Below are 52,121 nucleotides of genomic sequence, written 5' to 3' on the forward strand. Positions count from 1 at the left end.
CGCTAAAATTTCTTCGTTTAGCTGTTGCGATATTTTGACCGTATTTATATTTTTTGTGGGATATTGATTCCATTTATCAAAGGCCACCAAATCTGCATTGTTAAAGTGAGCAGAACTTAAACCCACTAAGTTTATGGAGGTATCATTCAATAATCTTACAATTGCATAAACATCGTCTGTTTCGTTGCCTGTATCAGCATCTAACCAAACTTTTTGCTTTTGTCCGTAAGCAATTCCCGAATTGATGATTAAACAAATTAAACTTAAAAATATAATTACTTTCCTCATTTTATTAAACCGGCCTAATCAAATTTGTGGTGTTAAATGCCTATTAACTAGGCAAAATTTTAAGGTTTTTTAAAAAATCTCTTCTTCTAATTACATTAAAATCTATAATTGATCAAGAAAAATCTTATTTCCTCTACCTTTATAAACAAGTAAAATACGTTGAAAGAGTATAAGAAAGAATTAATTATAATTTGGGTTGACTAATTTTCTGATATTCAGTTGTAAAAAAATTGTTTGAAATAACAATATTTAAACATTTTCAGTCATTAATATTGTTAAATGCTGTAAATATTCTTTTCCTCGTTTTTCTGCAAAAAAATCTAGCAAAAGCATAAAACCAGCTTGCATAAATAATCCTAACCCAATACCTTTCCAAAAGGATATGCTTGGGAAATAAAAATACAATATAAGCCCTAAAAGCATGAGCGCAATTTCCACGTATCTGTAAACCACAAAGTTTTTCATTACCAATTCCATTCTAGGAATTTCTATAGTTTGTATTTTTTCAGGCTCAATTTTTACGATGTTTTGTACTGTTAAAATATCTTTCGGACTTCTGACATAAACAATTGCTCCTACCGTAATTTGAATAAAAGCAATCAGAATTAATGGTATTGCAATTCCCTTTTGAAATGGTTCTTTAATAACAAACCAAAAATATATACCTGAGACAATTGCTAAAATCCCAATTCCCACAAAAAAAAGACTTTCAAATTTTTCTGCATTAAAATAATCTGTTATAAATTTCATTCGAGTATATATTGGAAATGATGAATCTCCTCGCTTTCTTTACTAATTTTTAATTCCTTTTTCTACCTGGCTTCTTACCATTTTTGTAAACCAAGATAATGGCAATAACCAACGCATAAAAAGTAATAATGGACCTTGTCCGCCAACAGGGTATCGCAAACGATAAGAACCATCATTTGCTGCCTGCCAAACTTTTTCTGCTACCACCTCTGCTGTGGGAGCAGTTTTATAAGAATCTAACATGTTTTTGTGAGCCTGATGCGTATAATTATCATATGCTTTGGTAGAAACATAATCTATTGCGTTTTCAAATTCGGTTTTGATAGCACCTGGTTCTATATTTTTTACTTTGATGTTGAAGGGTTTTAGCTCGAATTGTAAACTTTCCATAAAGCCTTCTAAAGCCCATTTGGTGCTATGATAAACACTATATAAAGGAAAAGTGATTAACCCACCCATTGATGTTGTATTGATAATTACACCATCTTTTTTAGCTCTAAAATGTGGAAGAACGGCTCTGGTTACATTCATTACTCCAAAAACATTGGTATCAAATTGCTTTTTAATTTGGTTTTGATCCATTGCCTCAAAAGCACCTACCAAAGCGTAACCAGCATTATTAAACAACACATCTATATTGCCAAATGCAGAAATGGTATTATCAATTGCTTGTTTAATACTTCCTTCATCCATCACATCTAAAGCAAATAATTTAATATTAGTGAAGCTTAATAAATCTTTTCCCTTTTCTACCGTTCGCATGGTTGCAGCAACATTCCACCCTTTTTTTGCAAAATAAATAGCAGTTAGTTTACCTATGCCTGTTGATGCCCCTGTTATTAAAATTGTCTTTGTCATTTTCTTTTATTTAAAAATCAAAAGTAAACACTAACTTTGAAACTATAAAGTATGAAGTATAGTTTATAGTTAGTATAAAGTTTTCCACATTATATGAAATTAATTAATCAACTCGCTAAAGAAACAGGCTTACCGATAGCTACCATTAGGTTTTATGAAAAATCTGGCTTATTTGTGGGCAAGAAAAAAGACAATATAAAAAGTAATAATTACACCTATTACGATGATGAAGTGATAGATAAATTAGAATTAATTAGAGATGCAAAATCTGTAGGGTTTACCTTATCAGAAATTAAAGAACTGATAAACGCTTGGTACAGTAAGAAAATCACAAAAGATGAAAAACTATCTATTTTAGATGGTAAACTATTACAGATAGAAAGTAAAATTAAGGAGTTGAAACAAGTTAAAAAACAGATAGCCTTTTTGAAGAGTGAGGTGGAAAAATATGATTGTTAAACAGAGAAAGAATTTCTTTAGTTAATAACTTATCAAACAGCAGCTTGTTATATGCCACTTTAGAACGACATCCGCAATGGAAGAAAACGATATTAAATTTTTTCAAATTGATTACAAAACTTACAATAAAGGGTTTGTTAGCAATCCTCATTCGCATAAACATTATGAGATTTTCTATTTTGAAAAAGGAAATGCAAGTCACTTTATTGACTTTGAAGAATACCCAATTACTGATAACTCACTCTTTTTAGTTTCCTACAATCAGGTACATTACATAACGGCAAAACCTGACACACATAATTTGGGATATGCAATTTCATTAGAAAAAGAAATATTTGGCTTATTAGGTAATGAACTTAATAATCTTTTTGGCAAGTTTTCAAAATCGCCTGCCTATTATCTGAAAAAAAACGATTTATTTACCACTCTCTTTCAACAAATCAAAATAGAGCTAGAAGGAAAAAGTCAAAAATCAAACGAACTTGTTTTCAGTTTTATCAAAATATTGCTTACGTATATTTGGAGAGAAGAAAGAGATATAATTAAAGGAAAAACTCTAACAGATACTCCCTTTTTAAATTTCTTACACCTAATTGAAGACAATTTTATAAAATTCAAAGAAGTACAAGAATATGCTCAAATGCTATCAATCACTACCAAACAGTTAAATAGAATTTGCAAAAAAAACACTAACCAAACAGCATTATTTATTATTCATGATAGGATAAATTTAGAAGCAAAACGAAAACTTTTTTATAGTGAAAATCAAATAAAAGACATTTGTTATGATTTGGGATTTGAAAACACAGGGCATTTCAATAATTTCTTCAAAAGAATGAATGAAAAAACACCATTAGAGTTTAGAATAATAATGTCCCGAATCTTCAATTAAACGGACCGTTTATACAATTCAAACAAATATTTGCTCTCTACTTTTGTATTATCATTAAATTTATTTTATAATAATGAGATATGCAGAAGTAGTTTTTATTATGTGTGGACTGCTATTCACAGCCACAACTTTTAGTCAAACCCAAAAAAAGAGCAAAATGACAACAGATCAAAAAAAGCATCTGGTTATAAGGTTCGTAGAACTTATGACAACAAAACAATCGGACAAGTTTGGAGAAATTATTTCACAGGATTATAAGCAGCATAATCCAATGGTAAAAAAAGGATTAGAGGGCATTCAGGAAGGCTCGAAATGGTTTGAAAGTATTTTTCCAGATATTTCAGCACATATTGACGCAATTGTAGTAGAAGGAGACATCATAGTTGCTAGAATTTCTTGGTCAGGGACGCATAAAGCTGAACTTTTTGGAATTCCAGCCTCGAATGTAAAAGTAACTTGGACAGGGACCGATTGGTGGCGTATTGAAAATGGGAAACTTGTGGAACATTGGGACGTGGTAGATTGGTCAAGCCTTATGCAACAAATTCAAACTAAATAAAATGAAGGCTGAAATAGAATTAGTAAAAAAATTCTATGAGCACCTTGCAAACGGTGACAAAAAAGGTGCTTATAATTGTTTGTCGGACAACTTCGTTTTAACTCAAGCGAATTCACTTCCGTATGGTGGGAAATAAATTGGCATAGATGGATTGAATGATTTTTTCAAAAAATTCTCTTTTTTTTGGAGAGAATTTAAAACGCTAAATACAGAGTATTATTCATCTGACAATAAAGTTTTTGCTATATCAAAAATTTATGGGACGATTTTTACAACAGACAAAACAATTGAGACAGAGATGATACAGATTTATATAATTAAGAATAATAGACTAATTTCTGCACAACCATTTTATTTTGACGCGAGTCTATTAACAGAGGAATAAAAACGGCATATAAAAATGGGTTTAGTAAAGTTAGTCTAGTGAATCAAAATTTGCTTCCAGGCGTAGGAATTCGTTTCAGCATCTTACCGAAGAAAAATCCTATAACATAACTTATTTAAACTCATCGAATACACTCACAGAAAGTAAGTGTTAATGCGAATATCCAAATCAGAAAAGTGTAGCACTAACTAAAGATCACTTAATCAAATAAGTATTCATAGCATGTGCACTAATAGCGGTATCAGTTATTGTACCGTCCATCCACATTTGAAAATCAATTGGCTTTTAGTTCTTATCTTTATTATCAGTATTTTGATTGTGCTTCGGTTCCAAGTGGACGAAATTCTAATTCCCAACCCACACAAAGCCCTTTTCATTAGATTCAACCATGTAGCTACAGTGCAAAGATTAGCAGTAACCGTATAAACACCCTAAAATTAGAAAAGCTGTTTGAAAACTTAAAAAGAAAAAATTTGCAAATAAAAATAACAGTGTTATATTTGTAGCTCATTAACCAAGTGATGATGAAACTTAGTAGAGACGAAATTATTGAGAAAACAATTGTGTATGCCAACCAATACGGTTGGGCTAAGACATCTGTTAGAGAGATTTCTAAAGAAATTGGTTACAGCACTATTAAAATCTACTCTGAGTTTGGCGACAAAGACCAGCTATTGCAGGAGATACAAAAAAAAGGTTTTAGGTTGCTACGAGATGAGTATGTGATGGCAACTTTGTCCAAAGAAAATCCAGAAGAACAATTGATTGAAATTTGTTTAGCTCATTATCGTTTCGCTTTGAAACACTCAAGATATTACGAATTAATGTTTTCTCAAAATAATAGTTTATGCAAAAGTATTTCGCCCGAAATACTAACTCAAGCAGCCGAACCAGTTAAGAGTGTGATTGGAAAAATTGCGTCAAGTAAAAATATTGTACATTTTCTACATTGGTTTAGCTTAGTTCACGGTTTTTACGAAGTAGCTCATAAAAATCTTTCAAAAAAAGAAAAAGAAGCAGAGAAGGTATTGGAGGACATTATCCATAATTTCATTAAAGGCATCAAATAGTTTTTTTTCTTTGAAAATATAACAGTGTAATAATTTAAAAAATGAAAAAATGAAAGCAGTAATCATAAACAAGTATGGCTCAGCAGATGAGCTTAAAGTGGTAGAAATGCCAATTCCCTCTATTAAAGCTGACGAAGTTTTAGTAAAAAACTATTATACTACAGTCAATCCTTGGGATTACAAGGTAAGAAATGGGAGTATGAAATTTTTTACAGGAAACAAATTTCCTAAAATACTAGGCACAGAAAGTTCAGGTATCATAGAAGAAATAGGTACAAATATTCACTCATTTAAAAAGGGCGACAGAGTTATAGCCATAACAGGTATGAAGATTGGTAGCTATTCAGAATACATTGCCATTTCTGAAACAGCTATTGCTAAACTTCCTGACAATGTAAGTTTTCAGCAAGGTGCAACCTTACCCGTAGTTGCGAGTACTGCCTATAATGCCTTACATCAATTAGGGAAGTTAAAAAAAGGAGACGAGGTTTTAATTAATGGTGCTTATGGAGGTGTCGGGATTGCAGCCGTTCAATTAGCTAAATTAGCAGGAGCAAAAGTTACAGCAGTATGTGGCACAAATAATATAGAGAATGTGAAAGCTTTGGGTGCAGATGTTATTATTGACTATACGAAGCAAGATATCTATATGCTTAACAAGCAATTCGACATTGTATTTGACACTGTAAGTACTTTAGATATAAGTAAAACAAAAATAATAATAAAAAAGGGTGGAATTATGATTAATACACTTCCAACGCCAAAAGCTATGATAGCACAATTACTATCTTACTTTGGTTCTAAAAAATTCAAAAGTTTTATGAATAAACCGTCTCCCGAAAACATTGAACTTTTAGCAAAACTAGTTGCTGAAAATAAATTGAAGGTTATATTTGACAAAGAATATAATCTTGATGAATTGCCTGAAGCACATAGATATAGTGAAACAGGAAAGGCAAAAGGAAAAATAATTATTAAGGTATAAACGTGAACAAGGGCAGCAGCTAACAAGGGGGTTAGCAAAGTATGGAAGACGGAATAATCCCGAAGCTTTGTAAAAAGCTATTTTCAGACCCGCTTTTGTTTGAATTGATCTAGATTAACATCGTAAACTTAAAATCATATTAAGTTTACGATGTTCAATAAAATCACTTAATCACATAAGTATTCATTGCATGCGCACTAATTGCAGTATCCGTAATTTTCCCGTCCATCCACATCTGGAAATCTATTTTCCCTTTGGTATTGTTCATTACTACAACCACAATTTCGCCATCAGGGTTTAAAAATGCGGTGGTTTGCAACTGACTTCTGGTAGGCGAGGCAACAATTCTTTTAGCTCCGGGCTTTATAAACTTAGAGAAATGGCCTATGTAATAATAAGCATTGGTATAAATCAGTTCTTTCGTTTTTAAATTTGCGTGTATTGGTGCAAAACAATAATTTGCAACATGGTTTGGACCGCCCTTTTCATCTAATAAAATGTTCCAATCTGTCCAAGCGGCGGTTCCGTTGTTAAAATCGTTAATCATAGCGTTACCGTATCTTTCTCCTAAAGACCAATTTTGTATGCTATCCAAATTAAATCTTTCTTGGCAGCCTTCGGTAAAAATTAACTCTTTATCTGGAAAAGCATCTTTGGTGTTTTTAACATTTTGGAAAAGCGGTTCGCTTTTTGTCCAAGTCTCGTACCAATGAAAACCAATTCCCCAAACGTATTTAGCAGCTTCTGGATCGTTTAAAATTACACTTGCTCTTTGGTAAACTAGGTCGCGGTTATGGTCCCAAGCAATTAATTTTTTATCTTTCATACCGCTTTTCCATAAAATAGGACCTAAAAAATTCTTAATAAAATCTCGTTCCTCTTCAGCAGTGTACACACAAGATTCCCATCTTTGCTTTGCCAATGGTTCGTTTTGTACGGTTAAACCCCAAATTGGCAAATTTCTTTTTTCATACTCGTTAATAAATTTCACATAATAATTCGCCCAAGATTGCATGAATTCCGGTTTCAATTTACCGCCTTGCAAAACGTTGTTATTGTCTTTCATCCAAGCTGGTGGCGACCAAGGGCTGAAATAAAGTTTCATTTTCCCTTCGGAAGTTGCAAGTGCTTGTTGAATCATCGGAATTTTAAATTCCTCATCGTGGGCAACACTAAAAGAATTTAGCAGTTTATCATTTTCATCCACATAAACATAACTAGCGGACGAAAAATCGCAACTATTCATGTTCGTTCTGGTGATGGTGTAGCCAATTCCTTTGCTTGAGCTATAATAAGCATCAATTAGTTCTTTTTGCTTTGCCAATGGGAGTTTTGCATAAACCTCTGCAGATGCATCAGTTATTGCTCCGCCAATACCTATAAATGTTTGAAAAGTTTGTTTTGGATTGATGATAATAGTAGGGACTAATTCAGAAGGTTGAGGATCGGGCCTAAAACTTAAATCTGCTGTTTTATTAAATGTTTTTGATTCGCCTTTAACGGTAGAATAAACCATGATTTTGGATGAAGCTGTTTTAGAATTTAACCCTAACTGACTTTTGCAGGAAACAATAATTATACTCAGCAATAAGGTAATTAAAAGAAAGCTAAGTAATTTATTTGCATTAATAATTTTCATAATTGAGCTTAAAAGAAGGATTTTTGATTTTTTTTAATCGATGATTTTATAGTAAATACGCTATTCAATTACAAAGGATTTGGACCCATATTAAACTCAATGGTTCCGCCATTAGCAATCATTTCATGATTGATGATATAACTCTTACATTTCTTTCCATTAATAATTACGCCTTGTATATAAATGTTTTTTGCTGATGCATTTGGAGCAGAAATATTTAAGGTAGCACCGTTACTTAAATGTAATTTCACCTCCTTAAACAAAGGCCCAGTTAAGTAATAAATATCCTGACCAGCATTTGGAAAAAATCCCATGGCAGAAAAAATATACCACGAGCTCATTGCTCCACTATCATCATTGCCGGGGTTACCTTTTAAATTAAAAGATTTTTCCATCAATTGTTTAACCCAATAACTAGCTAAATCTGGTCGGTTTGCATAAATAAATTCATGCACTGCTAAAAAAGCGGGTTCGTTACTGTAATCAATCAAGCGGTTTTTAAAACCATAATTCAATTTTTCTGCAAACTTTTTCTTACCACCGTTTAGCTTCACCAGTTTATCTATTTGATGTGGAGCAAAAAACGAATAATTCCAAGATGAGCCTTCGTAAAAGTAATTTTTCCAAGAACCAGGGTAAGCTTTTAAATCGACTTCCTTAAAATTGCCATCTAAATCTTTTGGCATGATAAAACCTTTAAAACCATCGCTTTCCGCATTTTTATTCCAAAGGTTTATCCATTGCTGGCTTCTTTTTAAATACTTTTGATAATCTTCTGTTTTTCCCATCTTTTGGGCTACTTGTGCTATACAAAAATCGTTATAAGCGTATTCTAAAGTGATGGAGACATTCATAATTCCAGATGGAATCCAGCCCAATTCTTTATACACTTTTTGGGTACTATCTTTTGTCCAGATATAACTTCCTAGCCTTTGCTCATCGGCATTATATTTTAAAATCTCATAAGCTTTTACCCAGTCTACCCCTTTTACCCCTTTTAAATAAGCCTCGGCAATTACATTATCCACATTATTTCCGCCTTGCTCATTGTTCATATCGTTGCCATTTACAAAAGCATCTCGTACAACGCCAAATTTTTTAAACCTAGCAATAAAAGAATTCACAGTACCGGCAACTACCTCTTGATTAATGAGATTGTGTAAAGGATAAACCGTTCGCCAGGTATCCCAAATGGCAAAATGATCGTCCAACATAGGTACACCGTTAGCAAAATTTTTAGTGTCGTTTGTGCGGTTTCTTGGCATTAACTGAGAATGATAAAGTGCCGTATAAAAAATGGTTTTATCTTTTTCCTCACCGCCATCTACCTCAATTTTTTTTAAGGCATTGTTCCAAATTTCTTTAGCAGTAGATTTTGTTTTTTGATAATCGAAAGCAGGGATTTCATCGGCTAACCATGCTTTGGCTTGAGCTACGCTTTGATAAGATAAAGACACCTTCATGGTAATAATTTCATCTTCCTTGGTCGAGAAATTTAGGTATGCTCCTACTCTATCATTTTTTTGTTTTAAAGATTGAAAATCCGATTGCTTTTGAATGTTGCCATTACTCCAAGTTCCTATAGCGTTTGGTTTTTTATCTACCTCGCAATAAAAATAAATGGTGTAGGCTCCACCACCAAAACCGCCAATATAAGTTCCATATCCCGATATTTTTTGATGAGAATCATCATCAAATTTAACTTCGCCAGCTAAAAAAGATCCTGTAATTCTGGTTTTAATATCTTGAGGAATATTGTGGGTAATATCTAGCAATAGGTTAGCTTCTTCCGACTTTGGGAATTGAAATTGATAAATTGCCGAATGGTAAGAGGGTGTTAATTTAACATCAATATCATATCTGTTTAAAGTAACTGCATACTCAAAAGGAGTAGCTTTTTCGTTAGATTTTTCTGAATCATGTTCCTCCTCTCCTACAGCTAAACCTATTTGTGGAGAAAAAAATATTTGTCCGTTTGTACCCCAGCCTGTACCACTTTGTTGTATTTGTCCAAAACCTCTAATTGGTCTATCAGGATGGTAGCCATCATCCTCGCCATCTTTAGTTTGTGGTCCCGGAGCTATAGAACCATGCGGAAGTTGCGGCCCAATAGCACAATTAGAAATTACATCTAATACACCTATTTTATTATCTACATAATCAACAGGTTGCTTAGGTAATTTTTGACCAAAAGCTTGTCCAATAATTAAAGTAAAAACTATTGGGCTAAGCCAAGCAATCTTCCTCATCTTAATTTTAGGTTTGATATTAACGTTTGCAAGTTAGTACCAAAGCATCGTTTCCGTTTATGCTAATTTTAGTTGCTTTTGGTGTTTCTCCGTATAAACTTCCAGAAATTTTCCATCCGTCTTTTAATTTCAGTTCAGTCTCCGTGTTTTTCGGGTTATAATTAATTAGAATTACAACTGCTTCGCTTTCGCTGATGTAATGCTCTGTAATTCCCACTGAAGTATTTTCTTGCTGAATAATTCTATCCTTTATTATTGGCGCAGCTATCTTTTTATAAATTTTGTTGTATGGATAAGCACCATCATCAAAAGAACCTGCTTTGCTAATGGCATTCATTTCTAAAGGCAAGGTTAAAAAGTAAATTTTTCCTTTTCCGTAGTTAGATTCTATAAAAGCCGGATTTCCGTCTGGTTCTTTTCCTAAAATCAAATTGTTTTTAGAAATGATTTCGTATTTCCTTACGGCAGGCATCGCAAAATTCATTTGCTCCGTCATCAACTTAGTATTGGTAAACTGTAAATCGCCACTTCTTAGCGTATTGGTACTAATTTCTATACCTAATGGTTCTGTAAGGGTAGGTAAATAAGCATCGTCCATAGATAAATATAGGGCAGCACCATTTTTTACTTTTTCTAGTAATTTATACCAAAAACCTTTAAAAACAGGGTCAATTCCTTTTAAAGATGGTAGCATGTATAATTTAGCATCTTTTAATTCTTCGTTTGCTTTCTGAAACTCGAAATCGAAGCCAGCTTGTTTAGCTAAAATGAAACTTGAATAAGCTACAGGCCATTGATCTTGTCCTTCTGTAAGGATGCAAACAGCTTCTGCTTTACGGGTAGGTAAAGTTTTAAAGGGAAGTTTATCTATAAAAGAACTAAATTTTTTAAATTCTGCAAGCACAGGTTTTGGTGTACGGTCTTCTTTAATTAAACCTAATTCGCCTTCTACAGATGAATAATTATAAGGAGAGAAAGAAAAACTTAACTGATCATAAGCGCACCACCACAATGTACCTTGGCATTCGTTTGCCCAATTAGAGAATAAAGCTGTTCTGGCAAAAGCTGCTTTTGTTGTCTCGCTTCCGGTCATTGGACCCATTACTCCGGTTTCTTCTAACAAGGCAGGTTTTCCTGATAAATCACTGTAAAGACGAGTTTCTGCAGCGCCATGTAATATGGTTCTCATGGTGTTTATCCCAGCTTGGCTGGCATAAGGAGTCCATAAAGAATAAGGATGGGTAGTTAACAAATCGGTTAATTCGCCTTGGTCTTTAATTCTCCACGCATCCCATTCACCTGCTTTTAAACTGTGCATACCTGAAATTACAGGGCGAGTTTGATCTGCACTTCTGATGGCTCCTGAAATTACAGAAGACCACGCGTAAGCTTGATAAGAGTTATCTAACTTTTGCATCACATTACACTCGTTACCAAAATCCCAAGCAACAATAGATTCTTGGTCTTTAAATCGCTCAATAAAAGTGGTCACAAACTTTCGTTGCCACATTAAAGATTCTGGATCGGTTAAAATATCTTTTCCCTCTAACGCTGGCGGAACATAAAGCTGACCGCTCATCCATCCGGTAATTAAACCTACTACCAATTTCAATTTATATTTTGATGCTAAAACAGTCATTTCTTTAAAATGACCCAATTGCTTTTCACTCATTCCATTTCTGCCAACACCTGTGGTGGGTAAAGGCATATCATCACCTAAGCTTATAAATTTCAGTTTACCTTCATCGGCATAAACTCTATGAATGGGCTGAAAATCTGGCCAAAGAGGAAATACTCTCAATACTTTAATCCCGTTTTCAGAAAGCTGTTTAAAATCTGCTTCCACAACATCGGCTTTCCAATCTCGCCACATGTGCGTACCCGCATGAGATGCCCAATAGTTACAACCTATAGAAAATGTACCGGGTGTAGTTAGGATGTTTTTTTGAGCAAAAGCACTAAAGCTTGCGGATAAAAACAAAAAAGTTAAGGAAAAAATAAACTGAGGAATTTTCTTAATATTCATACTGGTTGCTTAAGTTTTAATAAATAGATAACATTTATAAACTGCTTTAGGAGTATCGGAATTGTTAAAAAAGGGAAATTTAATTTTGGTTGAAATTTAAAGGAGTTGTAATGATAAAAAAACTGAATTTAGTTTTAGTTAAAACATATTATGAATTTGATAATTCAATTGATAAAATAATGATGAATAAATTCTAAAAATAAATGCGTTGCGTAGATAAATTTATAACTCAACTTAAAAAAGTAATTGTATGATATGGAAAGATAAGTTGTAAAGTAAACTGTGCATGAAAAATGTAACTAGTAAAGGTTTAAAACTTTACTAATACTGAATCGATGTCCTTTGTATAATATTGCACATTTATAGATTAAATAAATTTCAAACTATAATACACCTACCTATAAATCTTCATTTTTTCTACTCTTATAAGGCTGAATGTTTGTATTATAATATATGACTATGACGCGTAGAGATTACCTTCAAAAACTATTATTGTTAGCGGGCAGCGGTTTACTCATTCCAAGCTGTATAAATGCTGATGGATTAATTTCAAGCAGATTAATTCATATCAAAATTAGTAGTTATCAAGAAAGTATATTTTCAGAATATCTGGAGAATTTACTGCCTTCTAATCAAACTTACGGCGCTAAAGAACTTCATTTATCTGCTTTTACACTAAAAATGTTTGATGATTGCTATTCGGAAGACAATCAAGAGAAGCTTGAGGAAGGCTTTTATGAATTAGAGAAGTTTTTTAAAAGCAATATTATTGATTATTCAAAACTAAATACCATTGAGAAAACTGCATTTTATCAACGCTTATGTAAAAAGCATAATCACCCTCAAAACTTACAATTTCTTTTGAAAGAAAGTCACAAATGGGCAGTTATTGGATACCAAAATTCTGAATACGTGATGACAAAATTTGTTACATATGAATTAGTTCCAGGCAATTACTATGGTTGCGTAAAATTAAAGGCTTAAGATTTATTGATGGAAGAAATATTTGATGCAATTGTGATTGGTTCTGGAATTACAGGGGGCTGGGCAGCAAAAGAGTTGACAGAAAAAGGTTTAAAAACCATAATGATAGAGTATGGTAGAAATGTAGAACATATTAAAGACTACCCAACAACCAATATGTATCCATGGGAATTTTCTCATAGAGGGAGCGTACCCTATAACATCGCTAAAGAATATCAATCAGTAAATACACATTATATTTTTGGAGAAAGCACTTTACACTTTTTAAAAAAGGATTCGGAACAGGAGTATATACAAGAAAAACCATTTGCTTGGATAAGAGGTAAACAAATTGGAGGGCGCTCTTTATTATGGGCTAGGCAAACCCAAAGATGGAGTGATTTTGATTTTGAAGGCCCTTTAAAAGATGGTTTTGCCGTAGATTGGCCCATAAGGTATAAAGATATTGCACCTTGGTACAGTTATGTAGAAAAATTTGTAGGTATCTCTGGCAATAAAGATGGCTTAGAAACATTACCTGATGGCGAATTTTTGCCCCCTTTTGAACTCACCTGTTTAGATCAGCATTTTCAGGATTATTTGAAGAAGGAGTATACGGATAGACACTTAATTTCCTCTAGAGTTGCCAATCTTTCTACTCCAAATCCAATTCATTTAGAACAAGGGCGAGGACAATGTCAACGAAGAAATTTATGTGAACGAGGTTGCCCCTTTGGAGGTTATTTTTCTAGCAATTCATCAACTATTCCGTGGGCGCAAAAAACGGGTAACCTCTCCATTATGCCAAATACAGTAGTTCAATCCATTATTTATGACGATGATCAAAAAAAGGCAATTGGTGTAAAAGTGATTGATGTTTTTACTAAAGATGTAAGAACAATTTCGGCAAAAATAATTTTCTTAAATGCCTCAGCCATGAACAGCAATCTAATCCTGTTAAACTCTAAATCAGATAGATTTCCCAAGGGTTTAGCAAATGATAATGGCTTATTGGGAAAATACATTGCATTTCATAATTATAGAGGAAAAGTAACCGCAGAATTTGATGAGCTAAAAGACACAAATATTGAAGGTAGAAGACCTAATGCGGCTTTTATTCCAAGATTTGTTAATGTTTATAAACAAGAAAAAGACTTTATAAGAGGCTATAATACCCTGATAAATTCTTCTAGAATGAATTTAATTGAGGAAGGGTTATTTGGTGATGACTTAAAAGAGAAGTTGTTGAATCCAAAATTAGGTAATTGGGTAATTACTGCCAATATGATGGGCGAAACTATCCCTAAAGAAACAAGCACAATTACATTAGATCCGGTTAAAAAAGATAAATACGGAATACCTCAAGCTCGTTTCTCTGTTGATTTTGATGAAAATGACGAGAAAATGCTTAAGGATTTTTTTAAAGAATTTAGTGACATGTTTACCAAAGCTGGATATTCCAATATTAAAACCATTGATACCAAAAGAGTTCCTGGTCATGAAAATCATGAAATGGGTGGTGTTAGAATGGGGAGAGATCCAAACACATCTTTACTTAATGAATGGAACCAGTTACATCTATGCAAAAATGTTTATGTAACGGATGGAGCTTGTATGACATCTACTGCATCTCAAAACCCATCTTTAACTTATATGGCTTTAACCGCTAGAGCGGCGAACCATGCTATAAATGATTTTAAAAGCAAAAATGTTTTTTAGTAAACTGCTTAATTATAACTACAAGATTTAATTAAACTAAACTAGAATCTTTTTTTATAATTTTTTTTTTTATAAGAATCAAAAACCAAATAACTCATCACATCAACTGCAATAACCTGTTGCCCATTTTTTACAGTAAGTTTCACCGTTTTACTCACCGGGATAAGGTCAAAATAATTATCAGAAAAGAATCCATCACTATGCTTTAAAGAAAGGATCACCGATTTTACAGGTACATGAGTTTTTAAACTTACAATGTACTTATCGCCCTCTTTTATAATTGAGGAAGTAATTATAGCCTTTAAATTATTCTTATATAAGCCTAATAACGCTCTTTCTTAATTTTTGGAACACTTACACCATTTGGGATAAAGAGGGAATTTTACTATAACTTTTAAAAAAGGCTTAAATATGATTAATCAAGTCAAAATAAGCCTCATTATAATCTTAAAGTTCAAAAAATTAGATTATGATGAAACTGAGATTCAGATTTTTAGTCGACAATTGATATGCTATGAGCCAAAAAAAGCCCTCTACATCAACCATTTTAGATTGGATAGAGGGGGCACTGTAATTAGAATTGAGGAGAGTTTAAACTTTCCTCATTTTTTAGGTAATGGAAAATTGCAGTAGAGCAATCAATTAATGTTAATGCTTAATAACAATTTGCTTTTTCTCTACTTTTTCTCCTTCTTTAATATGCAGATAATAAATACCTTCTGGTAGCTCTTTTGTGGATATTTCTATCTGTTTGTCAGCTGTGTTTTTTAATTGGTAAACTATTTTGGCTTTATCACTATAAAGTGTAACATCTATATAAGTGTTTTTAGATAGTTTAAGCTCTTTCTCGGCTTTATTAGTAGTTATTGTAAGTGTTTGATCTACCGGGTTTGGGTAAAATCGATACATCGAACAATTTTCTTGATAGCTCTCATACAAAACCTCATTAGGATATGTGTATCCAGCAAGTGGTATATGCTCTGACGGTCATACTGTGTACGCCACAATCGTAATTATAATTTATGGTTTGCAGATTAGGTGTTGTAGTTGTAAGAATTAAATTATCTAAATTATCGCCATTATACCATTCGTAAAATTGTGCACCTGGAACATCATCAGCTTGTAAAACCATGGTTCCACCCTCTAATACCGGTATACCATACTGTCCAATTGGATTCAAAATCTGGACATTTTGTATAAAAGCTGGGCTACTAATTACACTCATAGAGGATGTAGTAGTACCACCACATGGAGTAGTAATAGTAGCTGTTATTGTGCCATATCCATTTTGTATGGTAGATATTAATTCAGCAAAGCTTCCTGCTGTACTAGATAAATCCAAACTTACATCTCCCGTAGCACTCCATACAACGGTGGAGTTTGCTGGTAAATCATTAATACTATAGCTAGCATCGTTACAAAAAATAGAAGGCCCTGAAATTTCATACCTAACAGGTGGCTCAATAGTTTTAGTTAATACAACGGGTGTGTTAATACATGGTGTAGTTATGGATGCTGTTAGAACACCCGAAGAACCAGAACCATTATAAGTTAAGATAACTGAATTAGTATTTGAAGAACCAGAAATACTTAATGAGCCAGTTGCAAACCATGTAATTGATGCATTTGAAGGCAATGAAAATATACTGTAAGTGCCATTTAAACAGAATTGATTAGGACCTTGAAGTAAAGAATTATTTAAAGGAACTGAAATACAATTATTAGAACAATTTAAAGTGTTGTTTGAGACATTTTCCATTTCATTAAAAAGCCATTCTGCATTTCTGGCTGTAAAACGAATATGAGTATTATTAGATATTGATGCATTAGTATTATTTTCTTGAGCTATAAATCCATTACTACTTGATGGGTAATTTCCATTAATACTATTAACATATCGACTAGTAAGTGAACCTGTATTAAAAGGGCTGACATCTAATGCACTTGAAACGGGCACAAATGTGTAATTAATATTTACACCATTATTATAAGCATAAGCTCCAAAATATCCTCCTAAGTATGGTCCCAAATTAAATCCTACGTTCAAGTTTAAATTAAAACTTGGTAACCCAGTAATTGCATCCAAACCATCAAAATCTAATATTGGATAATTTGAGCCTGGAACACCATCAATTGCTAAATGGTTTCCTGGTGCGTAGGCAGTTTGATTGTATAATTGTTTTATGATATTTATAAAACCAAATAATTTGAGGTTATTAACAGTATATAGCCGAGCGATTTTAGCGGTTGAACCTGTATTTGGCAACGCGTAAGCCTCGACTTCTGCAGCTAATTTATAGGAGACTATAGGCACCTTAAAAAATAAAATCCTACCATATAATCCCGCGGAAACCCCAGCACCCAAATTAATAAATGTAGAGCCGGGGCTAAATAAAGAGTTGCCACATTCGTTCCCCAAACTTGTTGCAATAAACCTATAGGAAGGCTGTGGGTCTGATGGCGAAAATGTAATCATACTTCGGTACGCACCATCTAAAAAAGTGTTATTTGCAAAAGTTGTTTCTGTAACGGCTCTGTATATAAGTAATTGTCGAGTTGCAGGAGCATCCAAAAGTGTTAGCGCTTCATCATAATCAGCATAAATATCTCTAACGTTTAAGTCAAACAATTCAAAATTTCCCATCATCCTGATGAGATATTGTAAGCCTAGTGGAACATTTGCACCGTGGTGCGGGCTATCATGGGTGATTAATAAACGGGTCTGTGTATTTTCATTATTCTTTGTCATTTTTGCTAAGGCATACCTACCAATAAGACCGCCCATGCTTAAACCCATTATTACGTTTTGCTGCATAATGTTCCCAAACCTATTGTCCAAAACTTTATTCGCATTTACCCTATTTATAGCTTCTTCTACCACTAAAGCGTTAGCCATTAAATCATCAGCACCATCATTAAAATTAATGAAAACTAAATCATACCCTGCAACATCATCTAGCTGATTATTGAAATCGTAAGGTTGTGATTCCCTAATTAGTGCACCAATAAAATCATTAATGTTATAGTCTTCAACAATTGTCGGTGCAATGGCACTTACATCATAACCTTCCACAATTATCAGTGGTTTACGTAAGGTATTGGTGTTATTATTTGCACTATAGGCTACCGTGATAACCGCACCACTGTGTACATTATTAACAGCATTAATTACTCCCCATGTAGGCACCGTTGTATTATTAACAGCAAACCTTTGAGCAACCGCTGCGGCTTTTAGTACCCTATAATCGCTATAACATTGTAATATTGAATTATCACTTAATGTGAGTTTAATCGTCCATCTTCTTAATCCGGTATCGGCATAACTTACCGATATTGGTACATCAAAAGTTAAGCTTTGCAATCCCTGCCCATCGTCAAAATTAATTTGTGCGGCAGTAATAGTTTTACCAGTATTATTATAAACTAGGTTAGATTTTAAAATAAAATCTTCAGTACCGTTTTTGGTAAAAGGATAAATAGGGCATGCTGCAAAAAGATTGCTGGTTTGGTATGGGTTTTGGCTACGCCCATTTACATCTGATACTTGTTTAGTGCTATTGTTATAGCTGAGCAGGTTACTACTAAAAGCATTGGTTTTTACATTATCATATTGCCCAATTAATAATGGAATAGGTATAGGTAAACCTTCGGCTTTATTTTGTTTAATGGTGGCATTTACGTTAGTGATTATGGGTAGTGGATTAGTGCCGTTTTGGCAATAGGCGGTTTGTAATTGATAGTAAAGGGTACGCCACAAATTCAAATCTACCCGGTTACTATCTGTTAAGATACCGTTAAAGGTAGCCATAGGCAAAATAGGGCAACCATATTCTTCTAAAAACCCAGAGGGTACCTGGCTTTTATCTAAGGGTTGCATAATATAGTGCAATAGTTTTTTTACCGTACTCGTATCTGGTGTTTGTGCTTTTACATTAAAACAGCACAGGATTAAGCATCCCAAAACTAAAGTGGTCAATGTTCTTTTCATGGTTTCAAGTATTTAAATGGTTAGTATTTCATATCAAATCTTCCTTGTGTTATATTTACTGGTTCACATCCTTGCTTGGTAAATTTTACCTCGAAAATCCCAGAAAATATTTTTTTGATTTTATCAATCTTAGTTATCTCACAATAACCGTTTACCATAATAACATCGTTACTTATATAATCGCAACTTTCACTTTGATAAACGACAGTAAGATTTTTTCTACCAAAAATTACTTTTTGTGCCGTCTGAATTGAATCACATGCAATTGCAAAGCCTTGTCTATTATTTGAATTATCTCCAAATAGTCTATAAGCAGAAATATTAAATACACCACCTCTAAAATTTTCATCATAGTAGATACTTAAATTCGCTGTACCATTGAATCCTTTCGGTGTCCAAGCTTCTCCATTTAGCAAGAAGCCCAAAGTATTTTTACCTTCTTGTGTGGCGGCGGGTAAACCTGGGGTATCAGTTTTATCTTTTTTGCATTTCATACCCGTTGTAAGCGCAAAGCAGAAGGCTAAAAGCCAAAGGCATAAATTTTGTGTTTTAAATTGTTTTCTTTTCATGGTTTTAAGTATTTAAATGGTTAGTATTTCATATCAAATCTTCCTTGGGTTATTTTAACATCAGAACAGCCATTCAATGATAAATTAGCATCAAATGTTCCTGAAATTATTCGTTGGACTTTGTCTAGTTTTGTGATGGTTAAACTTCCACTACGTTTAATGGAACTATTAAAATAATCTAAGGTGCAGTCATCATTAGAAAAATATACCCCAAACAGGCTTTCATTTGTTAAAAGGTATGTAACTGGAATGCTTTGGTTGTTTAAACTATCTTTAATACCCAAACCAAAATATATCACATCAGGTTTGTAGGAAGTGCTATTATAAGCCGAAATATTAAAAACACCTTTTTTATATGTCAAATCCACATCAATACTCAAATTAGCACTGCTGCCTAATAACCCTTTTGGTGTCCAAGCTTCGCCATTTAGCAAGAAACCTAATGTGTTTTTGCCTTCTTGTGTTGCTGTTGGTAAACCGGGTGTGTCTGTTTTGTCTTTTTTGCATTGCATGCCAGTTGTAAGCAAAAAGCATAGGGCTAACAGACAGAGGCAAAAGCTTTGTGTTTTAAATTTTTTCCTTTTCATGGTTTTAATTATTTAAATGGTTAGTATTTCATATCAAATCTTCCTTGGGTTATTTTAATGGTATCACCACAATCTTCGTTATATATAGTCACTTCGAAGCTTCCAGAGACTATTCGTTGTGTTTTATCTAATTTTGAGATTAACAAATAGCCTTTTTGATATATCGTGGTGTCAACATGGAGATAATCGCAGAAATTCTTGTCTGAGAAATTTAGAGAACCTAATGATTTGTTTTTAACTTCAAATCTGTAGGGTATATTCTTAGTGCTCAAACTATCAACAATACCTAAAGCAAATGAAGTATCATCATCTGAATTCAAGTATCTAAATGCTGAAACACTAAGAACTCCGTTTTTAAATGTTGGGTCGTAGCTAATACTTAAATTGGCCTTGCTGCCTTTTAACCCTTTTGGTGTCCACGCTTCCCCATTAAGCAAAAAACCTAAAGTGTTTTTGCCTTCTTGTGTTGCAGCTGGTAAACCGGGGGTATCAGTATTTTCTTTCTTACATTGCATACCAGTGATAAGCAAAAAGCTTAAGGCTAAAAGCCAAAGGCTTAAGTTTTGTAGTTTTTTAAATTTTTGTTTTTTCATGATGATTTAGTTTTTATTGGTTAATATTTCATATCAAATCTTCCTTGTGTTATATTGATTGGTTCGCATCCTTGCTTGGTAAATTTGAATTCAAAAACACCTGAGAAAACTTTATTAATTTTGTCTATTTTGGTTATTTCACAATAACCTTCAAGTGAGGAGTTATTATTGTTTCCAAAATCACAATTTTCATTTCTGTACACCACTGTGAAATTTTTCTTTCCAAATGTTATTTTTTGTGGCGTTTGTACAGAATCAGATGCAATGGTAATTCTTTCTCTTAAATCTGAATTATCTCCAAATAGTCTATACGCAGAAATATTAAATACTCCGCCTCTAAATCCTTCATCATAATAGATACTTAAATTTGCAGTACCATTAAAGCCTTTTGGTGTCCAAGCTTCTCCATTAAGCAAAAAACCTAAAGTGTTTTTGCCTTCTTGTGTTACTGCAGGTAGACCTATTGTATCAGATTTATCTTTTTTACATTGCATACCTGTGGTAAGCAGAAAACTAAAGGCTAAAAACCAAAAGCATACAGTTTTTGGGTTAAATTGTTGTTTTTGCATGATATTTTTTTTCTTAAGTAGTACGATGTTTTGTCAAATTAAGATACAAGTTGTTATTTATTAGTTGGGTAGGCTGGTGTTAAGGCTTGATAAATTATATTTAGATGTAATAGTTTTGAGTAGCAGAAAGAATATAGAGCGGTTTTTTTTCATGTTTTAAGGTTTAGTTATCTATATAACAACTAATTAAGGCAATAGGAATATAAGAATATTTCTTTTTGTAAAAAATTATTTCTTAGGCCTTGGTAATAAGACGTAATCTTAAGCATTTTTTAAGTTTTGATACTTAGCTTATTTCTTAAATTAAATTTTCCGCTCATTTTTATACACATAAACTATTACAAAGGGGTATAAGTAGCCATTTCCCTTTTTTATGCTTCATTAATCTTGAGGTAAACAAATTTAGTTAAGCGTATAAATTTTAAACTTATTTTGCGGGGTGCATTTTCAATGAGGTTACGTTTTTTTTGGCATTCAACAAAGAAGAATAAACATCTATCAATAACCATTTATATTTTTAATCATTCAACGGTATAAGAATCAAAAAGCGAATAGCTCAATACATCATTTGCTTTAACCTGTTGCCCATTTTTTAAAGTAAGTTCCACTCGTTTTATCTCGCCGGGAATTAAATCAAAATAGTTATCAGAAAAGAAACCATCCCCATCTTTTAAGGAAAGGAACACAGATTTTGCCAGTACATTTGTTTTTAAATCTACAAAGTATTGATTACCTGTTTTTATAATGGAAGAAGTAATTTCTGGTTTAGCAAGCCCCAATTCTTTTTCTGCCTCAAAAAAGTATTCTTTTCTTGCTAAACGCGTTTTACCTTTATTAACATCAATTAACCAAAAAACATTTTTAGGAGATTTACCAGCTAATAAAACAGAAGAATCTGCCTCAAAATAAATATGACTACTATTTGGCTTAATCGTTAGGTTTTTATTGATTTCAGATAGGATATTACCTTGCAAATCCATCAGTTTAAGGCTTAACGTTGCCGCTTGTTCTTTTAAATCATCTGAAACGATATAAACTTTAAGTTTACCTTGCTCGGGCATTACAGAGATTAATTCTTTTTGATACGCTTTTTTAACTGTATAATGTAACGCTTTCCATCTGCCATAATAATCAGTACTAGACCATGATGCTGCTGGCCAGCAATCATTCAATTGCCAATATAAAGTCCCCATACAATAAGGTATATTACGGCGATGTGCTTCTATTGCTGTATTTATCCCTTTTGCTTGCAATACCTGACTTAAATAAGCAAAGCTGTTTAAATCGGTATATTTTTTAAAATACAGATCCATATAGTTAGCTATGTTTTTGTTCCCAAAATCTTCCCTTGTTTCATTATTTTTTGCTTTTTGATGAAAAAACAAAACATCTGAACCTAGTTTCCTATCCTCTGGCAAGGTAAATTCTTTAATAGATTTATACTCTGGAAAAGACTGAAAGCCATACTCACTCATAAAACGGGCAATATTTTTATTGTAGCTTTCAAAAGGTTCGTTTCCATTCCATACGCCGTAGTAATGCGCATCGCCTTCATTGCCTTTTATACCATTAAACCCAGTACTAGGAGATGAAGGATGGTAATAGCGACTGGTATCTAAAGAGGAAATAACCGATGGTATTTCTACATCAAATAGCTGATGCATCCCCTTTTCATATTCTTTTTGAACACTTTCTGAATACTTTTTCTTCCAGCCCCATTGGTACCATGCAATTTCGTTTTCATTATTACCACACCAAAGCGCAATGGATGGATGGTTTCTAAGTCGGGTTACGTTATCCTTCACCTCTTGTTTTACATTCTCTATATATGCTGCATCATCTGGAAACATTCCACAGGCAAACATCATATCTTGCCAAACCATAATCCCTTTTTTATCACATAAATTATAAAAAATATCATTTTCATAAATACCTCCGCCCCAAACTCTTAACATATTCATATTAGCATCTTTAGCTGTATTAATTACTTCTTCATAGCGTTGCGGAGTAACTCGGTTTAAAAAATTATCAATAGGGATATAATTAGAACCTTTGGCAAATACTTTTACCCCATTTAGTAAAATGTACATACTTGTGCCATCTTTATCATTTTCTCTAATCACTTTTATAGTACGTAAACCTGTAGAAATTGCTCTGCTATCTAGTTTCTCTCCATTCTGCTGCAATTCATAAGTAAGGTTATATAAATTTGGTTCGCCTAAGCCATTACTCCACCATAGTTTAGGGTTTTTAATTTCGTAAGGAACGCTAATCTGGTTTACGCCTTCTGTTAAATTTACTGATGTTTTTGAAAGTAATTTTGAACCATTTTTCACAAGCAATATTACTTTTTGCTTGGTATCACTTTCAATATTAAACACAGCGTTAAGCATTGCTTTATCGGTTTTTATTTGATTTTGAACTACCTGTATGTTGTTTATTTTGGCCTTATCCCTGCCTACAATAGTTATTGGTCGCCAAATCCCGCTTGTAATTAATCGTGGACCCCAATCCCATCCATACTCGTAACCGGCTTTTCTGGCGTAAATACTTAGCCACATATCGCCTTGGTCATTATTAGGGAATGCACTTGCTTTATAAGCAGCATTTAAATATTTTGGAACATCAATTTTGAAAACTGATTTAAAATGAATTCTGAGGTTATTTGCTCCATTTTTTAAAAGCGATTTACAGTTTACACGCCACTCCCTGTGCATGTTATTGGTTTGGAGAATGAGTTGATTGTTCAAATAAACATCGGCATAAGTGTCTAATCCTTTAAATACCAATTCTTGGTTTTCTTTAGCTAACAGTTCAGCATTTGGGGTAAAAGAAGTTTTATATTCCCAGTCTTTTTCGCCTATCCATTGTAAATCTCTTTCATTAGAGCGATAAAAGGGATCTTCTATTTTTTTGTTAGAAAGCAAATCAGTGTGTACGCAGCCTGGTACGCTTGCTGGCAACCATTGGTTTAAACCATATTGACTAAAAGTCCAGTTTGTGGTTAAGTCAAATTTGGTGGTTTGGGCTAAACTAAATTTAAAAAATATAATAAAAGTGATGGTAATAATAGTTCTAATAAATGTATTCATATTGATATTTATCGAAATTAAAATTTAAAACAAAAGCAATAAAAAAAGGCCGCTTTTAAAAAATCTTGATGTATTTTCATAGGGTTTACTTCTAAAGTAAACACTGTCTACTCTTAAAAACAATTACTACTTTGAATAAGATTAGTTACAATTAAGATTAAATGTTATTTCTAAATTCTTGAAATTTCTAAATCTTAAATTTTATTGAATACTACCCCAAAATGTTTAACTCAATGCTCAAATCAAAAAACGCATCCCCTCTAGAGTTAATAACTTAAATAGATTTTATTCACATGAATTCTCGAAATTTGATACTCTTTAATCCACTCTCATTTGTTTTCTATAAGAGGATAAATTTAAAGCGTATTATTAACCCTATTATTAAATAATGAGAAAACAAACATTTAAAAATCTATTACTTTTTTTACCGCTGCTACTAAATATTTTAGTTCTAAATGCTCAAAACAATCCTGTTGCTAATCCCTCGTCTATCATAAAATCTGGAAATGCTAGGTTTACGGTTTTAACATCGGGTTTAATAAGAATGGAGTGGGATAGTTTAGGCGTTTTTGAAGACAATGCAACGCAAGTTGTTATTAATAGAAATTTGGCTAAGCCCGATTTTAAATTAAAAGAAAACAAAACTAGTATTGTTATTGAAACTAATAAATTAAAGCTCACTTACAAAAAAAGTGAAGAGCGCTTTAACGCAAAAAATTTGGAGATTAAATCTTTAAAAGGTGTTGATAAGGAATTTACTTGGAACTTATCTTTTGCTAACACAGGCAATTTAAAAGGAACAGCCAAAACTTTAGACGATTATAATGGTGGAGTTAAAGATGATGGTAGCAAAAACTTAGAACTTGGCGATGGTTTAATATCTACCGATGGCTGGTATCTGTTAAACGACATTAAAAGTTATTTATTAGATAATGCTGAGTTACCATGGGTAAAAGACCGTAAAATTGAGCATTCGCAAGATTTCTATTTCTTGTGTTACGGCTCTGATTATAAAACTGCCATTTATGACTATACACTAATTGCTGGTAAAGTTCCTTTGCCGCCAAGGTTTGCATTTGGCTATTGGTGGAGCAGGTATTATGCCTATTCTGATCAGGATTTAAGAAAAATGGTTACTGATTTTGAAAGCAATAAAATTCCTTTAGATGTTTTGGTAATTGATATGGATTGGCACCCTACCAAAGGCGCTTATGATAAAGTTGCCAAACGGGATTTATCAGGCTCTAGAAGAGGATGGACAGGTTACACTTGGGATAAAAGATTATTTCCAAATCCAGAACAGTTTTTGAATTGGACTGCAGAAAAAAATTTAAAAGTAACCTTGAATCTTCACCCAGCATCGGGCATACCCATTGCAGAAGAGAAATATGATGTTTTTGCAAAAGCAATGGATTTTGATACTACGGGAGTAACTGCTCGTAAAGCAGAAGTCAATAACGAGTTTGCAAAATGGTCTGTTTTTGATGATAAAATAAGCTATAAAGATATCATATATAATGGTGCCGATAAGAAGTTTATGAATAACCTATTCAATATTGTTTTGCATCCTTTAGAGCAACAAGGGATAGACTTTTGGTGGTTAGATTGGCAACAATATCAATACGATAAAAATTTTAAGCGTTTAGATAATACTTGGTGGTTAAACCATGTGTTTTTTCTTAAAATGCAACAAAAGAAAGAAGCCAGACCTTTAATTTATCATCGCTGGGGCGGATTTGGAAATCACCGTTATCAGATAGGATTTTCTGGAGATGCTGTTATATCTTGGAAAAGCTTAGCATTTGAGCCTTATTTTACTTCAACAGCTTCTAACGTACTTTACGGATATTGGAGTCATGATATTGGTGGGCATTTGGCCAGTAAAGACAGCTTGGTTGATAAATCTTTATCTACAAACCCCGAGCTTTATACCAGGTGGTTACAGTATGGAGTTTTTAGTCCAATTTTAAGAACTCACTCTACCACATCAGTAAGGATGAGTAGATTACCATGGGATTTTGAAACCAAATATGCCGAAGTAATTAGCCAATATATTAATTTAAGATACGAGCTATCGCCATACATATACACTATGGCCCGTAAAACTTACGATACCGGAATATCTATTAGCCGTCCGTTATATTACGATTATCCAAACCAGAAAGAAGCCTATACTAACACTTCCGAATATTTATTTGGAGATAATTTATTAGTAACTCCGGTTACAAGCCCTTTGTTTAAAGGTGTTTCGCCAGTAAAAGTATGGTTGCCTAAAGGCGATTGGATAGAATGGTTTAGCGGTGAAGTTTTCAGCGGCGAACAAGAAATTCAAAGAAATTTTTCGCTGGAAGAATATCCAGTTTATGTAAAAGCAGGAAGCGTAATTCCTGCCTACCCTAAAATTTCAAATTTAAAAAGTAATTGTGATACGTTAATTTTAAAGGTTTTTGGTAGAGGCGAAACGCAAAGTTCTTTTTATGAGGATGCCGGTGACAATGAAAATTATAAAACAGGTGCATTTGCTGTAAGAGAGTTTAAAACTTTTGCTAATAACGATGGGAGTCAATCACTACAAATATCTCCTGCAAAAGGAAGTTTTGATGGAATGTCGGTATCAAAAACTTTTTTTATAGATTTTAAAGGTTTGGGACTTCCAAAATCGATTAAAGTAAATGGCGCAGTTTTAAACAGAGCGACAAAAGCAAATACCAATGATAAAAGCTGGGATTATTTAGTTGATGAGTCTGCTGTACGTTTAGTTTTACCAAATGTTAAATCTACAGAAGGCTTAGAGGTTGAAGTGATTTATGATATGAATCCTGCTGAGTTAAACGGATTACAAGGAAAAATAAAAAAGGCCGAAAAAGTTTTAAATCTTGTTAGAAACATGACTTCTATAGATTTAATTCCACAAAAATTATTTGATTTGGGCGAGTTAGCTTTAAATATCAGGTATCAACCAGAGCAATATAATACATTGGTTCAAGATTTTTTAGCTTCCTATAAAAACTTAAATTTAATTATAGACGATTTAGATACATCATCTTATAATAAATCTTTATTGAAGGCCATAATTGCAAACTAAGATTTATTAATCTTTGTAAGAGATCGTTTTATCGTTAAATATTTTTAAAACCCTCATAACTTTTAAGCATTGTTTTGAGGGTTTTTTATTGCATAATATTGTCGTTGATAATAGAGTGGAACGAAGCAGCATTAAACGCTTTAGATAGCTATAAAGTTAGGTCTACGCCTTATACTATTGACTCTTTTGTAGAGAAGCTCCTCAGATGGTATAACTTGCGAAGTAAAGCTTGTCCCAATTTCTTGGAAAAGAATTTTCCACAAATCATGTCTTTGCGAGTTACAGCTTGTCCCGATTTTTCGGGAAAGCAATCTGTGATTGGGCTTTATGATAAATTGATGACTAGATTTTTCTAGAAAGCAATCTTTAAATAGTTAACACAAACAGATTGCCACAGCGAAAGCCTCGCAAAGACATCCGAACAAACAGATTACCAGGGCGTGAAAAACGCCTCGCAAAGACATCCGTAAGAACGGATTACCACGGCGAAAAGCCTTGCAATGACCCAAAAATCATGTCTTTGCGAGTTACAGCTTGTCCCGATTTTTCTAGAAAGCAATCTTTAAATATTTAACACAAACAGATTGCCACAGCGAAAGCCTCGCAAAGACATTAAAAAAAACCACAAAAATAAAGGGTGATGAGAAACCTCACCACCCTAAATTACTCTTAAAGAAAGAGTTTTAATTAACCAATTTAACCAATTATTATTTTACGAACTTAAGTTTTTGCTTATTTCCATTATTATCAAACTCTAAAATATATTGACCAGATATTAAAGAGGTTGCGTCTATACTAGATTGTGTACTATTTCTAGTTAATTCTTTTTTCATCACCAATTTACTTTCCATGCTGTAAATAGAAATTGAGGCTCCTTGTTCTGCTTCCGCATGATTAAGGTTTAACGTATTTTGTACAGGGTTAGGGTAAATACTTATTTGTTTTTGACTTAAAGAAGCAAATTTCACCACTTTAACATCACTATATTTAAAAGTACCATCATTATCTACCATTTTAAGTCTGTAGTAGTTGTTACCTTTTAAAGGGCTAAAGTCAGTAAAATTATAAGTGGTAACAGTTTTTAAATTTTTTGTTGCTACAGTATTAATAGATGTAAAGTCTAAATCATTATCTCCTTTTCTTTCTACAACAAATCCTTTAAAGTTTACTTCATTTTCTGTAACCCATTGTAGTACAGCAGTTTCATTAGAAGATTTAACTTCAAATGATGTTAAGTCTAAAGGTAAAGTAGTAGTTAAAACCGCAGCTGTACCTACCGCTCTTAAAACACCACCTGTGTTTTCTACAATCCATAAAATAGTCCCTGCAGGATTGAAGGCGATTCCTTGACAATTGTTCATAATTGTAGTGGTACTTGCTGTTGTAATACTCGCAGGACCACCTTCTCCTCCGGTAGCAACGGTAGTTGTACCTGAAATGAAATTATCAAAACCTGCATAATTTTCTACATTACCAAATACACCAGTTACACCAGTAGTTAAAATCCTTCTCACTCTATGAAAGTTGCCTACTGAAACATATAAATTACCTGTTGGATCAAAAGCCAATCCCCCAACTCCCACTTGCCCAAGCCTTGCAGCAGTTGCAAGTCCACCATCACCAGTATTCAAATCATTAGCTCCATTACCTATTATTCTTGAAACTGTACCTCCATTTTTTGTAGATTTTAGAATTTCATACATTAATGAACCCGACCAATAAACATCACCATTTGCATCTAAGGCAACCGATGTTGGCGATCTAAAAGTTGTAGTTATTGCATTTGCTCCTAGAAAACTAGCATTAGTACCTTGTATTCCTGCAAATGTACTTATTAAAGGAGTTGTAACGCTAAAATCAATTTTACGAATGATATTATTACCAACCTCTGCTATATAAAGCAACTTTGCTGCTTTATCGTAAGCCATTCCCCAAGGTCCGTTAAGTGTTGCTGCGGTAGCAGCACCATTGTCTCCAGTATATCCACCTGCAGCTGCATTACCGGCAACTACAGTTCCAGTTAATGGAAGCGTAGCTGTAGTAGTATAAGTGTACCTGGTTATTCTATTGGCAGGGCTGCCTCCGCCGTTACTTTCTGAGATGAAAAAATTCCCATTTTCATCAAACGCAATACCTCTAGCGCCTAATAACCCTGTAACAATTGTAGAAACTGTTTTTGTTGTTATATCATACCTTCTTACTCTTGCCCCAAATCTTTCTACTACGTAAACATTGCCTAAAGCATCTGTAGCGACATTTTCACCCCTGTTCAATCCTCCAAGCACTGTTTCTGTTCTAATAATATTTTGAGCTTTCAATTCAATTGTACTGCACATTACCGTACAAAACAACACCATAATTAGTAATTTTCTTTTCATTTTAATTTGTTTTTAAAGTTTATGAGTAAATAATTTATTTGGTTTAAAATTTTTGTTCTTATTGGTATACAACTAAAAATTGTTGATTTTTAGCAGACCTATATATGTTAAAACAAACAAATAGTAAACATGGAGTAGATAGAAATGAAAATTTTTAATTGACCTTTTAAGATTTTTAATTTTGTTAATTAGGTTAATCCAACATTATGTTTTTCATGATTTAAAACTTTAAACCCTTTCTCGAATTAATTGACAGGCATCCTACTCTTATAAAACCTTTCAGATGTTATATTAATAATATAGTATGTACGTTTAATAAATGCTTTCGAAAGAAAATTAATTTGAAAACTATTAATTAGACTATTATCAAAAACCTATGATAAAGAAAATAAGCTTTCTATTTTTAATCCTTTTCACTTTTATGAGTTTTCAGGCATGCGAAAAAGATGTTTTTCCTACTGAAACAACCTCAAAAAATGAATTATTTATTAGGGAATTATACAGTAACAATAGAGTTAAAATATTAGCTGCCGAGGCTGCAATTGATAAAAGCACCAATGCTGATGTTATCAATTTTTCTAACGAGCTACTGAAATTTCACAATGAATTAGAGGTGGAAATTTTATTGCTTGCCGCTAGTAAATCAGTATTCACCAATAAAGAATTGCTTAACTATCATAGAAATAATATCAATTTATTATATAACTACCCAAATACTGAGTTTAACAAGCAATTCGTTTTTCTTATCAGGTTGTCTCAGGTTGAAGCATTAGAAATACTCACAGAAGCTGATGCAAATGACATAGATGATGATTTTAAATTGTGGGGACTAGAGCAACTCCCTAAAATAGCCCAAAAGCTAGACGAAGCCGAAATATTAGCAGCAAAAATTCCTTAAATCTATTTTTAAACGCAGAATTTAGTCAATTTCCAAAACGTATTTAAACCTCAGCCAATAAATTTCTTAAAGTTTATTTTTTAAAATTAAGCTGGGTTATATCGCTTAATAAACTCTAAAAATAAATATAAAGCCATATTTACTTTTTAGGGTGTTTGGATAATGAACCTAAATTTTATCGTTTTTTTAAAGTAGAACAGTTTACTTTTTGCCTCATCATTCTAGTTCATTTTATTTTTTTCTACTCTCTTAATTCAGTACAGTTGTTTTATATATAACAGAACTACTTATAAACCAGTTACTAATTTAAAAAAACATGAAAAGGAAATTATTTTTCATAAGACCGCTTACTGCGGTTTTAGCCATTGCTGTTGCTGCCTCTTGCACTAAAAGATCAGATACAGACAACGCAATTTCAAACCCTGTTGCACCAAATCCAGAATTTGATAAAGTATTAGCAACCCAAGCCACTGGGGGCACATTACTCTTTAGATCTGGCTTTGAAGCTGGTAGTACCAGTAATGGAAATTTACCTAGGCTTACCCAACTAAATGATCAGAAAGATAAAATTATAGGTGTTACCACAAATTTAGATAAAAGCGATTGGAGTTGGAGTTTAGAAGGCGGACAGCCATTATTTGGCACACAATATCTAAATTACGAGCAGGGTAATTATTCGCAAAGACAAGCGTCAATAGTTGCCGACCCTAAAAATGCAAATAATAAAGTATTGCGTTTCAGAATAACAGAAAAACATATTACTTTAAGAAATCCAGATGGTTCTATTAAAGAGCAAAAAGCTCGTATACAAATGGAATTACGCAATGAAGGAACACCTCCAGCAGGAGGGTTTTTAAAAGAATATTATCAGAAGGTGCGTATTTATTTTTCTCCAAATTTTTCTGTTTTAGAACAAGCTGGTACTGAAAATGTAGGATGGATGATTATGCAAGAGTTTTGGAACGATCCATCATGGATGTATCAGGGACAAATTGCTCACAGACCAGCAAGAACAGATGTAGGCTTAGCTGTAAGAGGTGGAAAATTAAGATTTGCAGCAGGGGGTAGAGATCCAATTATGGAACTTCCGCAACCGGGAAATAACAGCTGGCATGTGATTAATACAAATTTCGCTATTCCTTTTGGTACCTGGATGACACAAGAAATTTATGTAAAAGAAGGCGGTTCTGCAGGTACTGCAAATCCAGGTCGCTTTTATATGTCTATTACTCCTGATGGAGGCACCAAAACCGTAATAGTAGATAAAATAGGTATGACACGAAGTGAAGAACCTGGCTTTTTTGAAGATGGACAATCTTCCTTTAACCCAATGAAAATTTATACCGAAGGTAAAGTGCTAGACTGGTTTAAGAATGCTGGAAAAACCATGGATATCTATTGGGATGATCTTGAAATCTGGAGAGATAGAAGGCCTTAAACATCAAAAAAATAAAATATTTAGTAGTTCTGTTTAATTAGAAAAACCACAAAGGCATAAATCTTTGTGGTTTTTTATTAAGTTGCAAAATCTGCTTTCTCTAAAAAATGAGATCTTATTAAAAAAATGACTTTAAGCTTTTGATACTTTTATTTATGATTGATTACATCTAAGCATATCCTCCCCTATTTTCTAAATTTAAAATAAGCAAAAAAATATAAATATTTTACAGCTATTGAAGGTTAAAGTCAAAATACCATATCCAATTTCAGTAAATTCTTAATGATTAACTTAACCTTATTTCAGAAAATCTATACTAATTAAACTTAAATAAGCTACAATGCTATTGTTTACAACACAAAAATTTTAGTCTTTAAACTCGGTCAAAATTGTTAGCAAAAGAAGCTAACAATGTTTACAGTTATTGTAGAACTTCACTATCAAATTTTACAAATGACAAAAAAAAATATCCATAAACAAAAATCCCCAATTCTCTCGAATCAGAGATAATCGTAAATGTATTAGTCAATTTAATACATATCAAATTGTTCTTTTTAAAGACTTAAGCTTAAATCATTATAAAAAATATTTTAAAAAACCCAAAACTTTAAACAGACTATAACTATGGTACTATAACTGATATGGTTTTAACTGATTGATTAATTTGTCCAACCGCAAACGGAAGACCGACAGCTGTTAGTGTTATGTTATAAGTACCAGCAGCCGCATAAGTCTTAGTTATTGCAGGTAAAACTCTATTATTGTTATTGATGCTAGATACTTCTGCAGTTACTAGAGGACTATTATCTCCAAAATCCCAAGTATAATTTACCCAATTTAAAGACCTATTTACTAATGAAACAGTTTTAGTGGTAGCGTTTAGGGTTGAAGTAAAATCTGCCGTTGGAACAAGTATGTTGGTATTAATTAAAATGACAACAGATCTTAAATCATTGGTTACTGTTCTATCGGTACTACTTATGGTTACGCCTATTGCATAGCTTTTATTTGGATTACTTCTTAAAAAAGCCATGTCTAAACCTATATTAAATAGTGCCGAGTTGCTTCCGTCTTCCATTTGTAGCGTTGCTGGAATTAAGACTTTATCTAATGGCAAAATTTCTGTTGTAGAAGGTAGAACTCCAGCAGACTTTAAAGTTGTAATTGTATCTGTATTTAAAACAACATTAATATTTACAGCACCTTTACTGGTAACGCCTCCTCTCTGTACGCCTGATAAAATATTGAATCTTCCTGCGGTTAAATCAATATTAAATCGTGGTGATGGGCTTATAGCGTCTACAAAATTAAATCTATAAATAGCACCTGCAAAAAGTCCATTTCTATCTGCGCCTTTTTTAACAATGGCAGCAGTAGTTAGGTACACTGTTTCTGGTGGAAACGGAGCATCAGCAATCTCTTTATATTCACAACTAGTGATGGTTAAAAATAAACAAACTAAGACGGTTGATATTTTTGACTTATGATTTGACAGATAATTTCTCATCTTTTTATATTTAAATATTTATAATTAAAATTACCAATTTGGATTTTGAACTAAACCTTTAGCTACATTAACTTCTGAAAAAGGAAGAGGATATAAATACATTTTTGTAGCATCAAAAACCCTACTTTCTACTACAATTGGTGTATGTACAAAAGTTGCTCTTGTGTTTCCAGTAATGTTTACACCTGTTATGTTTGCTTTTAAAGTTGTTTCGTCCATCCAACGTCTTAAATCCCAAAAACGATGATCTTCAAATGCCAATTCAACTCTACGCTCGTTTCTGATGCGAGTGCGCATTGCTAATTGAGGCAAAGTAGAAATTGGCGGCATAGCAACGTTTGCTCTTGCCCTCACTAAATTAAGGTATTGTGTTATTCTAGGATCGCCAGGGCTAACTTCATTTAAGGCCTCGGCATAATTAAGGTAAACTTCACCTAACCTAAATAATACCCAGCTATGAATCCCCGTATTATTGTTAATAATATTTAGCCCTTCTTGTATGTACTTTCTAGTATAATAACCAGTTTTTGTAGCATTAGCTATAGGTTGAGCGTCTAAACCTCCAACAAACGTTTGTACAAATCTTGCTGGCGTACCAAAAGTTAAACCATATGGAATTTGAGGTCCAGTAGTAGCAATTCCGTTAGTTGCTACATTAAATCTTAATCTTGGATCTCTGGTTAGTGATGTTGCATTTGGGTTAGAAAAATTATAAATGTTAGATACATGATTAGGATTGTTCCAATCAAATGCAACGCTTGTTGCTGTAGTTCCAGTGCCAACCTTAATCTCGTAAGCATCTACCAAATTTTGGGTTGGTGTAGTTAAACCATTTGCATTAGGAAAACCTACTGGATTATTATTTCTTTCAAAAGTGTTATTAGCGCCTGCATTGGTCAATAAAAAATTCTCGGATCTATTGAAATTATTTGCAATAAAAAGTTCTTGATAGTTGCCATGTAAAGCCACGGCATACTTATCAGTTGTGTCAATTAATCTTTTAGCTGCATCAGCCGCGGCTTGCCAACGTTGCGTTCTAGAACCACCGGTTAAAGAAATTAGTTCTGGGTTAGCATAGCCTCCAGCCCAAGTAGGCATATTAAATAAATCGCTAGCTGCATATAAGAGAACTCTACTTTTAAGTGCCATTGCAGCATATTTAGTTGCTCTTCTACCAATTTCGGCTGGTGGGTAATTTGCTAAACTGCTATAAGGAGGTAACTGAGGCTCTGAAGCTTCGCATTCTGCAACTATAAAATCTATACACTCTTGTAAAGAATTTCTTTTAATAGTGCTAAAATCTGTTTCTAATGATAAAGATTCTTTTAAAAGTGGTACACCACCATATCTCTTTACCAATTCGAAATAATAATAAGCTCTTAAAAATCTGGCTTCAAACTCCCATCTTTTAACTTCAGCTAATTGAGCTATGTATAAAGCCTGTGAAGAAGAAGATGGATCATTTTTTGAACCATCCAAATCAACTTTATCAAAAGAGATTAAAGCTTGATTACATAATCTAATTTGTCTGTAATATCTACTCCAAACATCATCTGGTACGTTAATAGGGTTCCAGCTACCATTATTAAAGGATTGAAGTGGGTGACGTTCAAAAGTATGCTCTGCCTCATCGGTTGCAGAAGCCATCATTCCGTTACCCGCAATGTATAACATACCGTCTGGTAAGGCGCCATAAAGTGCCGCAATTTCTCTAGATTTATTAGGATAAGAGCTGTCAATTAAATCTCTACTTAAACTTGTATCAATTTCAATATCTAATTTTTGGCAGCCTATCCCTAAGAAGAATACAAGGAAAATGGATAAATATTTAAAATTTTTCATCTTTTCATTTTTATATTTAAGAAAATATTTCATGTTTGTAAGTTTTACAATTGTTTATTTATTTACCAATTAGAATTGAATTTTTGTGCCTAAAACAAATGTTCTAAGTACAGGATAACCAGTTAATGATTCTGGATCTCCGTATTCTATATGATCAAATGAGAATAAATTGTTACCATTTACAAAAAAGCGAGCATCGCCAATCTTCACTTTGTTTAGAAATTGTTTTGGAATAGAGTAACCAAACTCTACACTTCTTAACTTAACGAAGCTTCCGTCTTTAATCCAAAAAGAAGAATTTTGAAAGTTATTAATATCATTAACAGAAGAAAGTCTTGGGTAGGTTGCAGAGTTTGCTGTTTCTGGTGTCCATCTACCTACTGCTATAGCAGATATGTTTCCGTTATTCTGAAATGCTTGAAATATACCTTGGTTTAAATTAACAGAATTGCCTGTTACTCCTTGTACAACAAAATTTAAATCAAAACCTTTTATCTTAAAACCAGCGTTTATACCAAGAACAGTAGTAGGTGCACCCGGATTACCAATTGCAACAAGGTCGTTATTGTCTATTACCCCATCTGGGAATCCATTCAACCCACCCACGTCTTCATATTTTAAATCACCGGGTCTTGGATTTACTCCAATTGGAGTTGGGAATTTAGATGGATCTATTGCTTTCTCTGCAATTTCGGCTGCGGTAAAAAAGCCAATTGCTCTTAACCTTCTAGGTTGTCCAATTGCTCCTCCAGCATTTACTAAACCTGCATTTAGTTGTGGTAATTGCGAATTATCAACTATTTCATTTTTGAAATGAGATAAATTTGCCTCTACAAAGTATTTAAACTTTTTGCTAGTTGAACTATTGTATCGTAATGAAAAATCTATACCTTGATTTAAAGTTTTACCAATGTTTAAATCAGGCAAGGCAGCACCTACAAACTGCGGCACAACATTAAAAGGTTGAGTTAATATATTATATCTATCTCTTTTAAAAACATCTAAACTCAATTGAAAATTATTAAATACTGTTGCATCTAAACCAATATTTAAACTTTTCTCTTCTTCCCAAGTAATATTGGTATTTCCTAATGTACCCTCGCCTCCAGTAAATGTATTAAATGCTGTTCTAAAAGCATATCTATTACCACCTGTATCTTCATTTCCGGCAATACCATAAGAAGCTCTCAACTTTAAAAAGTTAATTCTATTATTAGATTTTAAAAAGCTTTCTTCTGATACAACCCATCCTAACGAACCAGAAGGGAAAAACCCATATCGTTTACCAGGTAAGTAATTCTCTGTACCCATGTAGCCAGCAGAAAACTCGGCAATGTACTTATTGTTGTAAGCATAAGTTAATCTTGTTGCTAATCCGTTGTGTCTGTAAGGATCGCTTTCTGCGCCTGTAGTAAAGTTTCTAACTTCGTTATCAGTATTAATCATTAAAAAACCTGTTATTTCGTGTTTTTGAAATACTCTATTATAGTTTAGAGCACCTTGTATATCGAAATTACGGTATTGAGTTCTAGTGATTTCTCTTGCGGTAATTGGAGAAGTTAAACCAATACCTGCACCTACTAAAGGATTGCCATTGCTATCAAATACACCGGGTAAAATTGGAAAACGAGCGTAGGTCTTGTTTTTTTCTGAGCCAGCGATAAAATAATTATTTATAGAAATAGCTCCAGTAGCACTAAGCCCTTTTGTAAGTTGATCTAATTGTTGAGTAAATCTTAAAGATGTTTGTAAAGTTCTACCATTAGACTCATCAAAACCTGTAGCTAATAAATTTGCAACAGGGTTTTCATACAAATTATTTCCCCCAAAACTTCCATCAGCATTTCTTACAGGAAAAGCATTTGAAGGTATCCTTTGTAATAAACTAAATGTTGCACCAGTATCATACTGCCACGGATTAGCTTTATTTTCAATTGAGCCCGCTAAATTAAAAGAAACAGAGAATCTCTTAGATAAATTAACATCTATATTAGATCTAAAATTATATCTACTGTATTTGGAATTTGAACTTTCTGGTTCTAAATCTCCAAAGTTCTTATAAAGCCCCTCATTACCAAGAGCATTTAGCATTACAAAATATTTAACGGTTTGATCGCCACCATTAAAGCCTAAGTTATAACTAGAAACTGGCGCAGCTTTTCGTAAAACTTCATCGTACCAATTTACATTAGGATATAAAAATGGATTACTTCCTGAGCGGTAACCATCTATTACATCTTGTGTGTAGAAAGGTGCTAAACCATCATTTTGCCTTGCTTCATTAAATAAAGTAGCGTAATTACCGGCATCTAAAAATTGTGGTAAACTTAAAGCTTGGGAAAAACCTTGTCTTGTGCTAAAACTCACGTTTAAAGGCCCGTTTTTCCCTCTTTTAGTAGTTACTAAGATCACTCCATTTGCACCACGATTACCATAAACAGCAGTTGATGCAGCATCTTTTAAAACAGTAACTGATTCTATTTCTTCTGGAACTAATTGCGAGAAAACACTTCCAATTTCGTTACCTCCTGCTATAAAGCCATCAACAACAATTAAAGGCGCAGTATTTGACCCTCCAAAAGTATTAATTCCACGCACTGTTAAATTTGGAGTTCCTACTCCTGGTTCTGAGTTTCCTTGTGCTAAAAATAGTCCTGTTAATCTTCCGTAAAGGGTGTTACCTAAATTTAGACTAAAGTTTTGTTCAATATTCTCTCCATTTACAGTAGAAATTGAACTAGTTATAAGATTAAATGGCTGTTTGCCATATCCTATGTTTTTCAAATTCTTTTCTCTTTCCTTAATTGCTATAGAATCTACAATATTAACTCCTACAGTATCTCTACCAGTTTGAGAATTAGCGTCTTTACTCAAATTAAGTAAAAAGATTGAGATTAAAAATACACTTGGGCAGTATTTCAATTTCATATATTTTGTTTTAAAAAAATTTAATTAATGAATACAAAAAATCATTTATCCGTTCAATAAATAGGATTTACCATCCTGGATTTTGAACTATCCCACCTTTTTGAACCTCGGTTAAAGGAAACGGGTATGAATACATGTTTTTATTAAATGTTCTGATTTCGTGTTGAGAAATAGTCCAATTATAATTAAAGTTAGGTGCAGTACCACCAGCTCTATTTATGGTCATTTTTTCCATTAAACCTCTCATCACGCCATCTTCTTCTGCAATTAACCACCTAGAAATATCCCACAATCTATGTCCATCAAAAGCAAGTTCTACTGCTCTTTCATTTCTAACCCTGGTTCTAAAATTACTTTGAGATAAGATTGGCAAATTAGGCATCCCTGATCGAGCTCTTAAAACATTTACTGCATCGTAAATATTTGGTGTATAAACAGTATTATCTAATGTGGCATTTGTTCTTGCTGTACTAAAATCTGTAGATGATGCATTAGCATCTGCTTCATTCTTTGCTTCGGCATAATTTAGATAAAGCTCATTTAACCTTAATATAATATCCAAAGGAACAAGGTTACCCTGATTAATATTTATAGGTAGCATTTTTCTCATCCAATGACCTAAGGAGTTTCTTCCTGTAGTTGCCGCTGCCTCTACTGCCAATTCAAAAATGGGACGACCAGTACCAAAATAACCATTATTATAAATCAAAGATTGCTTAAACCTTGGGTCTAACTCTCTGTTCTTAGCAGCCAAATTTGTACCTGTTGCTGGCCAAGTTTGTGGTGTACCATCTAACTTTTCATATTTTTTAACATGATTCATCAAACCAGCTACGCCAGCTCTTGTGGTTCCAAAAGCCTGTGGAAGAATGTTTCTAAATGGATCATTAAAGGCATTATTAACATTTCCATGTCCTTGAAATGTTAAAATGATTTCTGAATTATTATGAATAGACCATGATAATTCATAATTCCCTCTTGTTGGCACAGTGCCTAAAGGGACTAATGTATTAGGATTACGCGGATTTACAAGAGGATCAATATCGCCAGGATACCTACCAATTCGATCTATCTCATTTGTACCAAAAACTAAAGCTACACCTATTTCTCTAGCCTTGTTTAAGCCTGCTAATGCTGCAGCTGCTGCAACATCCCATCTTCTAGCATCAAAATTTCCATAACAAAGCAACTTGTTATCTGCTGAATTAACCATAGATAAATAAGGTATTGCTATATTGTACTTTGGACTAGCTGCATAAAGTAAAGCTCTAGATTTTATAGCAAAAGGAACTATACTTGTTATTCTACCTTGTAGAACAGAAGTTTGAACTGGAGGTAAAGCATTGGAATTAATAGCTTCATCACACTCGCTAACTATAAAATTAAAACATTCTTCAATAGAATTTCTTGGAGCTACAAAAGCAATACCGGGATCAAAAGTATCGGTTATTATTGGCACACCACCATATCTTTGTACCATCTCTAAATACATAAAAGCTCTAATACACTTTACCTCAGCAATTACTTGAGCTTTATAAGCAGGAGTGATATCTGGAACATTATCTATATTCTTAATAAGAACGGCAATTTGTCTTAGTGCTATAAACCTTTGGTAATATTTGTTATCTATATTAACAATATTAGCAGGTGATACTGTACCTTGATTAAAAAGAATATTAGGTCCAAAAGTTTGTTCATTTAAATCAGACTCATCAGACATATCTGAAGTAGGATGAGTATTGTATTCTGAAATACCATTTGTTGGCGACAAGGTATTATTTGTCCATCCCATGTTTTGATGTAATCCGTACAAATAAATTGTAGTAACTAACCTATCTAACTGATTTACTGATGTAAATAAATTTGCTTCGGTTAAATCTTCACCTGGCGCCTTTTCAAGAAAGTTCTCGACTTTTTTACATGAATTTACGGTGACACATAAAATCACTGCAAGAATTGTTGTTATTAAAATTTTAAAATTTTTCATTATTTATAAATTAAAAATTCACGTTAATACCTGCGTTTATTGTTCTTGTTAAAGGATAAGGCTCTTCGTTTGAATCAGGTCTTGTGATATTATTCTCTGGATCTATACCTTGAAACACGCTAGACCAAGTGAATAAATTATTTGCAGTAAAAAAGAACCTCATACTAGATAAACCTAATCTTTTTACAAGTTTTGGATTTAGAGTATAACCTAGCTCCACATTTTTTAACCTTAAGTAAGAAGCGTCTGCAATAAAATAGCTTGAGTTTCCAAAACTTGGATTATTTGGACTATTTGATGTACCAGCGCTTAAACGAGGGAAGTTGATTGGTAAGCCTTGTGCAAATCTTTCTGGTGTCCAGCTCTCTATTAAATAATCTGCAGTACCTTGTGGTACAGCACTTGTCCATCCAAAACTACGTTGGAAGCCTGTATATGCAATAGATACATTACCCACGCCTTGAAAAAGCACAGAGATATCTAAAGATTTATATCTTGAAAACAAAGTAAAACCATAGGTTTTTTCTGGAGTAGTAGAATAGCCAATAGGCACATTATCATCTGCATTAATTACACCATCTCCATTTATATCTTTGTATCTAATATCTCCGGGCTGTATTCTTGGTCTGTTTTCGTAAACTGGCCTATTTGCGTCGTTAACTTCGTCCCAAGTATTAAATAATCCATCGGCCACTAAGCCATAAAATTGACCTAACCTCTGTCCGGTTGTTAATCTATAAGGTGTAAGTGGATTGTTTACTTCGTCTCTAAACAAAACCTTATTTCTTGCAAAACTAAAGTTACCTGAAATTCTATAATCAAAATTATCACCAATTCTATCATTAAATGACGCATCTAATTCAAAACCTTTATTACTCATTCTACCTAAATTGGCAGGAGGCTGTCTAAAGCCACTAAAGTTTAAAAACGTTTGAGGCTGAGCTAGAATACTATTTCTGTTTTCGCTAAAAAGCTCTGCTACAATTTTTATCTTTTCATCTATTAAATAAGTTTCTACGGCTAAATTTGCCTTATTTGCTCTTTCCCAAGTAATATTTGGATTACCTGAAATCCCCTCTCTCACGCCAGGAAAACCTACATAAGTCCCTACCGCAGACCCTGCACCAAAACGGTAAGTATTACCTACGTCTGAGTAAGAAGTTGGTCTAAATAAAAATCTATTTCCACCAATCTGATCATTCCCGACTACGCCATATGATGCTCTAAACTTTAGAAAAGAGATATATTTGTTTTTCTTAAAAAAAGACTCTTCACTTGGAATCCAACCTATAGAACCTGCCGGAAAAAACCCAAATCTTTTACCAGGAGCAAAATTTTCGGTTCCATTATATGCTCCATTAAACTCAGCAAGATATTTTCTTTTATAATTATAAGTTGTTCTGGCTACAGCACTTTGGTATCCACGAGGAATTTCTGAAAATTGAAGATTTGGTGCATTATAATTCTTTTGTTGATCGTAAAGCAATAAACCTGTTACATTATGATTTCCAAAAGATCTATTATAATCAATGCTTAACTTTCCAAATGTACTTCTTCTATTACCTCCGCTTGTTAGAAATTGGAAGGTAGTTGCCTCTGCCAATGGTTGCAATACATATCCACCTGGTATTTCTTGCGCTCTAAATGTTGGCGTAGTAATAGTGTTAGTAATAGATTGGCTATTAAATGTTTGTAAAGAAACTTCGCCATGTACACCTAACCCTTTGGTAATTCTATTTAATAAATAATCTGCTTTGATAGTTCCGTTTAAGTTATTACGATATTCTCTTCTAATACCCCCAGAACCAGCATTAGTAAGAAAAGCAACCAAAGGATTATTTTGACCTTGTCCAATTTCAACTATTTTACCATCTACAATGCCAGGCCCACTTAATGGTGCAGCCCTTCCGATGTCCCCAATGGTCCGGCTAGTACCACCTTGACTATTATTTAATTTTCTGTTTTCTGTTTGGGCAGAAACATCTAAAGAAATTTTTAAATCTTTAGAAACATCAAAATTAAAATTAGATCTAAAGTTGTAACGTTTAAAATTATTATTTGCATCAAATTTTTGAGTAAGATATGTGAAATCTGTAAATAACCCACTTTGATCAAAAAAGCCAGCTGAAATAAAATACTTCACTTTATCTTGCCCACCTCTTACGTTTACGTTATGTTGTGATTGTCCAGATGAATTTCTTAACATCAAATCATACCAGTCTGTATTTGGAAAAAATACTGGATCGGACCCGGTTCTATATTTTTCTAATTCTTCTGGAGTAAATCTTAACGGAGTGTTTGATTGAGTTACGTATCTATCTAATTCTATTCCTTTGTTCCATGACGAGGCATAGTCAAATGAATTCATAGATTTCCTCAAATCTGTAAATGAATTAGAAGCATAATTAAATGTGTAATTAATTTGAGGCTTTCCAGAAACACCACGTTTTGTAGTAATAATGATTACACCATTGGCGCCTCTTATTCCATAAACCGCTGTTGAAGAAGCATCTTTTAAAATGGAAAGTGATTCAATTTCATTAGGATCTATGTTGTTAAAGTTTTCTACCTGTATACCATCTACTAAAACTAAGGGATCTGCATCTCCATTAAATGTTCCAACCCCTCTAATTCTTAATCTCGAACCATCTGCACCTGGCTCGCCACTGGTTTGTGTGGCAAATAATCCTGGCAATCTACCTACTAATGAATTACTGATGTTAGCTACTGGAGATTGCGTTAATTGTTTAGTGGTAATTGTAGAAACAGACCCTGTAACTGTTGGTTTTGATTGAGTTCCATAACCAACAACAACAACATCTTGCAACTCATTTATTGAAGAACTAAGCGTAATTTTAAAAACATTTTGCGTTCCTACCCTTATTTCTTTAGCGCTAAAACCAACGCTACTAATTAAAAGAATAGCGTTTTCATCTTTTACTCTAATGGAAAACTTTCCGTTTACATCTGTACTCGTAACGTTTTTAGTATTCTTTTCAGAGACATTCACACCTGGAATACTTAACCCAAACTCATCAACAATTGTTCCTGTAACGGTAATATCAGCTGTACCTTTAGGTTGGTAAACTAATTTAGAAAGGTTTAAATTTTTGATATTTTTTGTGTTACTACTCCTGTAGCTCTCACTAAAATTCAGTCTGTTATCTGCTTTTGCAAAATTAATTAAAAACAACAGAAAGAAAGTCTGCATAACCACCATTTTAATTTTGGCTATTGCAGTGACAAACAGTTTTTGTTTGAATCTCATAAATTTATTGGTTTATTTTTTTAACTGGTTTAATATTATTTATAAATAAATAATCGAAGTGCGATTATATAAATTTGCTCAGGGATGTATTTCTTTATTCATATCTTTTTGGTTTAATGGTTAATAATTTGGTTTAAAATTTACTTGGTTTAATAAAATTATGCTTTAAATGTTAAGATTTATATAGTGGTTTGATATTTTATTTTTACAGGCATAATTTTATTGGCAATAAAATTAGACCGGATAAAGCATAAAGCTTTAGACATATGAGTTTTGACAGTTAATGGAGATATATTTAATTTTGTTGCTATTTGCAAATAGGTCATATCTTCATACCTAGCTAACTTAAAAACCTCTAGCTGTTTGTTTGATAAAGATTTTAAGGTATTGCTTAGTAATAAACTATAATCGGCTTCTACTAATTTGTCCTGTAGAGAGTTATCTTCAAACGAATGAGTAATTTTAATTTCGTTCATGACTCTCCATAAGGTAGCTTGTCTTTTAATTCTATTTAAAATATCGTTTTTAGATACAGTGTAAAGCCATGATTCTACTGGTTTTTTTAGTTGTAAACCAGCTTTACAAGTCCAAAGTTTTAAAAATGCATCTTGTACAACCTCATGAGCCAATTCATCATCTTTAAGATACTTAAAAGCCACCTTAAAAATTCTAGACTGATATCTTTCATAGAAAAACGTAAAGGCTTTTTCGCTTCCAGCTATCAGCAATTCTAATTGTTTAGATTCTTCTAAATTGTTTTGAATTTTACACATTAAATTTAGGTTTGCCTCAAAACCTTAAAAACTAAATAAAATTTGCGCAAAAGGAACGACAAAACTTTTTTAATTAAAGAAGGTTTATAAAGAGTTTATAAAATTGGTTAACGATACAAATGAACCGTTTTAGCCTAAATCGCTTGTGCTTAAATCATCATTTCTTGTGCTGAAATAGGTTTTTATTTCACTTAAATAGATTATTTTAGTCAACATCTTGACAAATAGAAAACATTTTAAAGTCTTTAAAAATATTTAATATAAAAATTTAATAACCTGTTTATGAATTACTTAAATAAATTTTAATTTATGAAAACAACTAATATAGAACCAATTATTAATTGAAGAATCAATTTTTGGTAATAAATCGCATCATTTTAAAATGGAAATCAAATCATTATTTAGAAACAATATTTAAAACTTAAGTAATTTAAATTTTGCCTCAACTATGGAAGTGTAAATTTGAATTTATGACTTAATTGATATCATTAGAAAAAGATACATTTGGCAAATTCAAAAACGGAATGGAAATATACTTTAGTAGTAACTAGAGTTTAACTAAAAAGAAGTTGAAATCTATATAAAATTCAGCCTATAAATTAGGTATGGCTAATAAACTAAGGAAATTCTAAAAAAAGGAAATATTTGGAAGAGAAATCCTGAACTACTAATATTGAATAATAATCCAATATTTATATAGCAAACAAATCTAAAATAAAGATTCTGAAACTGTATTTTTAGGTTTTAAAGTATAATTAACTTGGTCGTCAAACATTACATTTTTAAAGCTCTCATCTATTTTTTGCAACAATTGTTCATCATATAGATTACTGCTAATAAATGCAAATAAATCATTATAATCTTTGTGAGAAAAATTGTCTTCCAAATAAAGGGAAAGTAGTTTATCAAACCTTTCTGACATTATATTTTTGTTCTTTTATATTAATAACAATCAATTTGAATAAAAGGAGTATGCTAATTTAAAAAATTAAATAATGTATTTATAATTCTATTCATTCTAAACACGAATTAATTAAATGTGGTAAACTACTTGTAATAATTTAATTTTTAGTAGCAGGCAAGTTAAAATTAAAAATATTGTATTTAGAAAATCAAAAATAATTTATTCAAATTTGAAAATAATCCTTTAGAAGCTAATAGGGCAATAATTATTTTAATCTTTTGAAATAACAATCAAAAAATATTAATTTAGCACAAACCCATTATCTTACCCTATAAATGTTTTATTCAAAAAAAATCATTTTAAGATTTTTAATAACCATCAGTTTCTTGATGTTATTTTCCCAATTAGAAACATTTGCACAAATAGATAAAATTAAGTTCAATTTCTTAACTAGGGAACAAGGCATATCAAATAGTACAGTAGTCAGTATTTTCCAAGATAGCAAAGGATACATATGGTTTGGAAGTGGTGATGGTTTAAATGTTTATGATGGATATACTATAAAAGTTTATAAAAATTTATTAAATGATCCTAACAGTTTAAGTAGTAATAACGTTACCCAAATTATTGAAGATAATGAGCAACGTATATGGGTTGGTACTACTAATGGTTTAAACATTTATAACAGAAAAACAGACGAATTTTTAAGATTCAAAATTGATAATCAATCAAAAACGAGCATAAATAGTAATAATATAATCAGTTTATTTCTAGATAGAAAAGGAGTTGTATGGGTTGGTACCGATTATGGATTAAACAAATACAATAAAGCAACCAATAATTTTGAGAGGTTTAGCAATAAAAATTACACCTCTGGCTTTAGGTATGAAAATTCACACAATTGCATCTACCAAGATTTTGATGGTAATTTATTAATAGGGACACCAGAGGCTGGTATTTTAAAATTCAACACCAAAAAGCAAAATTATCAATCGTTTGGTGAAAAAGATAAATTATTATCAAACTTAAAAGGACTTGATATAACTGTAATCATTGAAGACTTACAAAGAAACATCTGGATAGGTACATTTGGAAACGGTGTATATGTTTTGAATTATAAGGATGGAAGCTTAAAGAATTTTTCTAAAGAAAATGGAAATACTTTATCTCTATCCAGCAACGAAATCAAAAGTATCATTTGCGATAAAAACAATAATATATGGATAGGTACAGAAAATGGAGGCGTAAATATTAAACCTTCAAATTCAAATACATTTTTAAGATACGAGAATGATTTAAAAAACCCATATTCTTTTTCTAGTAAAACAGCCTCTTCAATTTTAGAAGATAATCAAGAAAATATTTGGATTGGAACCTTTCATGGAAAAATTAATGTTTATTCGCCAAAACTAGCTAATTTTAAAATCTACACTAAAGGGGTTGGAGAAGGTGCCCTAACATATAGTGATGTTAAGGCATTTATAGAAATTTCTAATAATGAAATTTGGGTTGGAACAGATGGTGGAGGAATAAATGTATATAATGACCTTTTAGGTAAATTCACTCAGTTTAGACATTCGCCAAAGAACCCAAAAAGCATAGGTTCTGATGCTATATTATCTTTCATGAAAGATAAGAACAATCAAATCTGGATAAGCACATGGGGAGGTGGATTAAATAAATATAACTCGACTTCTAAAGATTTTACTAAATATAAAACCGATTCTAAGAATCTAAATGCTATAACATCAAATTATATTTATGATTCTTATCAAGATAAAAGCGGCTTGATTTGGGTTGCTACTTTTTACTCTGGTATTAATACTTTTGATCCTAAATCAGAAAAATTTAAAAGAATCTTATATTCTCCCGATAAAAATTCTCAATTCAATGGAATTTTTGTTACAAGTATTAATGAAGATAAAAAGGGTAATTTGTGGTTTAGTACTGTTGATGGAGGGCTTAATTGTTTAAATAAACAGCGCACCAAATTCACTCATTTTTTCGATAAAAAAAACGAAGAAATATCTGATCCAGTAAGAACAATTTTTAATGATAGTAAGGAAAGGCTATGGGTAGGGAAAAAAGGTTTGTACCTATTTAACTATCAAACAAAAAAATTTAATTTATTCTCTAATCATCCCACCCTTGTTAATGAAATTATACAATCAATAATTGAAGATAGAAAAGGTAACTTATGGATGGGCACTAATAATGGCTTAATTCAATATCATCCTGATACTAAATTTATTAAACATTTTGGGCCAGAAGATGGTCTTTTAGGATTAGAGTTTAGTCCTAAAGGAGCAATGATAACTAATAAAGGTGAAATGTTTTTTGGAGGGTTAGATGGCTTTAACAAATTTTATCCTGAAAAAATTAGAAACCCAAAGTTTAGCTTCCCTATTTACATTACAGATTTTACTATTTTTAACAAGAGCATAAATAAAGGGCCTAATAAAACTACCGTAAATAAATACATAGAAGAGGATGAAGCAATATCAATTAATTATGATCAATCTATTATATCTTTTGAATTTGCAGCTTTAAATTACATAACCCCAAAAAAAACTAATTATGCCTATAAGTTAGAGGGATTTGACGAAGATTGGAATTACGTTAACAAAGAACGTAAAGCAACTTATACCAATTTAGATCCTGGTGAGTATACTTTTTATGTAAAAGCAAGTAGTCCTGATGGATTATGGAACACCAAGCCTACATCAATGAAACTTGTTGTTGTTCCTCCATTTTACCTTACTTGGTGGTTTAAACTGTTTATTGTAATGCTTGTTGGAGCCTCAATATTTGTACTATTATATCTAAAAAGAAAGCAGGAACTAAGAATCATTCATGAAGAAAATAAAGAAAAACTGCATCAGTTTCAATTACAATTTTTCACTAACATTTCTCACGAGTTTCGTACACCTTTATCACTTATTATAGGTACTGTAGAGCAAATATTTAAGTTAAATAGCAATTCTGCTTTTTCCAAATATTACTTAACCATTAATAGAAATGCCAATAGGTTATTACAGCTAGTTAGTGAGCTAATGGATTTTAGAAAAGTTGAATCGGGAGTATTAAAACTTAAGGTAATGAAGGGTAATTTTTCTCCATTTTTAAATGAGGTTACAGAAGACTTTAAGCAATATGCTTTACAAAGGAATATAGATTTTAAGGTCAATCAAGATGATCTATCAGAAATTTGGTTTGATAGGCAAGTGTGCGAAAAAATTTTATTAAATCTTTTAAACAATTCATTCAAGTACTCACAAGAACATGGCGAAATTAATGTTGAAGTGAAATCGACTCTCGATAATTTTAAACCAAAATTTGACAGCTTTATTAAAAAGGAGAGCGAGTTTAAAGGAAAGGAATACTTGAATATAATTATTACTGATACTGGTATTGGAATGGCAGAAAGTGATCTAAATCACTTATTTGAGGCGTATTACAGAGTCTCAGACACTCATTTAGGAACTGGAATAGGTTTAGCTTTTGTAAGAAGTTTAGTTTTATTACATAAAAGCAATATAGCTGTATACAGCGAAATTGACAAAGGCACACAAATTATCATAAATATTCCTTGTAGCCAGGACGACTACGATAAAGATGAGATTTGGTCGCCAGAAATTCATCTGCATCAAGCTACATTAGAGAGTGTCAATTTTAAAGAAGCATTTAATACTATCGGTCATACAAATGGCTCAATAAACAACCACCATAAAACCGACAATAATAAGCCTCGTATTTTACTTGTTGAGGATAATGAGGAGATAAGAGGATATTTTAGAGAGATTTTAGAAAGTGAATACGATATAATAGAAGCTGAGGATGGAGAAAAAGGGTTATTAAAAGCCAAAAATGAATCTCCTATTTTAATTATTAGCGATGTGATGATGCCTGTAATGGATGGAATAACATTTTGTAACACTATTAAAAATGATTTCGAAACAAGCCACATTCCTTTTATTTTACTAACTGCAAAAGACGCCATAGAGTCAAGAATTCAAGGAGCAGAATCTGGTGCCGACTATTATTTTAGCAAACCAGTTAATACAGAACTTTTGATCTTAACGATTAGAAATCAGCTTAAACAACAACAAAAAATTAAAGAACGCTATTTAAAAGATTATCAAGTAGAAGCAAGAGATTTAGTCAATAATGCCAAAGACAAAAAATTTATGGATCAAATTTTAAAAGCAATTGAAGATAAGTTAGAAGATCCAGAATTAAATATTGACTATTTAATAAACGAGATAGGTGTTAGTAAAACCAAATTATATAAAAAAATTAAAGATATTACAGGCCAAAGTAGTAATGAATTTGTAAGAACCATTCGTTTGAAAAAGGCGATGGATATTATGATTCACGAAGATGTTTCGGTTAACGAAGTAATGTACAGGGTTGGTATTTCTTCTCACTCCTATTTTTCGGCAGCATTCAAAAAAGAATTTGGAACTACACCTTCCAATTTTCAAAAACAATTAAATGTAAAGAAAGAGATTTCAGAAAAATAAGCTAAATAAATCCTTGCTATCTAATAACGAGAGAACTGCTTTAAATTAATTAAATGCATTTAAAGGTTTGTGTTTCATAGAAAAAAATAAAGAAAAAATCTCATACTATTAAGAATGCCATAATAAGGGCACATCAATAAGACTTAATAACAATATTCATCTATTATATTAATAGACTAAAACCTATAAAACCGATAAAATAGTTTGGATTGTTATATGAATCTATCGAAAAATCATAAGCTTTTATTGCATGCTTTGATTCGTAAAATTACAGTACAAATGGACTAATTAGGAAATTTTAAATAATTATACATCAATATTCTATAGGAAAATATAGATAAGTTTAGATTCCCACTCTAAAATAATTATTCTGTTTAATCCACTTTTTTGGAAGACCGCTAATTTTGTAATTTAAACAATTCAAAAAGCCTCGCTATTAAAAAAACGAGGCTTTTCTTCCATTAACCAAAGGAAAGCTTTCTCTTTAATTTTGCCATATCATTACTTACTTTAATATCCAAAATCTTAGCATAATGTTGGGTCGTTTTTAAATCAGTGTGTCCAAGCATTTTACTAACCGTTTCAATAGGTACGCCATTAGATAAAGTAACAGTGGTTGCAAAAGTATGACGAGCTAAATGAAAAGTTAAATGTTTAATAATTCCACAGAGATCGGCTATTTCTTTTAAATAAGCGTTCATCTTTTGATTACTCAAAACAGGTAGCAACAGGTTTTTTACCTCACAACAAGAATTATCTTTGTAATCTTCAATTATCTTTAAAGGCACCTCTAACAAAGGTATTCGTGAAGAAGTGGACGTCTTCTGTCTACTGGTAAATATCCATTTGTCTCCATCAACTCCAGTGGCAATTTCATCTCTTTTAAGTTTTTTTACATCTGCATAAGAAAGACCTGTATAGCAGCAGAAAACAAAAACATCTTTAACTTGCTGTAGTCTTTCTATCTTAAACTCTTTTGCTAATATACGTACCAATTCATCTTTAGTAAGAAAAGTGCGTTCCTTAGCCTTAACTATTGATTTATAATTACAAAAAGGATTACTTATTAACCATTTATTCGCAACGCAATGATTTACAATCTTCTTTAAATGTTTGATATATTTTGCTGCAGATACAGCACTACAGCCGCATTCTGTCTTTAAGTAAAATTCAAAGTTTTCAATAAAAGCTTGATCTAACATTTTTATGTCAATATCTTCTAATTGATATTGAACTCGCAAAAATCCGGTAATGTGCTTTTTAGAAGTTTGATAGCCTTTTAATGTATTTAACTGAAATCCATTTCCTATTAGGGCTTTCATTTTGTCATTGTGTTCAGTAAAAAGTTGCAACAGCTGTTTCAATTTTTCATCTTTTCCTGAAAAACGATCGCTTATTGCTTTAGAAGTTATCACTTTTCCATTTCCTAAAAGTTCGTTGTGGGTAACTTTCACTTTTTGCTGGAGAGTATCAAGATAGGAATTAAGTGTTTTGATTCTTTCTTTTTTCCCATGCCCACGTCCTAAACCACTACTCCATTCCTCGGGAAGACAATCTCGTCCAGTTGATAATTCAGATCGTTTGCCATTCACTGTGATACGCAAATAAATAGGAACTGGTCCAGAGACATAGTTTTTTTGCCTTCTAATGTAGAAGATTAAGCTAAAATTAGTTTTCATAATGTAACCATTAAAAAGTTAAACAAAAATAGCATTACAAAAAGAGTAATTCAAGATGTTCATCTATTGAACATGTTCTTTAACAGTTGATTACGATAAATTCGGTGCGTAAGGTTTCATGCTTCGTCTACGCACCGAATCACGCACTTTTGTATTGCGAATTGATGCATATTTTAGCATTTTGATATCAACAAAAAAGCCTGCAAACTTATGATTTGCAGGCTTTTAGTTAATTTTGATACTGTTTTGTGTAGCCCGTAGGGAAACCGAACCTATGCTTTTAAACGCTGTAAATCAAGTTTTTATAACTAAAAAATCAGGTACTCACCAAGTACTCACTTTTATTTTGATAGATTTTAGCTTAAAATGTTATTTTAAAGATAGTGAAATTTACAGATTTTAAAGAAAATTTAATCTTTTCTTTATAGAAGATTATGTCTTAATAAATCTATACATTTCTTTAATTGATTATTTTTTGTAAACAATTAATATTTGCTTAATTAGCAATCAGATAATTTTTTTTGATATATGATTGAATGCTTTTTATTAATTCAATTTTTTACAATGAAACGCCTCTTTTCCAAGGGATAAAATCATCTTGACCATGTCTTACTGCGCTTACTTCTATTTCTCCGCTTGCTACTTTAATCACATAGTCTAAAATACGCTCA

Annotated in this window: 37 protein-coding genes (1 of these 37 only partly in view); 13 read left to right on the top strand and 24 right to left on the bottom strand. The window is 32.4% G+C overall.

Going from position 1 to position 52,121, the window contains the following annotated elements; all coding sequences use genetic code 11:
* The 3 genes from A5893_RS13485 to A5893_RS13495 form a co-directional block, all read right to left on the bottom strand.
* On the bottom strand, nucleotides 1-288 hold the 5' end (the start) of the coding sequence (locus tag A5893_RS13485; protein ID WP_068823102.1) for a nucleoside hydrolase. The gene continues 660 nt to the left of window position 1, outside the view; the window shows 288 of its 948 coding nt (coding positions 1-288); the start codon lies at nucleotides 286-288; the stop codon falls past the left edge of the window.
* Between the two features lie 249 nt (nucleotides 289-537).
* The gene (locus A5893_RS13490; protein ID WP_068823103.1) at nucleotides 538-1,038 is read right to left on the bottom strand and encodes a hypothetical protein; all 501 of its coding nucleotides are present in this window, start codon (nucleotides 1,036-1,038) and stop codon (nucleotides 538-540) included.
* A gap of 42 nt (nucleotides 1,039-1,080) precedes the next feature.
* Nucleotides 1,081-1,896: an SDR family oxidoreductase gene (locus tag A5893_RS13495; protein ID WP_068823104.1), complete on the bottom strand. Its 816-nt coding sequence runs from the start codon at nucleotides 1,894-1,896 to the stop codon at nucleotides 1,081-1,083.
* A 93-nt stretch (nucleotides 1,897-1,989) separates the two neighbouring features.
* Here A5893_RS13495 and A5893_RS13500 point away from each other — a divergent pair, with 93 nt between their 5' ends.
* The 5 genes from A5893_RS13500 (at nucleotide 1,990) to A5893_RS13525 (ending at nucleotide 6,246) form a co-directional block, all read left to right on the top strand.
* Nucleotides 1,990-2,355 (top strand): MerR family transcriptional regulator, encoded by a 366-nt coding sequence (locus tag A5893_RS13500; RefSeq protein WP_068823105.1) that lies wholly within the window; start codon nucleotides 1,990-1,992, stop codon nucleotides 2,353-2,355.
* A gap of 76 nt (nucleotides 2,356-2,431) precedes the next feature.
* Nucleotides 2,432-3,247, top strand: a complete 816-nt coding sequence (locus tag A5893_RS13505; protein ID WP_068823106.1) for an AraC family transcriptional regulator — start codon at nucleotides 2,432-2,434, stop codon at nucleotides 3,245-3,247.
* A gap of 157 nt (nucleotides 3,248-3,404) precedes the next feature.
* Complete coding sequence (locus A5893_RS13510; RefSeq protein WP_262497038.1) at nucleotides 3,405-3,806, top strand: ester cyclase; 402 nt, start codon at nucleotides 3,405-3,407, stop codon at nucleotides 3,804-3,806.
* Between the two features lie 906 nt (nucleotides 3,807-4,712).
* Nucleotides 4,713-5,261: a TetR/AcrR family transcriptional regulator gene (locus A5893_RS13520; protein ID WP_082911440.1), complete on the top strand. Its 549-nt coding sequence runs from the start codon at nucleotides 4,713-4,715 to the stop codon at nucleotides 5,259-5,261.
* Between the two features lie 49 nt (nucleotides 5,262-5,310).
* Nucleotides 5,311-6,246 (top strand): NAD(P)-dependent alcohol dehydrogenase, encoded by a 936-nt coding sequence (locus A5893_RS13525; RefSeq protein ID WP_068823110.1) that lies wholly within the window; start codon nucleotides 5,311-5,313, stop codon nucleotides 6,244-6,246.
* A gap of 163 nt (nucleotides 6,247-6,409) precedes the next feature.
* Here A5893_RS13525 and A5893_RS13530 read toward each other — a convergent pair whose 3' ends face one another.
* The 3 genes from A5893_RS13530 to A5893_RS13540 all read right to left on the bottom strand — a co-directional run bounded on the left by A5893_RS13530 (nucleotide 6,410) and on the right by A5893_RS13540 (nucleotide 12,160).
* A complete protein-coding gene (locus A5893_RS13530) occupies nucleotides 6,410-7,885 on the bottom strand; it encodes a glycoside hydrolase family 30 protein (RefSeq protein ID WP_068823111.1) in 1,476 nt (491 codons plus the stop codon).
* A gap of 68 nt (nucleotides 7,886-7,953) precedes the next feature.
* On the bottom strand, nucleotides 7,954-10,134 hold the full coding sequence (locus A5893_RS13535) for a GH92 family glycosyl hydrolase (RefSeq protein WP_068823112.1): 2,181 nt from the start codon (nucleotides 10,132-10,134) through the stop codon (nucleotides 7,954-7,956).
* A gap of 19 nt (nucleotides 10,135-10,153) precedes the next feature.
* Nucleotides 10,154-12,160, bottom strand: coding sequence for a glycoside hydrolase 5 family protein (locus tag A5893_RS13540; protein WP_082911441.1), 2,007 nt, complete (start codon nucleotides 12,158-12,160; stop codon nucleotides 10,154-10,156).
* Nucleotides 12,161-12,619: 459 nt separating this feature from the next.
* On the opposite strand from A5893_RS13540, the gene A5893_RS13545 reads away from it, so the two are divergent.
* Nucleotides 12,620-13,144 carry a gluconate 2-dehydrogenase subunit 3 family protein gene (locus tag A5893_RS13545; protein ID WP_068823113.1) on the top strand — a complete coding sequence of 175 codons (525 nt, stop codon included), beginning with the start codon at nucleotides 12,620-12,622 and terminating at the stop codon, nucleotides 13,142-13,144.
* A gap of 9 nt (nucleotides 13,145-13,153) precedes the next feature.
* Nucleotides 13,154-14,842, top strand: a complete 1,689-nt coding sequence (locus tag A5893_RS13550) for a GMC oxidoreductase (RefSeq protein WP_068823114.1) — start codon at nucleotides 13,154-13,156, stop codon at nucleotides 14,840-14,842.
* A 41-nt stretch (nucleotides 14,843-14,883) separates the two neighbouring features.
* Here the strand turns inward: A5893_RS13550 and A5893_RS18340 are convergent, their stop codons facing one another.
* The gene (locus A5893_RS18340) at nucleotides 14,884-15,138 is read right to left on the bottom strand and encodes a glycoside hydrolase family 2 protein (RefSeq protein WP_198342333.1); all 255 of its coding nucleotides are present in this window, start codon (nucleotides 15,136-15,138) and stop codon (nucleotides 14,884-14,886) included.
* A 115-nt stretch (nucleotides 15,139-15,253) separates the two neighbouring features.
* On the opposite strand from A5893_RS18340, the gene A5893_RS13560 reads away from it, so the two are divergent.
* On the top strand, nucleotides 15,254-15,475 hold the full coding sequence (locus A5893_RS13560; RefSeq protein ID WP_068823116.1) for a hypothetical protein: 222 nt from the start codon (nucleotides 15,254-15,256) through the stop codon (nucleotides 15,473-15,475).
* Between the two features lie 15 nt (nucleotides 15,476-15,490).
* On the opposite strand, the gene A5893_RS13565 is transcribed toward A5893_RS13560, so the two are convergent.
* The 7 genes from A5893_RS13565 to A5893_RS13595 all read right to left on the bottom strand — a co-directional run bounded on the left by A5893_RS13565 (nucleotide 15,491) and on the right by A5893_RS13595 (nucleotide 24,240).
* Entirely contained in the window at nucleotides 15,491-15,751 is a 261-nt protein-coding gene (locus A5893_RS13565) for a T9SS type A sorting domain-containing protein (RefSeq protein ID WP_068823117.1), read from the bottom strand.
* A 37-nt stretch (nucleotides 15,752-15,788) separates the two neighbouring features.
* Nucleotides 15,789-18,830, bottom strand: a complete 3,042-nt coding sequence (locus tag A5893_RS13570; protein WP_068823118.1) for a lipase family protein — start codon at nucleotides 18,828-18,830, stop codon at nucleotides 15,789-15,791.
* 20 nt (nucleotides 18,831-18,850) lie between these two features.
* Nucleotides 18,851-19,399 carry a hypothetical protein gene (locus A5893_RS13575; RefSeq protein ID WP_068823119.1) on the bottom strand — a complete coding sequence of 183 codons (549 nt, stop codon included), beginning with the start codon at nucleotides 19,397-19,399 and terminating at the stop codon, nucleotides 18,851-18,853.
* Nucleotides 19,400-19,419: 20 nt separating this feature from the next.
* A complete protein-coding gene (locus tag A5893_RS13580) occupies nucleotides 19,420-19,986 on the bottom strand; it encodes a hypothetical protein (RefSeq protein WP_068823120.1) in 567 nt (188 codons plus the stop codon).
* 20 nt (nucleotides 19,987-20,006) lie between these two features.
* Entirely contained in the window at nucleotides 20,007-20,579 is a 573-nt protein-coding gene (locus A5893_RS13585) for a hypothetical protein (protein ID WP_068823121.1), read from the bottom strand.
* 20 nt (nucleotides 20,580-20,599) lie between these two features.
* Nucleotides 20,600-21,148, bottom strand: coding sequence for a hypothetical protein (locus A5893_RS13590; RefSeq protein WP_068823122.1), 549 nt, complete (start codon nucleotides 21,146-21,148; stop codon nucleotides 20,600-20,602).
* A gap of 521 nt (nucleotides 21,149-21,669) precedes the next feature.
* Nucleotides 21,670-24,240: a beta-mannosidase gene (locus A5893_RS13595; protein ID WP_068823123.1), complete on the bottom strand. Its 2,571-nt coding sequence runs from the start codon at nucleotides 24,238-24,240 to the stop codon at nucleotides 21,670-21,672.
* A gap of 388 nt (nucleotides 24,241-24,628) precedes the next feature.
* On the opposite strand from A5893_RS13595, the gene A5893_RS13600 reads away from it, so the two are divergent.
* Together A5893_RS13600 and A5893_RS13605 are read left to right on the top strand one after the other, a co-directional pair.
* Nucleotides 24,629-27,325: a glycoside hydrolase family 31 protein gene (locus A5893_RS13600; protein WP_068823124.1), complete on the top strand. Its 2,697-nt coding sequence runs from the start codon at nucleotides 24,629-24,631 to the stop codon at nucleotides 27,323-27,325.
* A gap of 98 nt (nucleotides 27,326-27,423) precedes the next feature.
* Nucleotides 27,424-27,681, top strand: a complete 258-nt coding sequence (locus tag A5893_RS13605; RefSeq protein ID WP_157687561.1) for a hypothetical protein — start codon at nucleotides 27,424-27,426, stop codon at nucleotides 27,679-27,681.
* A gap of 351 nt (nucleotides 27,682-28,032) precedes the next feature.
* Here the strand turns inward: A5893_RS13605 and A5893_RS13610 are convergent, their stop codons facing one another.
* A complete protein-coding gene (locus A5893_RS13610; protein WP_082911443.1) occupies nucleotides 28,033-29,703 on the bottom strand; it encodes a T9SS type A sorting domain-containing protein in 1,671 nt (556 codons plus the stop codon).
* 376 nt (nucleotides 29,704-30,079) lie between these two features.
* Between A5893_RS13610 and A5893_RS13615 the strand changes: the two genes are divergently transcribed.
* Together A5893_RS13615 and A5893_RS13620 are read left to right on the top strand one after the other, a co-directional pair.
* A complete protein-coding gene (locus A5893_RS13615) occupies nucleotides 30,080-30,601 on the top strand; it encodes a DUF4142 domain-containing protein (protein ID WP_082911444.1) in 522 nt (173 codons plus the stop codon).
* Nucleotides 30,602-30,917: 316 nt separating this feature from the next.
* On the top strand, nucleotides 30,918-32,039 hold the full coding sequence (locus tag A5893_RS13620; RefSeq protein WP_068823128.1) for a hypothetical protein: 1,122 nt from the start codon (nucleotides 30,918-30,920) through the stop codon (nucleotides 32,037-32,039).
* A gap of 622 nt (nucleotides 32,040-32,661) precedes the next feature.
* On the opposite strand, the gene A5893_RS13625 is transcribed toward A5893_RS13620, so the two are convergent.
* The 7 genes from A5893_RS13625 to A5893_RS13655 all read right to left on the bottom strand — a co-directional run bounded on the left by A5893_RS13625 (nucleotide 32,662) and on the right by A5893_RS13655 (nucleotide 45,266).
* On the bottom strand, nucleotides 32,662-33,546 hold the full coding sequence (locus A5893_RS13625) for a PKD domain-containing protein (protein WP_068823129.1): 885 nt from the start codon (nucleotides 33,544-33,546) through the stop codon (nucleotides 32,662-32,664).
* 30 nt (nucleotides 33,547-33,576) lie between these two features.
* Nucleotides 33,577-35,388, bottom strand: coding sequence for a RagB/SusD family nutrient uptake outer membrane protein (locus tag A5893_RS13630; protein WP_068823130.1), 1,812 nt, complete (start codon nucleotides 35,386-35,388; stop codon nucleotides 33,577-33,579).
* A gap of 69 nt (nucleotides 35,389-35,457) precedes the next feature.
* Nucleotides 35,458-38,316: a SusC/RagA family TonB-linked outer membrane protein gene (locus A5893_RS13635; protein ID WP_068823131.1), complete on the bottom strand. Its 2,859-nt coding sequence runs from the start codon at nucleotides 38,314-38,316 to the stop codon at nucleotides 35,458-35,460.
* Nucleotides 38,317-38,383: 67 nt separating this feature from the next.
* Entirely contained in the window at nucleotides 38,384-40,303 is a 1,920-nt protein-coding gene (locus A5893_RS13640) for a RagB/SusD family nutrient uptake outer membrane protein (protein WP_068823132.1), read from the bottom strand.
* A 10-nt stretch (nucleotides 40,304-40,313) separates the two neighbouring features.
* Nucleotides 40,314-43,571 carry a SusC/RagA family TonB-linked outer membrane protein gene (locus A5893_RS13645; protein WP_068823133.1) on the bottom strand — a complete coding sequence of 1,086 codons (3,258 nt, stop codon included), beginning with the start codon at nucleotides 43,569-43,571 and terminating at the stop codon, nucleotides 40,314-40,316.
* Nucleotides 43,572-43,750: 179 nt separating this feature from the next.
* Nucleotides 43,751-44,344 carry an RNA polymerase sigma factor gene (locus tag A5893_RS13650; RefSeq protein ID WP_068823134.1) on the bottom strand — a complete coding sequence of 198 codons (594 nt, stop codon included), beginning with the start codon at nucleotides 44,342-44,344 and terminating at the stop codon, nucleotides 43,751-43,753.
* A gap of 709 nt (nucleotides 44,345-45,053) precedes the next feature.
* Nucleotides 45,054-45,266, bottom strand: coding sequence for a hypothetical protein (locus tag A5893_RS13655; protein WP_068823135.1), 213 nt, complete (start codon nucleotides 45,264-45,266; stop codon nucleotides 45,054-45,056).
* A 317-nt stretch (nucleotides 45,267-45,583) separates the two neighbouring features.
* On the opposite strand from A5893_RS13655, the gene A5893_RS13660 reads away from it, so the two are divergent.
* A complete protein-coding gene (locus tag A5893_RS13660; RefSeq protein WP_082911445.1) occupies nucleotides 45,584-49,771 on the top strand; it encodes a hybrid sensor histidine kinase/response regulator transcription factor in 4,188 nt (1,395 codons plus the stop codon).
* Between the two features lie 461 nt (nucleotides 49,772-50,232).
* Here the strand turns inward: A5893_RS13660 and A5893_RS13665 are convergent, their stop codons facing one another.
* Complete coding sequence (locus tag A5893_RS13665; protein ID WP_068823136.1) at nucleotides 50,233-51,450, bottom strand: site-specific integrase; 1,218 nt, start codon at nucleotides 51,448-51,450, stop codon at nucleotides 50,233-50,235.
* Nucleotides 51,451-52,009: 559 nt separating this feature from the next.
* On the bottom strand, nucleotides 52,010-52,121 hold a 112-nt coding region (locus tag A5893_RS17720), incomplete at its 5' end, for a UxaA family hydrolase (RefSeq protein WP_157687562.1).

This window comes from Pedobacter psychrophilus (assembly GCF_001652725.1).
GTDB lineage: Bacteria > Bacteroidota > Bacteroidia > Sphingobacteriales > Sphingobacteriaceae > Pseudopedobacter > Pseudopedobacter psychrophilus.

Coding starts and splice junctions, on each gene's coding strand:
- A5893_RS13490 (WP_068823103.1), bottom strand. CDS start 1,038: ATGAAATTTATAACAGATTATTTTAATGCAGAAAAATTTGAAAGTCTT.
- A5893_RS13495 (WP_068823104.1), bottom strand. CDS start 1,896: ATGACAAAGACAATTTTAATAACAGGGGCATCAACAGGCATAGGTAAA.
- A5893_RS13500 (WP_068823105.1), top strand. CDS start 1,990: ATGAAATTAATTAATCAACTCGCTAAAGAAACAGGCTTACCGATAGCT.
- A5893_RS13505 (WP_068823106.1), top strand. CDS start 2,432: ATGGAAGAAAACGATATTAAATTTTTTCAAATTGATTACAAAACTTAC.
- A5893_RS13510 (WP_262497038.1), top strand. CDS start 3,405: ATGACAACAGATCAAAAAAAGCATCTGGTTATAAGGTTCGTAGAACTT.
- A5893_RS13520 (WP_082911440.1), top strand. CDS start 4,713: ATGATGAAACTTAGTAGAGACGAAATTATTGAGAAAACAATTGTGTAT.
- A5893_RS13525 (WP_068823110.1), top strand. CDS start 5,311: ATGAAAGCAGTAATCATAAACAAGTATGGCTCAGCAGATGAGCTTAAA.
- A5893_RS13530 (WP_068823111.1), bottom strand. CDS start 7,885: ATGAAAATTATTAATGCAAATAAATTACTTAGCTTTCTTTTAATTACC.
- A5893_RS13535 (WP_068823112.1), bottom strand. CDS start 10,134: ATGAGGAAGATTGCTTGGCTTAGCCCAATAGTTTTTACTTTAATTATT.
- A5893_RS13540 (WP_082911441.1), bottom strand. CDS start 12,160: ATGAATATTAAGAAAATTCCTCAGTTTATTTTTTCCTTAACTTTTTTG.
- A5893_RS13545 (WP_068823113.1), top strand. CDS start 12,620: ATGACGCGTAGAGATTACCTTCAAAAACTATTATTGTTAGCGGGCAGC.
- A5893_RS13550 (WP_068823114.1), top strand. CDS start 13,154: ATGGAAGAAATATTTGATGCAATTGTGATTGGTTCTGGAATTACAGGG.
- A5893_RS13560 (WP_068823116.1), top strand. CDS start 15,254: ATGATTAATCAAGTCAAAATAAGCCTCATTATAATCTTAAAGTTCAAA.
- A5893_RS13565 (WP_068823117.1), bottom strand. CDS start 15,751: ATGTATCGATTTTACCCAAACCCGGTAGATCAAACACTTACAATAACT.
- A5893_RS13570 (WP_068823118.1), bottom strand. CDS start 18,830: ATGAAAAGAACATTGACCACTTTAGTTTTGGGATGCTTAATCCTGTGC.
- A5893_RS13575 (WP_068823119.1), bottom strand. CDS start 19,399: ATGAAAAGAAAACAATTTAAAACACAAAATTTATGCCTTTGGCTTTTA.
- A5893_RS13580 (WP_068823120.1), bottom strand. CDS start 19,986: ATGAAAAGGAAAAAATTTAAAACACAAAGCTTTTGCCTCTGTCTGTTA.
- A5893_RS13585 (WP_068823121.1), bottom strand. CDS start 20,579: ATGAAAAAACAAAAATTTAAAAAACTACAAAACTTAAGCCTTTGGCTT.
- A5893_RS13590 (WP_068823122.1), bottom strand. CDS start 21,148: ATGCAAAAACAACAATTTAACCCAAAAACTGTATGCTTTTGGTTTTTA.
- A5893_RS13595 (WP_068823123.1), bottom strand. CDS start 24,240: ATGAATACATTTATTAGAACTATTATTACCATCACTTTTATTATATTT.
- A5893_RS13600 (WP_068823124.1), top strand. CDS start 24,629: ATGAGAAAACAAACATTTAAAAATCTATTACTTTTTTTACCGCTGCTA.
- A5893_RS13610 (WP_082911443.1), bottom strand. CDS start 29,703: ATGAAAAGAAAATTACTAATTATGGTGTTGTTTTGTACGGTAATGTGC.
- A5893_RS13615 (WP_082911444.1), top strand. CDS start 30,080: ATGATAAAGAAAATAAGCTTTCTATTTTTAATCCTTTTCACTTTTATG.
- A5893_RS13620 (WP_068823128.1), top strand. CDS start 30,918: ATGAAAAGGAAATTATTTTTCATAAGACCGCTTACTGCGGTTTTAGCC.
- A5893_RS13625 (WP_068823129.1), bottom strand. CDS start 33,546: ATGAGAAATTATCTGTCAAATCATAAGTCAAAAATATCAACCGTCTTA.
- A5893_RS13630 (WP_068823130.1), bottom strand. CDS start 35,388: ATGAAAAATTTTAAATATTTATCCATTTTCCTTGTATTCTTCTTAGGG.
- A5893_RS13635 (WP_068823131.1), bottom strand. CDS start 38,316: ATGAAATTGAAATACTGCCCAAGTGTATTTTTAATCTCAATCTTTTTA.
- A5893_RS13640 (WP_068823132.1), bottom strand. CDS start 40,303: ATGAAAAATTTTAAAATTTTAATAACAACAATTCTTGCAGTGATTTTA.
- A5893_RS13645 (WP_068823133.1), bottom strand. CDS start 43,571: ATGAGATTCAAACAAAAACTGTTTGTCACTGCAATAGCCAAAATTAAA.
- A5893_RS13650 (WP_068823134.1), bottom strand. CDS start 44,344: ATGTGTAAAATTCAAAACAATTTAGAAGAATCTAAACAATTAGAATTG.
- A5893_RS13655 (WP_068823135.1), bottom strand. CDS start 45,266: ATGTCAGAAAGGTTTGATAAACTACTTTCCCTTTATTTGGAAGACAAT.
- A5893_RS13660 (WP_082911445.1), top strand. CDS start 45,584: ATGTTTTATTCAAAAAAAATCATTTTAAGATTTTTAATAACCATCAGT.
- A5893_RS13665 (WP_068823136.1), bottom strand. CDS start 51,450: ATGAAAACTAATTTTAGCTTAATCTTCTACATTAGAAGGCAAAAAAAC.